This is a genomic window from Pseudoalteromonas sp. SG45-3, assembly GCF_014164075.1.
In the GTDB taxonomy this organism is placed as follows: domain Bacteria; phylum Pseudomonadota; class Gammaproteobacteria; order Enterobacterales; family Alteromonadaceae; genus Pseudoalteromonas; species Pseudoalteromonas distincta.
Window position 1 is genome coordinate 10,855 of the sequence record NZ_JACJEN010000002.1, and the last position, 57,671, is coordinate 68,525.

Below are 57,671 nucleotides of genomic sequence, written 5' to 3' on the forward strand. Positions count from 1 at the left end.
TTCAGGCTCCCGGAACCACTGAAATAAATAAGAATGAAATGACACGCTTAAAGCGTGTTTTTTTATGTCTAAAATTTAGTGTGTATATTGTGGCTCATAATCCGAAGGTCGTCAGTTCACCTTTTATAAGCTCAGGCTCCCGCAACCACTGAAATAAATAAGAATGAAACGGCACGCTTAAAGCGTGTTTTTTTATGTCTAAAATTTAGTGTGTATATTGTGGCTCATAACCCGAAGGTCGTCGGTTCACCTTTTATAACTTCAGGCTCCCGCAACCACTGAAATAAATAAGAATGAAACGACACGCTTAAAGCGTGTTTTTTTATGTCTAAAACTTGATGAGTGTGGTGATTTAGCTTATAGGATAAAGATCATCTTCACTGCATGAGGCATTCACTTCTCATAAGCGCAAGCTCCCGCCCCCCTGAGATACACTTTAAAATGTTATAAACTTCTTAAAATAAATCGTTATTACTTAAAACCTTGTTTGGTTTGTGTTAAAACGGCACAAATATTTTTAGGTTGTTACAAATATGACTGAACTTTACCACTGGTTTGATTTAATAGGCATTGCGGTGTTTGCTGTATCGGGCACTTTGCTAGCGTACGAGAAAAAAATGGATGGCTTTGGGGTCGTAGTTTTAGCGACGGTAACTGCTATTGGTGGTGGTACAGTGCGAGATCTAATTTTAGATGTTCCTGTCTTTTGGTTACACGATCAAAGTTACTTTTTTGCCATACTAGCTTCAGTATTTGTTACAACGCGCCTTATAAATAAACAAAAGCCGATACCTCATTATATTTTACAAACAGCGGATGCGTTTGGTTTAGCTTTTTTTGCAGTAATGGGGGCGCAAAAAGCGCAGCTTGTTGGTATGCCCGATATGACTGCGGTAATTATGGCTGTAATTACAGGCTGCTTTGGTGGATTAATTCGAGATGTGCTTGCACGCGAAATCCCTATGCTATTAAAAGGTGAGCTTTACGCTATTACCTGTATAGCGGGTGGCACTGTTTATACGCTTGGCATTAGTTTTTCGTTAGTAACCGAAATGGCGATGGTATTAGGTATGTTAATGACCTTATTGCTTCGTTTGGCTGCTATAAAATGGCAAATCACATTACACGTTTTTAAATATCCTGACTAAACTGGTGTAATCACACCATTTACTAGGATAAGGAATGTCGTTAGCTCGTATATTTTCTCGTGCTCAAGTGGGTATAAATGCCCCAGAAGTTATTGTAGAGGTTCATCTAGGAAATGGGTTACCCGCTTTTCATATTGTAGGCCTGCCCGAAGCGTCCGTTAAAGAATCAAAAGACAGAGTGCGTAGCGCACTCGAAAACTCTCAATTTGGTTTTCCCGATCAACGAATAACCGTAAATTTAGCCCCAGCCGACTTGCCAAAAGATGGCGGCCGGTTTGATCTTGCTATTGCGGTGGGTATTTTAGTCGCCTCTGGGCAAATAGTGTGCCCTGATATTCATAAGTACGAGTTTTATGGTGAGCTTGCTCTTAATGGTGAGGTGCGTGGTGTAAACGCTATTTTACCTTCGGTACTTGCTGCAAAAGAGCAAGATCGTTGCTGCTTTTTACCTCTTGCAAACGACAGCCTAGCAAGCCTAGTTAATGGCGTTAAACGCAAAGCCGTAAGCTCTATTCAAGAAGTGTGGGGGGATTTACTTAATCAACAACCCTTACCATTAAATATAGAGTATCCCGACTGCACACAAGCCCCTGACTTTTTACTCGATTTAAGCGATGTGAAAGGTCAGCCCGGTGCAAAGCGAGTACTCGAAATTGCTGCAGCTGGCGGGCATAATTTACTATTTTTAGGTCCTCCAGGTACTGGTAAATCGATGCTGGCCCAGCGAATGGCAACTATAATGCCTACTATGTCGGACGATGAAGCTATTTCGACAGCTGCGCTTTACTCTATTATTGGGCAATCCATAGATTTAACTAATTGGCGACAGCGGCCATTTCGTAATCCACACCATACTTGTTCAGCTGTTGCCTTGGTGGGGGGCTCTTCGAATCCCAAACCTGGTGAAATTTCTCTGGCACATAACGGTGTGCTCTTCTTAGATGAGTTACCGGAATTCGAGCGTAAGGTGCTTGATTCACTGCGTGAGCCAATGGAAACCGGTACGGTTACTATTTCACGTGCAGCTAGGCAAATGGAGTTTCCGGCGCAGTTTCAGCTTATTACAGCATTAAACCCAAGCCCAACGGGGAGCCATACTGATAAGCGGGCAACTCCCGATCAAGTTATGCGTTATTTATCACGCGTGTCGGGGCCTTTTATTGACCGTATTGATTTGCAAATAGAACTACCTCGTCTAACGAGCGTTGAACTACAAAGTACCAAACCAGAGGAAACCAGTGCTGAGGTTAGAGCAAGAGTTGAGGCTGCTTATTATGTGCAGCTAAAACGCCAAGGTAAGGTTAATGCGAGACTTAATAATAAAGAAATGAGTGTGCACTGTGAACTTGCGCCTGCAGAGTTGCAATTTTTAGCTAGAGCAAGCGAGAAGTTGTCTTTATCGCCACGCTCTTACCATAGAGTAATTAAGGTGGCGCGGACTATTAGTGATTTAAAAGGCGCTGAAAACATTAGTTTAAATGAGCTTAAAGAAGCACTTAATTACCGCGCATTTGAGCGCCTTATTGCGCAATTAACTAAGTATTAAATAGAAAGCATATAGCCTTTACCGCGTACGGTAACGATGCGTTTTTGATCTTTTTCGTCATTTAATTTTTTACGTAAACGACCAATAAGCACATCAACAGTACGATCGTTTGGGCTCCAATCGGGCTGGCCTATTTCTTCTGATATTTTTTCACGGGATGTGGCTTTACCTGCATTACTAATTAAGCAAATAAGCACTTTATGTTCGGCTTCAGTTAAGCGTGACTCAACGCCCGCAGCAGTAATTAATGTGCGGTTATCAGGATGAAGCTTAAAGTCAGCATATTCTATAAACTCTTCGCTTTCGTCGTCTTCTAGGTTAACTGCAACACGCTTATAGAGCGCGCGCATGCGAAGTTCTAACTCAAGTAAATCGACGGGCTTACAAATATAGTCATCAGCACCTTGTGCAAGACCTGCAATACGATCGGCTTGGGAGTCACGACTCGATAATACAATAACGCCAATATCGGTCAGTGTGTTTAATTCTTTTGCGAGCTGAAGCCCGTCGCGCTTTGGTAAGACAATGTCAATTATGGCTAATGATATAGCACCGCGCAGGTTTACCCGCTGCCTTACAATGTTAAGTGCATCAGCGCCAGTGGGGTCTACCTCTATTGTAAATTCGGTATCTGCAAAGTGATTTTGGATGCGTTTAACGAGTAGTTCATCGTCTTCAACCAATAAAACATTAATAGCCATAGTACTTTATTTTGAATGCTTATAGCTCTGTATGGTAGCACCATTAGGTAAATGCTGAGAAGGGGGTTTATTAGTTTTAAGTAACTTAATATTTCAAAGGTGTATAAGACGTTATTAGAGGATGAGGTTAGCACCTTTAGACTAATTAAAAGGTGCTAAATAATTAATTCTACTATTAATAAATCTGTATTAAGTCGTTATTTTAAAGGTTCAGGCTCAGTCATTTTTATACATCGAGTCCCACCATTGAGGCTCGTTTTTTAGCTTTTTATCAAAGTATGCGAGCATAGTGTTCCACCAATCAAATCGTTTGTCGCGTGCAAAAATTTGATGGTCGGCGCCTTTGTATTCGATTAACTCTACGTCCTTATTAAGCAGTTTAAGTGCAGTGTACATTGTTAAGCTTTCGCCAACAGGTACATTGGTATCGCTATCACCATGAAGAAGTAGCATAGGTGTTGTTACTTTGTCGGCATGAAATACAGGGCTATGTTGGCTGTAAAGCTCAGGGTTATTCCACGGGAAGCTATTTTTTGATGCTTCGCCAGAATATAAGTAGCCCCACCAACCTTCACCCCAATACGAGGTAATATTAGAAATACCCGCATGAGCTATTGAAGCACTAAATATATCGGTTTTAGTTGCCAATAACATGGTCATGAAGCCACCGTACGATGCCCCTAAGTTACCTACTTTTTTACTATCAACATAGTTGTATTTATTTAAAAAGGCTTGTGTGCCTTCGATAATATCATCTGCGGTGTAGTCGCCCCAGGCATTAACATGCTGCGCTGAAAACTTTTGTCCAAACCCTGTTGCGCCAGTAGGTTGCACTACATAAACAACGTAGCCATTTTCTGCCCATAAGTTAAACGGGTAACGACCTGTAAAACCACGCGTAACTGGTGAAGTACCGCCGTAGTAATACACGAGCGCTGGGTGCTTTTTAGTTTTATCTAAATTGCTTGGAATGTAAACACGGCCCGTTATTTCAACCCCATGTTTATTTTTAAAATTAAACTCTTCTAATGTAGGGAGTCGTGTATTTGCATAGCTACTTGGTTTTGAATCCCATATTAAATCTGTTTTATTTTTACTTACGTTCAGGCGCTTTAGTTGTTGTGGTGTTAAAGCGTTAGTGCCACTTAATAAAATATCGGTATTACGGTCGTGTGAGTAACTAAATTGTTCAACAATATCCAATCCTGTATTTAACTTTTTAAAGCGCTGTTTACTTAAATCAAATAGGTAAAGTGGTTGAGTGTCTTGCTCTGTTACTTTAATGAGCGCATCGCCGTTTTCTAAAACGTGTAGTTGGCCAATAGCGGGGTCGAATTGTTTACTGAGTGTTTTTACGTTTTTACCGCTTTCAGTAAGTAGGTAAAGTTGCCCGTCGTAGTTATTAGCAAGCATTGCTTTTGGTAGTGCTCTGCCTGCGTCATTTTTAAAGTCCGGGCCTGCAACTACATAAATATCTTTATTTGCGTATTTGGCTAAATTAAACGTTTTGAATTTACCAAGCGATGAAAGCTTGTTTGATTTTAAATCGAGTTCGGCTAACTCTGTTTCAGGGTGGGTTGATGCCTGCATTGCCATTACTGGGCGGCTCATTAATACTTTGCCACGGTTACTATTTGAATCTTCAAGGCTGTAAGAAAGAGGACCTTGGCTAAGTGCTTTTGTTAAACCACTTTTAGTATCAAGCATATAAATTTGGCTGGTGGTACGTGCATACGACCAGCGATCTTGTAGACCTTTATAGTGCTTGGTTAAGCTGTTAGTGCTCTCAGGTGATTTAGACCAGCTAAACAAAAGACTGGTGTCGTTATAAAAGGTAAAGCCATTAGCTCCTTCTAAATCGTTTGCTAATGTTTTTATTGAGAGGTTTTTACGGTTAAGTTGTTTAAGCTCACCATTTAACAAATACACTAAATATTGGTTATCTGGACTCCAAATAATGTTACTTGGTTGGCCTGCTTCAAAGCGATAAAGCGTTTGATTGTCTGAATCTTTAAGTACAGTAACTGTATTTGCTTGATTTTGTGTTTTATCGCTATAAGTGCGAGTGGTAGTAACGTACTGCTTGGCATTAGGTGCGAGTGATAATTGGCTAATGGTAGGAGCATCAAACAGTTGTTTTGCAGATAAACGTTTTATGTGTGAAGTGCTGAGCGTAATTTTATCAATGTCGCTCTTTGGAGCAAAATCAAGCGTTACATCGTGCCAATTAGCTACTTGCTGGGCTACTATTAAAACAGTGTGAGTACTGTTATTTAAAGTTAACTTATAGCTATTTTTATCGCCTGTTTGTAGTTCGCCATTAATAAATAACTGCCCTTGCTCAATCCCTTTTAAGGTAAGCGTACCTTGCGTAAAGCGGGTTGTTTCAATATTAAATTTTAGTGCCTGTAACCCACCTAAAGTGAGCGCATTGATTTTATTAAACGGTTGCCAGTTTTGTTTTTTCCCAAATACAGAAAAACTATCTGTGTCTGCTTGTAGTTGTGGCAATAGGTTGTTAATAATCGCACTGCCATGAGGTGTCTGAAAAGGCTTTAACTGCATATCTTCGGCAAGTGGGCCGATAAACTGAATTTTTGATTTATCCAATGGTGCCGCTATTGCAGCAAAGCTTAAGCTGCTAAGCGTTAAAAGAGCTGCTGCGTACTTAAATAGCTTATTTTGATGACACCATGGTGCGCTAAATTTCATTATTATGCCTATTATTATTGGAAGTTTGGCCAAATATAGCATGTATTGTTACCATGCTCACATATCCAATATAGAGGAGAGAAAGTGACTTTACTGATAGTTTATATGGTAGTGGCGATTGTTATTTCGTTTTTATGTTCTGTGATGGAGGCTGTGTTATTAAGTATTTCGCCCAGCTATGTTGCATCACTTAGAAAAAAACACCCTGAGCTTGCTAAACAGCTCGAAAAGCTTAAAAACAATATAGATCAGCCTTTAGCTGCTATTTTAACTTTAAATACAGTTGCCCATACTGCAGGTGCAGCGGGAGTTGGTGCACAAGCGGCTGTCGTTTTTTCCGATGCGGCTGTAGGTATTGCATCAGCCATCATGACATTTCTTGTATTAATTCTTTCTGAAATTATACCTAAAACCTTGGGGGCTAATTACTGGCGAGCTTTAACCCCAAGTGTTACCTACGCTTTGCGTTTTTTAGTTATATCGCTAAAGCCTTTTGTATGGTTTGCTCAAAAGCTAACAAATTTAATGGGTCCAAAGCACGATGAGGCTTACTATATTCGTCAAGAGATAGAGGCAATGGCAGATATAGGCACGGAGTCGGGAGCATTACACCAAGATGAATCTGATATTATCCGTAATTTGTTGCATTTTAAGCATGCAAAATTATGTGATTTAATGACGCCGCGAACTGTTATTTTCAAAATCCATAAAGATTTAACAGTTAATCAGTATTTAAATGAACATGGGTCGTCATCGTTTTCTAGAGTGTTGGTATTTGATAAAGATGCCGATGATATCGTTGGGTTTGTGCATAAAAACGATATTATGCTGGCATTTCACCGCTTAGGCACCGATTACAAAATTAGCAAATTGATTAAGCCTATTTATACCGTACCAACTTCTCAGAACGTATCGTCGTTACTGCAAACTCTTTTAACAAAGCGCACGCATATATGCCTAGTTGTAGATGAGTACGGTGACGTGCAAGGTATTGTAACGCTAGAGGATATGATTGAAGCTTTAATGGGGCTAGAGATTGTAGATGAGCGTGACCAATCTACTAATATGCGCGCAGTAGCAAGGCAGCGTTGGCACAAACGTTTAGCAAGTAGTGCGCATATAGTCAGTGAAGAAGATAAACACACTCGGGGTGATAATTAGTTAACCAGCCCCGATTAAATATTAATACCGCTTTAAGCGGGGCTGCCATCAGTTTTCAGCCAATCTTTAGCCCAAGATATAAATTCGTTTTGTGGTTTAGGACGACTAAATAAAAAACCTTGTATGGCTAGTTTTCTTTTATAGTGCCTTAAATAAACGAGCTCTTCTGGGCGCTCAACACCTTCTGCCACTAAATCTAAATTATCTTTACTCGTAATGTTAAATAACGAACTTACAACCACTTGAGAAAATAAATCTGTTTCTATATGGCTAATGAGTGAGCGGTCTATCTTAATTTCAGTAAAAGGAAGGTTTCGAAGTTGATTCATATTAGTAAAACCAACACCAAAGTCATCTAGCGATATACCAAAGCCGTGCATTCTTAATCTGTTTAGTGTTTCTAATTGCATGAGGCTTGAGAGTGCATGTTGTTCTGTTATTTCTATAATTATATTACTAGGCGTGAGTTGATTTAGTTCTAATATGAGTAGTAATTTATTAGGACAGTTTAGGTCGTCGAGCTGAGTTGGCGATAAGTTAAATGCCATCTTAAAATCATGACCTAGTTGCGCTTTCATATTTTTGAATTCGCTGGTGGCCTTTTCAAAAAGAGAAAATGTAATTTGATTAATTAAGTTATGTTGCTCGGCAATACCTATAAAACGGTTAGGTAAAATAATATTGCCGTCTTTACTTGATAGAATACGCGCTAATACTTCAACGCTCTCAATTCTATTGTTATCAGCGTTTATTTTTGGTTGATAAAAAGGCGTTATTTCATCATTTTTTAATGCTTCAATAAGCTCATCTTTTGAAATGGCTGACTCTTTTAATAAAGTGTGGCTGTTTAATTGCGCCACTTTAATAAGTAACCTACTAACCTGAGACAGTTGCACTGGCTTTGAAATATTACCAATGAGGTGAGCGTTATGTTGTTTCGCGAGATTGGCAGCTAAGCTAATAACTTTATGGTCCATTTCAGAAACAATTATAATACCGCCTTGATAATGTAACTCTCCTAAGTGGCGGATTAGTTCCATGCCGTCCATTTCGGGCATATTGAGATCAGTAAAAATAGCATCAAAGTAGTTGATATCCTCTTTAACTTTTTCAAGAGCTTCTTTTGCATTCAGGCACGTAGTTATAGTGTTAGACATACCCAATTCGTTAAGTATAGCTTCCATAACGATCAAAATTGCTTTTGAATCGTCAACAACTAAAATATTAGGCACTATTTTGTCCACTGTTATCCCTTTCAATGTATCGCTTGGAGTTACTATAAAAGTAGTAGTGTTTTTTTATTTTGTCAGTATCAAATACTTTTATTTTGAAAATAGTTACCTAGCACCTTCACTCGTGTTTTTAAGCTGATTAGGTATACTAGCGCCATTATTTTAAACGGTCTTAATTATGATAAGAATAGATCTTACTTTAGCCGAGCAACCATTTTCGCTTATGGTGTCTGGGCAAAAAATTGTGCAGGTATTTCACGCGCAACAAGCCATTACCTTTGATAACCCTCGTGAAAACTACTATCAGTTTACTTACGACAATAAAAAAATAGGTATCGATACAGGGGCAGTCGAAGAGCAAAGCATTTCGCTTTTTGTAGATGATCAATTTGCAACACAACTTGCGCTACCAGCACCTACAAATGGCTCACCTAAAAAAGGCTTTTTAGGGCTAGCTGCATTAGGTTTTAAGCTTTTTAAAAGCGCTAAGGTAATTAAAGTAGTGCTTGCAGGGGCTTCTGTTGCTGGCTATGCGTGGCTATTTAGCATCGAATTTGCGCTGATGCTTATTGCGTGTTTAGTAGTACATGAATATGGGCACGTAAGAGCCATGAAATACTTTGGCATAAAAACCAAAGGTATTTACCTTATTCCCTTTGTAGGCGGGCTTGCTGTAAGCGACGATAAAATAACAACTCGCTGGCAAGATGTGGTTATATCATTAATGGGTCCTGCATTTGGCTTATTCACCTCTGTACTGGGCGTGGTTTTGTATTACGCCACGGAGATGGACATTTTTGCAGGTGTTGCGGTATTAAGCGCACTACTTAACTTATTTAACCTACTACCCATTTTACCCCTTGATGGCGGACATGTATTGAAAAGTATCAGCTTTTCTATGCGCTCTTGGGTTGGTTTAAGTGTGTGTTTACTCGGTGTGTTATTTGGCTTATGGCTTAGTTATACATTTGGTTTAATGTTACTGGTATTCTTTTTGTTTGTAGGTGCGCTGGAAATTGTATTTGAATGGCGAGGCCGACATTACTCCCATTTAATGCCACTAGATAAATATGGCCAAGGCTTTTCAGCAGTTATGTATGCAATTGTAGTAGCTGGGCATGTAGCTGTAATGATGCACTTTGCCGATTCAGAAAATCCAATATTGAGCCTGCCGATGACTATTTTATCGAGCTAGCAATAATAACAGCATGGTAGCTCAAATCTCGCTCACTATGCTGTTTTTTGTACGTTGCTTTTAAGGTTTTTGTGCATTTGTTGTTTAGAAAGGAAGCTGTCGCTCAGTAAAGTGGGCGTTTAACAGGGGCAATTACGCTTGCCCAACCACTCTGAATAAAATTAATTGTGTTTATTTTAGCTTGTGTGGCGATAGCAAGATGTTAGTTTTGATTTGTTTCTTAATGGGGGAATTGATATGGTACTATCCCTCAGAATGAAAAATAACAATAAGCCGTGAGCTGATAAAATTATGGATGATGCGATAAAACAACAAGTAAATCAAAGCACAGGGGAATCTTTATTGTACACGCTTTATTGGTTAGCCTTTTTTGTACTGGTGCTCCCAATGGCCTCATACTTGATTATTTTTTTATCGGGTGGTGGGGCATTATTGTTAAATGACCTTACACATTTAGAGCAACTAGATTCGAATCCCGGCTTAGTTTTTATATCTACCTTCCTCACTGCTGTACTTACACTGCCATTTTTAAAGCCTACTCTTGATGCGCAAAATAAAAGCGAAGTTATTGGGCGCTTAGCAATAAAAAAAGTGGCTCTTTTTCCTTTAATCATCACAATGTTATTAACAGCGGCTTACGTTTTATTGGAACAATGGCTTTTTGGTTTTATGGAAGTCGCCTTGCCAGATTTTATGTTAGAAGTTGAAGCACAAACAAATTCGCTTTTAGCCAAAATTATGCTGCTTTTAGCAGTAGTACTTATTGGGCCTATATATGAGGAGGTGATTTTTCGAGGAGTGGCATTCTATAGGCTGAAAAAAACCGCTTTAGGAGTCAGTGGCGCAATTATTATCTCAAGTATTGTGTTTACATTGATACATGGGCAGTATGATCAAGTTGAAATTTTTATTTCTCTGTTTGTATTTTCTTGCTTGGTGGGGTTAATTCGTCATTTATCGGGTAATCTGTGGTATTGCATTATCGCTCACATGATCTGTAATTTATTAGCACTAGGTGAAATTATTTGGTGATATTAAATTACTTACCAGTTAGCTTTATTTTCTTGCTTAGTTCTTTTTGGTTTGCAGCTAGCAAGCGCGAAATAAAATCGCGCCTATTTATTACCAAAATACTTACGGATAAAAACTTAGCATCAATGCAATGAACACCCCTGTAATAAACAACTGCACAACACAAAACCCCATAATATCTTTTGCTTTTAGGCCTGCTATAGCCAATACGGGTAGTGCCCAAAAAGGTTGAATTAAATTAGTCCACGCATCGCCCCATGCTACAGCCATTGCAACGCGCGATATATCGGCGCCTAGCTCTTGCGCTGCGGGTATAACAATAGGCGCTTGTACTGCCCATTGGCCGCCGCCAGAGGGTACAAACATATTAACGAGTCCTGCACTTATAAAACTAAAAAATGGCAAGCTATCAGCATCTGCAACGGCAATAAAGCCACGTGATATCTGTTGTGCTAATCCGCTATCAACCATTACCGCCATAATGCCAGCATAAAAAGGAAATTGAATAACAATGCCAGCCCCGCTTGGAATTGCTTGTTGCAGACTGTTAAGTAAATTATGGGGTGTTTGATGCAGCGTAATAGCTAAAAACAAAAATACGGCAATAACGCTATTAAGGTTTAAGTTTCCGCCAGTAATAAAGAAGTAATAGCCTAAATATGCCAAACCTAATAAGCCAATTGTCATACCGAGTAGTTTACTTTGTTCCAAATGTTGGGCAGGTCTGGTTATTGTTGTGGGCTTAGGTGTTGTCTCTTGTAAAAGAGCTGGGTCGATATATACGCTTTCTTGCTCGCTTGGCAGCATATAGCGATTAACGAGCGGCATAATAATGAATAAACCAACTAATATGGCTATATTAAAGCCCGCAAATAAGGTGTGCTCTGTACTAATAATACCAATGCTGGCTTCTGAAAAGTGGCCATCGGTTGCGATAGTTAAAGGAATCGAACCGGCTAATCCGCCATGCCATACAACAAAACCTGAGTAAGCGCTGGCTACTAATAATCGATAATCAACACGAGTATGTTTAGCAATTGCCTTGGCAAAAAGGGCACCAATAACTAAGCCAAATCCCCAATTTATCCAGCTCGCTAAAAGCGAAATAAGCGTTACTAATATAATTGCTTTAGGTGCGGTGCTTGCAAATGTTGCTAGTTTTTCTAATAACTTACTTATAGGTGGTGTACTTGCCAGCATATAGCCTGTAATTAACACTAGTAGCATTTGCATAGCAAAACTTAATAAGTTCCAAAAACCACCTCCCCACGCTTGTAATACTTCAATGTTGGTTGCGGTTGTAAATAAGCTCGCACTGACAAGAGTAATTATTGTAAGTAAAATTACAAATATAAAAGGGTCGGGAAGATAGCGCTCTACAATTTTAGTAAAAGGGCGGGCTATTTTATTAAGCATAAGCACAACTGTTTTGGTTATTATTTTAACGCTAATTAATCATGAAAAATCACCATTGGCAAACAGCATTTAGTCTTATATTTGCGGTTAAAAGCTTAAACATTGCTTAAAAGCATCGCTTACAGTAACGTACTGTTTATAGATAATTTACTAACGAAGACTTTGTATTATGCCGGTGATATTTAAAAGGCTAGCGTTACTTGTTCGCGCTCATATAGATCAGTTGAGTTGGCAAGCAGTGGCATTAGCTATTTTGACTCATATGCTATTAACATGGAGCTTACTATTTATAGCGAATGAGAAAGCGTTAACCTCGCTTACTACCTTTTTTTACTATTACACAGTAACAACATCAACAGTGGGATATGGTGACTTTAGTCCAACTACTGATCTTGGTCGTTGGGTGGTTGCATTAATACAAATTCCATTTGGTTTAGCTTTATTTGGTGTCTTGCTAGGAAAAGCAGGACAGACAGTTACTTACTTAATTAGGCGCGCTATGACTGGTGATAAAAACTTTGCCCACAGTAACCACCATATTATTATTTTTGGTTGGCACGACACTCGTACAAAAAAGATGATTGATTACATTTTGGCAGATACGAAGCGAACCGATCGTCGTATTTTACTCGCGGTAACCGAGCAAATGGATCATCCTTTTTTAGCTAACGAAAGCGTCGATTTTGCACGTTTAACTAGTTTTACAAACATAGGAGAGTTAGAGCGTGTAGCTATTCGCCGTGCCGATAAGGTGATTATTGATGGGCAAGATGACGACCAAACATTTACAACAGCCCTGCGCATTAGTCGCTTAGTAAAAGATGATTGTCATATAAGTGCTCACTTTTTGGATGAAACCAAAGTTGAGATGATGTTAGAGCATTGCCAAAATGTAGAGTGTAGTAGTGCAAAATCAGCTGAGATACTCGTACGCTCAATGCAAGATCCAGGTTCGAGCCGTGTGCAAGAGGAGCTGCTATCTACTTTGCACGGCGATACACAATTTAGTTTGAAAATACCAGGCGGCTGCAAAGATATGGAGTTTGGTACTTTGTTTCATCATTTTAAGCTTGAGCATGATGCAATACTGTTGGGTGTTGCTCATAATTTAAGTGCGCAAAATATGGATTTAAATCCACCATTAGATTACAAAGTAAGTGAAGGCGATATTCTGCACTATATATCGGTAGATCGAGTATTAAGTAGTGAAGTAGACTGGTCGAGCCTAGAAAAATAATGAATGAAGTTGTATTTTTAATTGTTGTTTTAAGTGCTTATATATTACCTGTCGTTATTGTACTCAACAGTAGGCGTACACAGGGTCATGAAAAGAATGGCTGGCTAATGGGAATAATTATATTTTCTTGGTTAGGGTTAATGATGTACTTTGCCATTGTGCCCAAGTATGGGCACAAAAAGAAAAAGGCCAAATAGAGTAGTTGGCCTTTACAGCCGCTTTTACTGGCGTAACTACTCTTCTAGTTGCTTAATTTTATGCTCAATTAAAGGATCGTCAGGTACAAGTTGTTGAGCAACTTCTAATAACTGAATGGCATCATTAGGATGCTCATCTTGATGCTTGAGGGCAACATCTATTAATGGCTGAATATCAATTTTTGCCTGATGTTCCTGTACGTGAACTTCTTTTTCATCAATCAAAATATTATGAGCTTTGCTTAATAGTGTTTGACGGTGAGCTGAGTTTACATTCGCTTTATTAAGGCTTTTGTAATAATCCTCTTTAAAACGTAAGGTTTTAGTTTGCAGACGAAACTGCGCAATATCAATTTGCTGATGCTGGATAAAATCGACGGCTACTTGCTTATAAAATCCAAACTTATTCAAATATGTGGCATGTGTGCCATGTCCCATACCAAATACTCGTAAGTGAGTTAACTGCTTATAGCGCTTAGCGTGCATTCGGTCTATACGATTAGTAGGATCGTAAATAATATAGCCTTGGGCATCTCCTAAATCTAGATCGTGATAATCTTGCTCCCAATCAAACTGCTGAGCTATATCGGTACTAGAGCGGTCATCCCACGGTACTAATTCTTTATTTTTAGTACTTACCGGATGGAAGAACAACACCTGATTTAGCTTTAATAGTTTAGCAAAAGCGCCAACAGCAAATCCGCCACGACTTAAACCATAGCCAAGTCGACAATTAAACGGCGTAAGTAATGTTGATAATTGCTCGAGAAAAAAGATTAAATTACGATTACGAAACCAATTACTTTTACCTAAATGCTGAAAAGCGATTACGTTTACGTTTTGTTTTTGAGCTAAGTGATAACCCCATGGTGCAAAATCAGGGTGAAGATCTTGCTCTTGCACGTTAGTGCCAGCAGGGGAGAAGGTAAAAAGCAGGGGTTTATTAACGTCAACAAAATCATACTTAACAAATACATCGCCGAGTAAGTCACTACCCGTCATGGGTAATTGAGTTTGTTGCTCATTGCGCGGGAGAGTTAACCATTCATCTAACCAATACAGTAATTTCATTAATCCTCCAGCTATAAATCAGCGTAGATCATATCAAACTCAATGAAATCAGGTCAAACCGAGAGGGCGTTACTGCGCCATTTTGATTATTTCATCCCAGTCATTTTTAGTAACAGGCATTATTGATAATCGTCCGCCTTTTTTAAGTGCTATTTCGGTAATATTATTATTCGCTTTAATATCTTTAAGGCTAACCAACTTGTTTAAATGGCTTTGGTAAGTAACTTCAACAGCAACCCAGCGTGGTTTATCGCTGGTGGCTTTGGCATCGTAATAGTCGCTGCTTAAATCAAACTGAGTAGGATCTGGGTAAGCTTCGTGTGTCACTTCGGCAATACCCGCTACGCCTACGTGTTTACAGCTTGAATGATAAATCAAGACTGAGTCACCAACTTTAACGCCATCACGCATAAAGTTTCGCGCTTGGTAATTACGCACGCCTTCCCAAAGTGTAGTTTGTTTTGGTGCATTTTTTAAATTATCAATCGAAAAGGCATCGGGTTCGGTTTTAAAAAGCCAGTAAGCCATAACAGTAGTCCTAACAAATATTTACTTCCCACTATTGTATAGTATCATTTGGTTACTAGGGTAATGAGGAAGAAATAATGAGCCAAGTATTAGATGATTTATTGTCGTTGTTAACACTTGAAGAAATTGAGCAAGGTTTATATCGAGGACAAAGCCAAGATTTAGGCTTTGGTGCTGTGTTTGGCGGTCAAGTTATGGGGCAGGCGCTTTCTGCCGCTAAAGAAACCCTACCTGAGGGGCGTATAGTTCACTCATTGCATTCTTACTTTTTACGCCCAGGCGATCCAGCTAAACCTATAGTTTACGACGTAGAAACTATTCGCGATGGAAAGAGCTTTAGTACTCGCCGAGTAAAAGCGATTCAGTACGGTAAGCCAATTTTTTATATGACAGCGTCATTCCAGGGGGAAGAAAATGGTTTGTCGCATCAAGCAACAATGCCTGATGTACCTGCACCTGAAGAGTTACGTTCATCGCTTGAGTTTTATCAAGATAACGCTTCGCATATCCCTGAAGTCATCCGTAATAAGTTTACGCGTGAAATGCCAATTGAAATGCGACCAGTTACTTTTCATAACCCGTTTAAACCAGAAGTTATGGAGCCGGTAAAGCATATTTGGTTTAAAGCTAATGGTGAAATGCCGGACGATCAGCGCATCCACAATTACTTATTAGCGTACGCCTCTGATTTCGAGTTTTTACCAACAGCATTGCAACCCCATGGTGTATCGTTTATGCAGCCAAATATGCAGGTAGCTACTATTGATCATGCAATGTGGTTTCATCGCCCATTTAGAATGGATGATTGGATTTTGTATTCAATTGATAGTCCAAGTGCGAGTAATGGATGTGGTTTGGTACGTGGACAGTTTTTTGATCGCCAAGGCAACTTAGTTGCCTCAACAATGCAAGAAGGGGTTATGCGCCAGCGCTAACCGCCTTCTTTAGATATAGTACTAGTTACACTGATCTTGTACTATATCGCTGATTGACTGCCAGACGCGTGCTGGCAGTAATGTTTTAAGGTGTGCGTAGGTTTCGCATAGTTGTGTACTGCCTACTAAACCTTTATCACCCTCTGTTATTAATGACTCGCCACGTAAGTTTTCAATAAAACTAACAAGTACTTTTTTATCAAAAAACTCAGGTGTTTTAATACCATGCAGTGTACCTAAACGCTGTGCAAGCACTTGGCTCTCTCGTTCTAATTCTGCTTTTTCAATACCATCACTTGTTTGAATAAAACCAATTACAATAGCGTATCGTTGCAGAGTAAAGCTAAGCGCTCGTCCAAGCATTTCTAGCTTAGCTAAGCAGTCATTACTGTTCGTTATATGAATGTTATCGCCATCAAACTCAATTAAATTTTGATCAGCAAAATTAGCTAAAATACGCGTTATATAGTTTTCATCAAGAGGCTGTAAGTACCATTCTTTAGCAAATAACGGATAAAACGTTTTTACAAGTTGCTGGCATTGCTCAATAGTTGTGCTGTGTTGTTTAAATAGATGTAGTGCAATTAAGCTTGGAACTGCAAACAAGTGCAATATGTTGTTTCGGTAGTAGTTAAACAATACCTTTTCTTTATCGCTAATAGTAATAATTTCGCCAAATTCATCACTTATAACTTCAAACTTATTAAGCTTTAATGCATGCGTTAGTAATTGCTCTGGTGTTTCGTCTGGGGCTGTTACTTTATCGCTGTAGCTGGCGTCGCGTTGTAAGCGTAGATAAAAATCAAGTTGTGCTAATAGCTTTGGTTTACTCAATGCTTGTTTATCGTTAACCAGCAATATCATCGCTAGTAAGTTAACCGCATTAAGCGCCGCTGCATTATTAATTTTAACCATTACTTGGTCAGCAAGTCTAGTCACTTGTGGTGCTAACCATTGTGGCTTCTGTACATCGGTAGGATGTATTGAGTCACGCCAATCAGGTTGGTTATCATTTAAATATTGGTTAATGGAGATTGGATCACCAAAGTTTAAATTACCACGACCGTAGTTTTTAAGGTTTTTGATTGCCTTAAAAATTCCAAAAATAGATTCGCCTTTTTTATCTTTTCCATCCAGCTCTTTAAGATAGGTGTTAATTTCCATTACGTGCTCGTAGCCAATGTATACAGGAACGATAGATATTGGTCTGTCTATTCCACGTAGCATTGCTTGTAATGTCATTGATAGCATACCCGTTTTAGGTGGAAGCAGACGCCCAGTTCTACTTCGACCGCCTTCTGTATAAAACTTAACAGAGTAACCTTTAATAAATAACTGGCTTAAATACTCTTTGAATATGGCAGAGTAAAGTTTATTGCCTGCAAACGAGCGACGAATGAAAAATGCGCCTGAGCGTCTAAATATGCCTCCGGCAGGAAAAAAATTAAGATTTACGCCTGCAGCAATATGTGGCGGCACTAAACCTAAATGATAAATAGAGTAGGTAAGTAGTAAATAATCCATATGGCTGCGATGGCACGGCATATAGATAATTTCATGGCCTTTATCTGTTAGTTCATGAATTTGCTCTGCGTGCTTAATATCTATACCGTTATAAAGCTTATTCCATAACCAAGTTAAAAATCGCTCGGCCACACGTATCATTGCCTCAGAGTAATTAGCTGCTATTTCATCAAGCAGTTTAAGTGCATTTTGACGGGCTTCGGTTTGGCTAATATTTTTAGCTTTAGCTTCATCTTGAATTGCTTTTTTTATTGTTGGTGACGCTAATAATGAATTAAATAATTGCTCGCGAGAGGGCATTTTAGGACCAGTTGCTGCAAGTTTTTGACGTTTAAAGTGTACGCGTGCAACACGTAACAACTTATGGGGTAATTCACTTACGTCAGCTTTTTCATTTACTAAAAGCGATAAGTCGAGAGGCTGACTGAAGCGAATAAAGTTATCGCGACCTGAAAACAACACCACAAAAATCTTTCTAAACCAGCTAGGAGTTAGAGAGTGTGTAATTAAAGTACGTAATCCTGGCTTTTCTTTACCTGGGTCGCGTCCCCATAAAATAGTAACAGGCACCACTTGTACGTTTTGCTGACCGCTTTTTATTAAGTACTCAATAATTTGCTTGCCTTGGGCTAAAGCATTGGTTGGTTTTGCTTCATCACCAAACAGTGGTGGTGGATTTTTAATACCAATAAAACGGTCTAAATTCTGAGTCCCTAGCACTTGCTCTTCTGTTGGGCTTGGAAGGCCATTCTTTTTACAAACATGCGCCAGCGCGGCTAAATCAAAACGTGAATTTAAACGCACTATGTAAAATGTAGGGTACTCAGGGTTTAGATCATACTGTTTAATAGGATTTTTTGGCAGCACTTTGCTTTTCACAAATAAGCGGCTAAATCCAGCAGACATAACATTTAAACAATAATTAAAAATACGCATCGACTCACCATATTGAGAGTATTAAGGGCAAAATTAGCGCAACAGGATACCATAATATCTAAAAATCCCTTAGTTTGCGCAATTAAGATGTTTAGTTGTTTGTTGACTAGCATCAAAAGCATTAGTTCAAGTATAGCTATTGAACATGTATGGACGCATATTTAATCAAATTAGTATTCATTACATTGTTTCTAAATAGTTGTTGCATTTATCACCAATACCTCTATAATACGCAGGCTTTCAAAATTCCTCTGGGAACTAGAAAGGATAAATTAAGCTTGGATTTCAAGCTAATAAACAGGAGTTCCGATTTGGAACTCAACGTAGATATAATCAAACAGCCGACATCTTAAGTTTTAAGATTGTTTCGGTCGTTTTTTTATGCTCTTTTATATGCTCTTTATATTGAGGTTAAGAATGTCAAATCAACGCATTCGTATTCGCCTAAAAGCTTTTGACCACCGTTTGATTGACCAATCAACGGCAGAAATCGTGGAAACTGCGAAACGCACTGGCGCACAAGTACGTGGTCCAATCCCACTACCTACACGCTTTGAACGTTTTACTGTACTAACTTCACCGCACGTTAATAAAGATGCGCGTGATCAGTACGAGATCCGCACCCATAAACGTCTGATAGACATCGTAGAACCAACTGACAAGACTGTAGACGCGCTTATGCGTTTAGATCTTGCTGCTGGTGTTGATGTTCAAATCAGCCTGGGTTAATCGAAAGATTAGAGAGGTTTTAGGAAAATGGCATTAGGTCTAGTCGGTCGTAAAGTGGGTATGACACGAATCTTCACTGAAGATGGTGTATCTATCCCTGTGACAGTTATTGAAGCGACACCTAACCGCATTGCTCAGATCAAATCTGACGCAACAGACGGTTATAACGCGCTTCAAGTAACCGCAGGCACTAAAAAAGCAAGTCGTGTAAACAAAGCTAAAGCGGGTCATTTCGCTAAAGCTGGTGTTGAAGCGGGTCGCGGTCTGTGGGAATTCCGCCTTAACGGTGGTGAAGGCGATTTTGAAGTAGGCGCTGAGCTTACTGTTGAATTATTCAACGAAATCAACAAGGTTGACGTAACCGGTACTTCTAAAGGTAAAGGTTTCCAAGGTGGTGTTAAGCGCTGGAATTTCAGCATGCAAGACGCTACACATGGTAACTCTCTATCTCACCGTGCTCCTGGTTCAATCGGTCAAAACCAATCACCTGGTAAGGTGTTTAAAGGTAAGAAAATGGCCGGTCATATGGGTGCTGAGCGTGTAACGACTCAAAACTTAGAACTAGTTCGCGTTGACGCTGAGCGTAATTTGCTTTTAGTTAAGGGTGCAGTACCTGGAGCTATTGGCGGTGACGTTATCGTTAAACCAGCTGTTAAAGCATAAGTCCTGGAGATTTAGTGATGGAATTAGCAATTAAAGACGCTTCTGGCGGTCTTGAAGTTTCTGAAGCTACTTTTGGACGTGAGTTTAACGAAGCATTAGTACACCAAGTAGTTGTTGCATACGCAGCAGGTGCTCGTCAAGGTACTCGTGCTCAGAAGACACGTTCTGAAGTAAGCGGTGGTGGTAAAAAACCATGGGCTCAAAAAGGTACTGGCCGTGCACGTGCCGGTACAATCCGTAGCCCAATTTGGCGTTCAGGTGGCGTTAGCTTTGCAGCTAAACCACAAGACCACAGCCAAAAAGTAAACCGTAAAATGTACCGTGGTGCGATTAAAAGCATCTTATCTGAATTAGTTCGTCAAGAGCGTTTAATCGTTGTTGAAAGTTTTGCTCTAGCAGCACCAAAAACTAAAGAACTAGTTGCTAAGCTTAAAGAACTTGAGCTTAAAGATGTTCTTATCGTGACTGAAGAAGTAGATGAAAATCTTTTCTTATCGGCACGTAACCTTTATAAGGTTGACACACGTGATGTAGCTGGTATCGATCCTGTAAGCTTAATTGCTTTCGATAAGGTACTTATTACAGCCGCTGCTGTTAAGCAACTTGAGGAGGCGCTAGCATGATTCGCGAAGAACGTCTTTTAAAAGTGATCCTTGCTCCACATATCTCTGAAAAAAGCACAATTGCTGCTGAAGAAAACAATACTATTGTTTTTAAAGTAGTAAATGACGCAACTAAAGCTGAAATTAAAGTAGCAGTTGAGAAGCTTTTTGAAGTAGAAGTAACGGGTGTTCGCACACTTAACGTTAAGGGTAAAACAAAACGTACTGGCGCACGTTTCGGTCGTCGTAGCGACTGGAAAAAAGCTTACGTTACTCTTAAAGAAGGCAGCGAGCTAGACTTTGTCGGCGGCGCCGAGTAATAAGGGGATAGAATTATGGCACTTCAAAAGTGTAAGCCTACTTCTGCGGGCCGTCGTCACCTAGTTAAAGTGGTTAACTCTGATCTACATAAGGGTAAGCCATACGCACCACTTTTAGAGAAAAACTCTAAATCAGGTGGTCGTAATAACAATGGTCGTATTACGGTTCGTCATATCGGTGGTGGTCATAAACAACATTACCGTTTAATCGATTTTAAACGTACTAAAGATGGCATTCCAGCCACTGTTGAACGTTTAGAATACGATCCAAATCGTAGCGCAAACATCGCTCTTGTATTATATGCAGACGGTGAGCGTCGTTACATTATCGCACCAAAAGGCTTAAAAGCTGGCGATGCAATCCAGTCTGGTGTTGATGCACCAATCAAACCTGGTAATGCATTACCAATGCGTAATATGCCTGTAGGTTCGACTGTTCACAACGTAGAATTAAAACCAGGTAAAGGTGCTCAAATCGCACGTTCTGCTGGTGCATACGTTCAAATCCTTGCTCGTGATGGTCAGTATGTAACATTACGTCTTCGTTCAGGCGAAGTTCGTAAAGTTGAATCTGATTGTCGTGCGACTCTAGGTGAAGTAGGCAATGCTGAGCATATGCTTCGTTCACTTGGTAAAGCAGGTGCAAATCGCTGGCGTGGTATTCGTCCGACAGTTCGTGGTGTTGCCATGAACCCGGTAGATCACCCACACGGTGGTGGTGAAGGTCGTACATCTGGTGGTCGTCATCCTGTGTCTCCATGGGGTAAGCCGACTAAAGGTGCGAAGACGCGTAAGAACAAGCGTACGGATAAATTTATAGTACGTCGTCGTACTAAGTAATATTGAGGAATAGCCATGCCACGCTCTCTCAAGAAGGGTCCTTTTATAGACCTACACTTGCTGAAGAAGGTAGAGAAAGCTTTGGAAAGCGGTGAGAAAAAGCCAATTAAAACTTGGAGCCGTCGTTCAATGATCATACCTAACATGATCGGATTGACCATTGCTGTCCATAATGGTCGCCAGCACGTACCAGTTTTCGTTTCTGACGAAATGATCGGTCACAAACTAGGTGAATTTGCACCAACTCGCACTTACCGTGGCCATGCTGCGGATAAGAAAGCGAAGAAACGATAAGAGGGGAAGATAAATGCAAGCATTAGCTAAACATAAATTCGCCTCTGGTTCGGCGCAAAAAGCACGTCTAGTTGCAGATCAGATCCGCGGGTTACCTGTAGATCGCGCACTAGAAATCCTGGCGTACAGCCCTAAGAAAGCGGCTGTATTAGTTAAGAAAGTACTTGAGTCTGCTATTGCTAACGCAGAGCATAACGAAGGTGCTGACATTGATGAGCTTCGTATAACAACGATCTTTGTGGACGATGGTCCTACAATGAAACGTATTATGCCTCGTGCTAAAGGACGCGCAGATCGCATCCTTAAGCGTACAAGCCATATCACTGTTATGGTTTCAGATAGCTAGGAGTATAAGTAATGGGACAAAAAGTTCATCCTACTGGTATTCGCCTAGGTATATCTAAACCTTGGGTTTCTACCTGGTACGCGAGTTCAAAAGATTTCTCTGCACAGCTTTTTGGCGATCACAAAGTTCGTACATTCCTTACTAAGGAATTAAAAACGGCTTCTGTGTCTAAAATCGTTATTGAGCGTCCAGCAAAATCAATCCGAGTAACAATTCACACGGCTCGTCCGGGTGTTGTTATCGGTAAAAAAGGCGAAGACGTAGAAAAATTACGTCAAGCGGTAACTAAAATCGCTGGTGTACCTGCTCAGATTAATATCTCTGAAGTACGTAAACCAGAACTAGATGCACAACTAGTAGCAGACGGCATTGCCTCTCAACTAGAACGTCGTGTTATGTTCCGTCGCGCTATGAAGCGTTCGGTACAAAATGCAATGCGCATCGGTTCTAAAGGGATTAAAGTTGAAGTTAGCGGTCGTCTTGGCGGCGCTGAAATCGCACGTTCAGAATGGTATCGTGAAGGTCGTGTACCTCTACATACTCTTCGTGCTGATATCGATTACGCAACTTCTGAAGCCTTAACCACTTATGGTATCATTGGTGTTAAAGTTTGGATCTTCAAAGGCGAAGTTATTGGTGGTTTACCACTAGTACAAGAGCAAGAGAAGCCAGCTAAACGCGCACCAAAGAAAGCCAAGAAAAGTGCTAAGTAGAGGTAGCGAGTAATGTTACAGCCAAAACGTACAAAATTCCGTAAAATGCACAAAGGCCGCAACCGCGGTTTAGCGCAAAACGGTAACAAAGTAAGCTTCGGTACTTTCGGATTGAAAGCAACTGGCCGTGGCCGTATGACTGCTCGTCAAATCGAAGCAGCTCGTCGTGCTATGACGCGTCACGTGAAACGTCAAGGTAAAATCTGGATTCGTGTCTTCCCTGACAAACCGATTACAGAAAAACCTCTTGAAGTTCGTATGGGTAAAGGTAAAGGTTCTGTTGAATATTGGGTTGCTGAAATTCAGCCTGGTAAAGTACTTTACGAAATGGAAGGTGTTTCAGAAGAGCTTGCTCGTGAAGCGTTTGACCTTGCTGCTCGTAAACTGCCATTCAAAACAACTTTCGTAACTCGGACGGTAATGTGATGAAAGCTAGCGAACTAAAAGATAAAAGCGTAGAAGAGCTTAATGCTGAACTTCTAGGACTACTTCGTGAGCAATTTAATATGCGCATGCAAGCTAGCACTGGTCAGTTAGCTCAGACACACACGCTAAGAACAGTACGCCGCGATATCGCGCGTGTAAAAACAGTTATTAACCAGAAGGCAGGTCAATAATGAGCGATAAAATTCGTACTCTTCAAGGCCGTGTAATCAGCGACAAGATGGAAAAATCTTTCACTATCGCTATCGCACGTTATGTGAAGCACCCAATCTATGGGAAATTCATTAAACGTACGACTAAGTTACACGTACATGACGAAAATAACACAGCAAAAGCGGGTGACGTAGTTACTATCCGTGAATGCGCACCAATTTCTAAGAATAAATCTTGGACTTTAGTAGACGTTATTTCTAGTCCAAAACAAGCTTAATTTTTAATTAAGTTAGTTTTGTAAAAAAGCCCTGGCATTAGCCGGGGCTTTTTGTTTTCTGGAACTGCCTTGTCTTGAAACGTGTTTACACATTTAGGACTTATACCAATCCGCAATAATACTTAATCATTTTGTGATGCTAAACGTGTCGCTACCTGCTTTAAAAAATGCTCATTTAGAACAACTAAATAGCGAATTTCTGCCTAGCTATCAACACGTTTTTCCAGCCTCAAAATAGATCACTTAATTAAGCGAATTGGTATTATCTTTTTATCAGAAATACAAAAGCATGCAGGGTAGTTTTCTGGTTTGTGTCATCAACTCCGTTGTTGCTATATATTTTTTAGTATCAGAACTAGTGGCTGAATCATAAAAGTTTGATTATAAGCTTACATATCTCAGTAACTTTAATACTTGCTATAGGCATATAAGCCGTAGCGTTACTTTTCTCTTACTTTATTTCAATGTTACAGTTTTAAGGTATCGAAAATAGATATTCAAATATAACTTAATCATTCGCTTGTCTGGTTTTTTTATGTCTAAAACCTCAATTTATCGCCTTAAATGAATATTCTGGTATGATTAGCAAATATGCGCTTTTGAATGAATTTTTGAGGTAATAATGACGCGTAGTTTTGAATTTCATTTAACTGATGAGATTGCCACGGTTACAATGGGTAATCGCGTTGCTGATATTATAGAGCAAGGTGCGGTTATTTATTTACATGGTGATTTAGGTGCTGGTAAAACAACGTTTACACGAGGTGTAGTGCAAGGCTTTGGCCATACAGGTAAGGTTAAAAGCCCGACCTATACACTAGTAGAACCTTATGAGCTTGAGCGTGCAAATGTTTATCATTTTGACTTATACCGCTTAGGTGATCCTGAAGAACTCGAATACATGGGAATACGCGATTATTTCTCAGCAGACGCAATTTGTGTTGTTGAATGGCCTGAAAAGGGTGGTGAATTTATTCCTGTGCCTGATTTAGATATTACTCTAAGCTATGTGGGTAACGAACGTAAAATTGTTATAAATAGTGCGAGTGAGCGCGGTATAGCAATTGTCGAAAAACTAAATAATCAATAATAATATAGTTAAGGCAGTAATTATCCAATGAGCCGAGGTGTAGTTAAACTTTTTATTTATCTTATGGTTATCACCATAAGCTTGCCGCTATGGGCTAAAAACACAATCAATAGTGTGCGTGTATGGCCGTCTCCAGATAGCACGCGCGTGGTATTTGATTTAAATGATAAGCCCGACTTTAGCTATTTCATGCTTAAAAACCCTAGCCGCCTAGTGATTGATTTAGAAAATACTAGCGAGTTAAAAACATTGCCAGGTGTGCCCCCGAAACATCAAATAGTAAGCAAATTACGTTACTCAAAACCTAAAAATAAACAAAGCGTACGTTTAGTATTTGAATTAAGTGCGCCAATAAAGCCAGTGGTATTTGCCCTCGCACCTACAGGCCCTTATAAAAATAGACTCGTTGTTGATTTATACAATAAAAGCCAAGCTACTACAGTTGTTTCTCCTGCTCAAACAGCCGCTAAAAACCGTCAACTAAGCCAAGAGCGCGACATTGTTATTGCAATTGATGCGGGGCATGGCGGCGAAGATCCTGGTTCAATTGGGCCATCAGGCACCTACGAAAAAACAGTTACACTGCAAATTGCGAAACGTTTAGAGCGCATGATTGATGGCGAACGTGGCATGATTTCGCGCATGGTACGAAGCGGTGACTATTTTGTAAAATTAAATACCCGTACTAATCGAGCCCGTGAAAAAAAGGCAGATTTTTTTGTTTCTATTCATGCTGATGCATTTACAAGCCCTGGGCCAAATGGTGCCTCTGTGTGGGTTTTGTCATTAAGACGTGCTAATTCAGAAATAGGTAAATGGATAGAAGATAAAGAAAAACACTCCGAGCTTTTAGGTGGCGCTGCTGATGTAATGAAAGATGCCGCCAATGAAAAATATCTAGCACAAGCGTTGCTTGATATGTCGATGGACCACTCTATGAAAACTGGCTTAAATGTAGCTGACGAAGTGGTTAAAGAGCTTCGTAAGGTTGCCAAACTGCATAAAAAAGATCCCCAGCATGCGAGCCTTGCAGTACTAAAATCACCAGATATTCCATCTATTTTGGTAGAAACAGGGTTTATATCTAACCCGCGAGAAGAAAAGCTACTTAAAAGTCCTAATCATCAAGAGCGTTTAGCTAAAGCTATATTTACTTCAATTAAAAATTATTATTTGAAAAATCCGCCGGATGATTCTTTATTTGCTAAATTAAAGTCGCAATATCCAACAAAGCATAAAGTACGCCCCGGTGAATCTTTAAGTATGTTAGCGAGTCGCTATGGCGTTACAGTCAATAAATTAAAACAAGTTAATAAGCTTAGTTCTAATACCTTATTTATTGGGCAAGAGCTCGATATACCTCAAAGTTAGTCATTATTAGCGCAATGTTTGCTAGGAAGTCTCATGAATATTGAAATATTACCCGCGCGTTTAGCCAACCAAATTGCCGCAGGCGAAGTGGTTGAGCGCCCAGCGTCGGTAGTAAAAGAGCTTGTTGAAAATAGCTTAGATGCTGGCGCAACGCGTATTCAAATTGATATTGAGCGCGGCGGCCACAAACTTATTCGTATTCGTGATAATGGCGCAGGGATAAGTAAAGATGAGCTAACGCTCGCACTTTCTCGCCACGCGACAAGTAAATTAAAATCACTTGATGACCTTGAAAACATTTGCTCACTTGGCTTTAGAGGGGAAGCACTTGCGTCAATTAGTTCTGTGTCGCGTTTAACGCTGAGCTCAAAACCAAAAGAGCAAGAAGCGGCTTGGCAAGCTTTTGCAGAAGGCCGCGACATGGCCGTTCAAGTAAAACCTGTAGCGCATCCCGATGGCACAACCATTGAAGTAAAAGATTTATTTTTTAATACTCCAGCACGTCGTAAATTTTTACGCACCGAAAAAACTGAATTTAGCCATATTGATGAGTTGATAAAGCGTATTGCGCTTAGTCGCTTTGATGTCTCTATTACACTAACTCACAACGAAAAAGTAGTAAGGCAGTATCGTGCCAAAACTGATCCCTCTCAGGCTATAACACGCGTAGCACAAGTTGCAGGCAAGGCCTTTGCCGAGCAAGGTTTGCATATTCAATCAGGAGAAGGCGGTTTACAGTTGCATGGTTGGGTGCTACCTGTAGGCTCAGCTAATACGACTCAGTACACTTATGTGAATAATCGCATGATGCGCGATAAGCTTATTTTGCATGCTATACGGCAGGCATTTGAAGAAGTAAGTGGAACACAAGAATTACCCGGTTTTGTCATTTATATTGATATTGACCCGCGACAGGTTGATGTAAATGTTCACCCTGCTAAGCATGAAGTGCGTTTTCATCAAGGGCGGTTAATTCATGATTTTATATTGCAAGCTATTAAGCAGGTAGTAGTGCCATTGCAAGGCGAATTCACTAACGAATCAGCGAGCACAGCAGCAGAACTCACGCCAGCGTTCATTGAGTCAACGCATAGCAGTGCTAATAATATAGAAAGCGAAGGAGTGTTTGATTACCCTAAATCGCAATTACAGCCCTCTTACTCTGGAAGTGCTGGTAGCTCAAGTTCGTCCTCAGGTACTAGAAGTGTTGGCGGTGCATACCGTGCTGCACCAAGTACGAGCCATCATGACGTAAATGCGTTTTATCAAGGAGTGAGTGAGCAACACGCCGCGCATTTTGATAATGCAGCCAATATATCTGCAGCACCACACCAGTCCGTATCTGTGGATAATGTCTTAAAAGCTGTTTCTATTATAAGCGTTAGTGAAGGAGTGTGTGTCTTTAGTGAAGAGCAGCAATTGTATTGCTCACATTTTAAATATGCATTAGTTGATGATTGGCATAATCAAATTAAAGAGTTCGGAAGTTTAGAAGGGAAAGCCCTTTTGTTACCAGTGCGAGTAAACTTAGAAAAAGAAGATTGCTTACTTATAGAATCCCAGCAATCGTGGTTTACCTTACTTGGTTTTGAACTTGTAATAGAAAAACAATTTGTAATGGTTAAAAAATTGCCAGCGTGTTTATATTTACTTGACGTAAGTGCAGCGGTAGGTGAGCTACTTGATGCGTGTAAAGCAAAACTTGAAAATATAGAAAATTGGTTAGAATGGCAAATGAAATGCGTGCCGACCCGATTTTATTTAAGCAATGTATTTTTAGCGCAACAAATGCGCTTACAAAATAATCCACAAACTATTGAACGCTTGCGTAAAAAAGCAGTTAAAATAGAGCTAAATCACTATTTAACGCAATTAGATTAAGGTATCAGTGTTGAGTAATTTACCAGTTATATTTTTAATGGGTCCAACTGCAGCAGGTAAAACAGCATTGGCAATCTCGCTGTGCGAGCATTTAAATACAGAAATAATCAGCGTAGATTCAGCGCTAGTGTATAAAGGTATGGACATTGGTACAGCAAAACCTGATGCGGAAGAATTAGCCAAAGCTCCGCATCATTTAATTGATCTACTTGACCCGAGTGAAACGTATTCAGTTGCAGATTTTAGGCGCGATGCAGTGCAAAAAATTGACGAATTTCACAGACAAGGTAAAGTGCCTGTATTGGTTGGAGGTACAATGCTGTACTTCAAATCTTTAATTGATGGTTTATCGCCTTTACCTGAAGCAGATACAGAGATAAGAGCAGAGTTAGAAGCGCAAGCGAAAGAATTTGGCTGGCCTCATTTATATAAAGAATTAGTTAAAGTTGACCCAAAAGCAGCCGAAAAAATAAGTGAAAATGATTCACAAAGAATTAATCGAGCTTTAGAGGTTTACAGGTTAACTGGTAAGACCATGACTGAGTTGCAAATGCAAAAACAGCCGGCTTTACCTTATACTTTTCATCAATTTGCGATTGCACCGCAAGAACGCAGTGAATTACACCGCCGAATTGAAGAAAGGTTTAAAATAATGATTGATCAGGGGTTTGAAAATGAAGTTTCGACCCTATATCTACGTAAGGATTTACACCCCAATATGCCTTCTATTCGTTGTGTTGGTTATAGACAAATGTGGGATTACCTTGCGGGTGAAACAAACCATGATGAAATGGTTTTTCGTGGCATCGCAGCAACACGTCAGCTGGCAAAACGGCAGTTAACGTGGCTTCGTAGTTGGCCTAATGTTACTTGGTTAACAACAGGCGACGAAGAAAACTTGCATCGTGTAGTAAGTTCGCTAAGCTAGTAGTAGTTGAATATTGTTTTTTATCAAATAAGTTCAGCCACTTAATTATAATAACACCTAGAACGAAGGAACAATAACATGGCAAAAGGCCAATCGTTACAAGACCCATTTTTGAATGCACTACGACGTGAGCGCATTCCAGTATCAATCTTTTTGGTAAATGGCATAAAATTACAAGGCAAAATTCAGTCATTTGACCAATTTGTTATTTTACTAGAGAACACCGTAAATCAAATGGTTTATAAGCATGCAATTTCTACAGTTGTCCCTGCTCGCGCAGTTAACTTCCAAGCAGTTCAAGGGAGTGAAGACACTGAAGAGGCAGAAGCTGGAAACTTTTAATTAGGAGCATAATGTTTGTTTGACCGCTATGAATCCGGCGAACAGGCAATTTTAGTTCATATCGACTTACCTAAAGAAGGAGATCGTGAAGATCTTCATGAATTAGAGATGTTGGTATCTTCTGCTGGTGTTAGTAGTTTGGCGGTTGTGCAAGGCAGCCGTCAAGCACCACATCCGAAACTATTCGTCGGTACCGGTAAAGCAGAGGAAATAGCTGAGATTGTCAAAATCCACAAAGCAGATGTCGTAATTTTTAATCATCAACTCAGGCCATCACAAGAGCGTAATTTAGAGCGCGTTTGTCAATGTCGTGTGCTTGATAGAACGACGCTAATTCTTGATATTTTTGCCCAGCGCGCACGTACCCACGAGGGTAAGCTGCAAGTTGAATTGGCTCAACTTCGCCATATGTCGACTCGATTAATTCGAGGCTGGACTCACCTTGAACGTCAAAAAGGCGGGATTGGTTTACGTGGTCCTGGTGAAACTCAACTTGAAACTGACAGAAGATTACTTCGTGCCCGTATTCAAAATATTCGTGCACGTTTAGCTAAAGTTGCAGTGCAACGTGAACAAGGTAGGCGAGCTCGTACTCGCAACGAAATACCTACAGTTTCATTAGTTGGTTATACCAATGCGGGTAAATCTACATTATTTAATCGAATTACAAATTCAGATGTATACGCGGCCGATCAGTTGTTTGCCACGCTTGACCCGACTCTACGTAAGCTTGAGTTAGGTGATGTTGGCCCTGTTATCTTAGCTGATACAGTGGGCTTTATTCGTCACCTACCACATGACTTAGTTGCTGCTTTTAAAGCAACGCTTACTGAAACTCGCGAAGCTGATTTGCAGTTACATGTAATTGATGCCGCAGACTCACGTCTGCAAGAAAATATTGAACAAGTACAATCGGTGCTTAAAGAAATTGAGGCCGATGAAGTACCACAGCTATTAATTTATAATAAAATTGATGCGCTGGATAACGTAAGCCCACGTATTGATCGAGATAACGAAGGTCAACCTATAAGAGTATGGCTTAGCGCTCAGACTGGTGAAGGGTGTGAATTACTTAGCGAGGCAATCAGTGAGTTACTAGCTAAGAAGATGTTTAACGAAACATTATTTCTTACGCCATTGTATGGTCGCTTAAGAGCTGCATTGTTCAGTTTAAATGCAGTGCATGAAGAGCAATTTGATGAGCAAGGTAATTGGCTGTTAGATGTTAGAATGCCAATGGTTGAGTGGAATCGTTTAATTAAAGAATTTGGTCCTGAAATTGCTGGTTTTATCAACCGTAATTAAAAATTGACGTTTTAATGTCGGTTTTTGTATGAGAAACGCGGTAGATTTGTTAGATTTAACACAATTTCCTAATTTATTTAGATAACAATGGAGTATAGCTATGGCCTGGAATGAACCGGGTAATAATGGCAATGACAAAGATCCGTGGAATAATAAAGGCGGACGTGATCAAGGCCCACCTGATTTAGACGAGGTGTTCCGCAAGTTTAGTAACAAGTTCAGCGGCTTATTTGGCGGGAAAAAATCCGGCAATGGTAGCGGCGGTGGACTTGGCGGAGCCGGTATTTCATTCATACTTATTATCGCCGTTATTGTATGGGCGTTAAGTGGTATTTATACGGTTAAAGAAGCCGAGCGTGGTGTGGTTCTACAATTTGGTAAATATGACCGAATTGCTGATCCTGGTTTGCGTTGGAAAATGACTTTCATCGAAACGGTAATCCCAGTAGATATTGAAGCTGTTCGTTCATTATCGGCTTCTGGTTTTATGCTTACTGAAGACGAAAACGTAGTGAGCGTTGAGTTTCAGGTGCAATACCGTGTTATTGACCCATACCTTTATGAATTTAGCGTAACTAACGCTGATAGTAGCTTAGAAGAAGCGCTAGACAGTGCACTACGTTATGTTGTGGGCCATGCAAAAATGGACCAAGTATTAACTAATGGCCGTGAGGTTGTTCGTCAAAATACATGGGATGAGCTTAATAAGATTATCGAACCATATAACTTAGGTTTAATTGTTACTGACGTGAACTTTAAAGACTCTCGTCCGCCAACTGAAGTTAAAGATGCATTTGATGATGCAATTGCTGCACAAGAAGATGAAGAACGTTTCATCCGTGAAGCAGAAGCATATGCTCGTGAAATTGAGCCTCGTGCTCGTGGTCAAGTAACGCGTATGACTCAAGAAGCTGAAGGTTACCAAGAGCGTATAACATTAGAAGCACAAGGTGAGGTAGCTCGCTTTGAAAAGCTATTACCTGAATATCAAGCAGCTAAAGAAGTTACTCGTGAGCGCTTATACATTGATGCAATGGAAGAAGTGCTAGGCAGTAGCTCTAAAATATTGGTTGATGTTAAAGGCGGCAATAACATGATGTATTTACCTCTTGATAAAATCATGGACAAGCAAGGAACCGCAACACGTGTTGCACTTCCAAGCTCTAGTGATATTCAAGATTTACGTAATAAAGTAAATACGTCGCGTAATAGCTCTGTTAACAGTGGCAATGACCGCTTTAACAACGACCGCTTCAATGATGGGAGATAATCATAATGAAAAACTTTAGTTTAGTAATACTATTAGCTGCCATTGTTATGTCTTTCTCATCGGTATTTGTTGTACCTGAAGGGCAAAAAGCAATTGTAATGTTATTCAGTAAAGTACAAAAAGATAGCGACGACAAAGCGATTGTATATGGCCCAGGCCTACAATTTAAGGTGCCATTTTTTAGCCAAGTACGTCGTATTGATGCACGTATTCAAACGCTAGATGGTGCGCCAGACCGTTTTGTTACTAGTGAGAAAAAAGACTTAATTGTTGATTCGTTTGTAAAATGGCGTGTTAACGACTTTAGCGCTTTTTACTTACGTGCACGTGGCGATAAGCAATACGCTGAAACGCTACTTAAACAAAAAGTAAATAATGGTCTTCGTACAAACTTTGGTACACGTACAATTCGTGAAATTGTATCGGGTGAGCGTAGCGAATTGATGGAAGAAGCGTTAGTACAAGCTTCTGAAAGTGCGCGTGAGCTTGGTATTGAAGTACTAGACGTACGTGTTAAGCAAATTAACCTACCACAAGAAGTAAGTAGCTCTATTTACCAACGTATGCGCGCTGAGCGTACTGCTGTTGCAAAAGAGCACCGTTCTGAAGGACAGGAAAAAGCTGAGACCATTCGTGCGGGTGTTGACCGTCGTGTAACTGTAATGCTTGCTGATGCTGAGCGTAATGCACGTTCTGTACGTGGTCAAGGCGATGCTGATGCTGCAGGCATTTATGCTAATGCGTATAACAAAGACCCTGAGTTCTTTAGTTTTGTACGTTCACTTGAAGCTTACAAAAAGACTTTTAAAGATAAGCAAGATGTTATGGTGCTTTCACCAGATAGCGACTTCTTCCAATATATGAAAGGCGCTAAAGCTCAATAGACTTTACGTTAATTATTTAAAAGTTAAAAAGCCTCGCATTTGCGGGGCTTTTTGTTAAATACAAACTAGTGCGTTAAATCACTGTTATTTATGTGGTTATTGGTCAATATTTGGATATAACAATTGCCCGCAGAAAAAATAAGCTGAACAGGGGTGATCTTTACTTTAGTTTTCTGGTAAAATCTCGTCCTAATTTTCTCTAAGTGAATTTACGATGGGTAAAAACGTTGTTGTATTAGGCACCCAATGGGGTGACGAAGGAAAGGGTAAGGTAGTTGATCTCCTTACAGACAAAGCATCTTTAGTAGTTCGTTATCAAGGTGGCCACAATGCGGGTCATACTTTAGTTATCGAAGGTGAAAAGACGGTTCTACACCTTATTCCATCGGGTGTATTACGTGACAATGTTAAATGTGTGATTGGTAATGGTGTAGTTTTATCACCAGAAGCGCTAATGAGAGAAATTGGCATGCTTGAAGAGCGCGGCGTACCAGTACGCGAGCGTCTTTTAATAAGTGAAGCATGTCCGCTAATCTTGCCTTTCCATGTTGCATTAGATGTAGCCCGCGAAACAGCTCGTGGCGATAAGCCTATTGGTACAACTGGCCGTGGAATCGGTCCTGCGTACGAAGATAAAGTAGCACGTCGTGGTTTACGCGTAGGCGATTTATTTAATCCTGAAGTATTTGCAGCTAAATTAAAAGAAGTGCTTGAGTACCACAACTTCACTTTAGTTAACTACTACAAAGTAGATGCTGTAGATTTCCAAAAAACGTTTGATGATGCAATGGCTGTTGCTGATATCTTAAAAGCAATGGTTGTAGATGTAACTGAGCTTTTAGATCAAACGCGTTTAGCAGGCGAAAACATTTTATTTGAAGGTGCACAAGGTACGTTACTTGATATAGATCACGGTACTTACCCTTATGTAACATCTTCAAACACTACCGCTGGTGGCGTTGCGACTGGTGCTGGTTTTGGTCCACTAAACCTTGACTACGTGTTAGGTATTATCAAAGCGTACACTACACGTGTTGGTTCAGGTCCTTTCCCTACAGAGCTTTACGACGGTCTTGATAAACAAGATCCAGTTGGTAAGCACCTAGGTGATAAAGGCCATGAGTTTGGCGCTACAACAGGTCGACTTCGTCGTACTGGTTGGTTAGATGCAGTGGCTATGCGCCGTGCAGTTCAAATCAACAGTATTTCAGGTTTTTGTTTAACTAAGCTTGATGTTTTAGATGGCTTAGAAACACTTAAAATCTGTACTGGTTACAAGCTTGAAGATGGCACAGTTACTAACGTAACACCATTAGCGGCTGAAGGTTACGATAAAGTAACACCAGTATACGAAGAAATGCCAGGTTGGTCAGAAAACACTGTTGGTGTAACTAGTCTTGACGGTTTACCAAAAGCTGCGATTGACTACATCAAACGTATTGAAGAAATTACGGGTGTTCCAATTGATATTATTTCTACAGGTCCTGACCGTGTAGAAACTATGGTGCTTCGCAATCCGTTTGCGTAATTACCATTAGATTAAAAAAAGCTGCTTCGTGCAGCTTTTTTTGTGTCTAAAATTCACCTTGGAACGATCTTTGTATATTATTTAATAAGTTTATTTATATAAGTGGTGAACATGCGTTTATTTAATCGTAATTGCGTACTAAGGCTTTCGTTAATACCGCTGTCTTTATTTATAGCAACCAACAGCTTAGCTACAGAAAGCCCTGCTGCTGTGCCGCTATATACAGAATCAGAGCTAATTGCGTTAATAAATAAAAATACGCATTTAGCGCGCGTAAAGGCAGATGATTGCCAGTTGGTGCAAGATATAGAAGCACGAGCCAATAAAATGGCATTGCCGTCTTATCAATTTTTATACGGCGATATGCTGGCTTATAACGTGTGCGTTGATCGCAATGTAGAGTTAGGTGTGTATTACATGCGAAAAGCAGCTGAGCAAGGCTTAGCGGCAGCGCTAGAGCAATTGGGACGATACTACGACACTGGTCGCTTAGTTCAGCAAGATAAAGCAATGGCAATTACCTATTTGCGTGAAGCCTCGTCGCAAGGCAATTTAAAAGCACAACTACGTTTAGTTAAATTATTTAATGATGGTTATGGCAGCCCGCGTGATTTTGAAGATGCCTATCGTTGGCTATTTAATTCTATGGTGGCAGATAAAGCGACTCATAGAAAAATTGAGCGAGCGCTGACTAAGTTAGCGCAAAAAATGCCAGATAGTGTGGTTGCTCGAGCTCGCCTTCCTATTTAATGGCTGTTAAAAACAAAACCCTAACTTTTTAAGTTAGGGTTTTTTAGTTTTTACAGACTGTAAAAGTATTTAACTGTCTTCTTTAGCCTTTGTTTGCGGGTCTTTTAAAACTGACATTTTAGGCGGCTGTAAAGCAACAACGCGTTCGCCTTCTTGCGGCGGTTTTTCCATGTTGATTGTAAACGGTCTTAGCTTAATTGGTGTATCGTCATCACTGTCTTTATCACCTTTGAGAATAAATAAAGGGATAGCCTCAGGGTTCATTTCTAAGTATTGTTCCCAGCTAAACTCATCCGAGATACGTGTTGAACTAACCTTACCGCCTTTAGCTATAATACTGCTTAAACGTGCATACGAGCCTTCGTCTCCAAACAGTATTTGTCTAGATAAAAACGTTGCGCTGTCTTTATTTGCTTTTGCATGCGACGTTGATGAGCGTAGCGAAAATACATTTTTCTCATTAAGTAAATGCGAAAAGTATTGAACACCTAACGCATTATGATGACGATTTGGCGATAATGCTAATACACTACGAATCGTTGTTAGAGGTAAGTAGCGTTCAGCATGCTCTGATTGCGGGTTACCATAATAACAAGCTAAACCATCCATACGTGCCATTCTGCAGTTTTCCCATGCAGGATCTGACAGGTGAACCGGAATGTTTTGCTCTTGTAAGCCTCGGCCGATTGCACGCGATACATGGTTTGCACCAATAATTAATATTGTATTTGGTGATGGCTGGCGTACACCTAATAGCTTGGCGACAGGAATGGCGGTTAAGCTCTGTAGTACAACGGTAATTATAATTACTGTAAATATAAGAGGTACCATTTTTTCAGCATCCGCAACACCAGACTCCATCATGCTAAGCGCAAATACTGACCCAACGGCTGCGGCGACTATACCGCGTGGAGCTATCCAGGCAAGTACCAAACGAGACTTCATTGGTAAGTCAGTACCAAAGGTCGAAATAGCAATACACAGTGGCCGAGCAACAAAAAGCACGATAGCTAAAAATATAAATACATCGCTGTCGAGCATCATTAAATCAGAGAGCTGTAAGCGTGCTGCAAGTAAAATAAACAGCGTTGATATTAATATCATCGACAAGTCTTCTTTGAACTCAAGTACAGAATCTATTTCTAAATCGTCTTGGTTAGCAAGCCAAATACCAAATACAGTCACTGCTAATAGGCCTGATTCATGGCTTAAATAGTTTGATACAGAAAAACTAATGAGTACTAATGCCAATATACCAAACTTATGTAATTCAAATGGTAGCCACTCGCGGCGCATTAATAGTGTTGTTAACCAACCAGCAGCAACACCAATACTTAATCCAACACCTAGGGTTTTAACTAAAGCAATAATAGTGTGGCTAAATACTTCGCCTTGGCCTACCAGCATTACGGCTTCAAATACTAATACAGCGAATAATGCGCCGATCGGGTCTATTACAATACCTTCCCATCGAAGTATGCGGTCAATGTCTTGTGTTGGGCGCATTGAGTTTAATAGCGGTGCTATAACAGTAGGGCCTGTTACAACTAGCACTGCACCTAATACCGCAGCTACACGCCAATTAAGTTCAAGCAACCAATAGGCGCTGAGGCTAATAATAATACAGGTAGTAAGCATGCCGATGGAGCAAAGGTTTCTTACAACTTTTCCGATTCCTTTTAGCTCTCTGAAATGCAGAGTTAAGGATCCTTCAAATAAAATGATGGCAACACTTAGTGATACAACTGGAAACAGTAAATCACCTAACAATGCATCAGGGTCTAAAACACCACTAAATGGCCCAAGTAAAAGACCAGTAAGCAATAAGAAAAGAATAGCGGGCACTCTAAAAGCCCACGCGACCCATTGGGCAAGCACAGAGCAAAGTGCGATACCGGCTATGTAAATTGCTGACATAGATTAAGAATTCCTTATTTATGACGGTTTGTTTAGAAAGTATAACTTTTGTTAATTATTAATACAGGGGTATACACGGGAAATTCAAATATTACTAATCAATTTTAGCTGCTTATAGAAGATTAGTAGGCTTAAATTATTTTGCGCGTGTTAAGCCGCCTTATTTTAAGCTGTATTAATTGTTTAATTGGTTGAATTTTAATAACAATCTAACACCACAAACGAGGAGGAATTAGCTTCGCTCGAATTTTAACCTTGATTTTTAAGGGGTATTTAGTGTAATATGCTTCGTGTTCTAATAATTAGTTATCTAATGAAGTTTATTGGAAGTAAAAGTGGTTTGTTAATCTTAACGTCATTTTTAATCTTTATAATCATGAATTAGTGGTGTTACTAGTATTCGAACACTACATAATTTCATTTGCCGAACTCTTGGTATGGTTTTGCTAAACAAGTTTATTTAATTATTTAAGTAAATAAAGGTTTGAGTTGAACTATTACTTTCAATGTTTAACCCCCATCGTGGCGGTTAAATCTCGGTCCTTTGGTCTTCACCCTATCTGTTGGTGTATCAGACTTTAGAGGCTCTATGTATGTTGTTAATAAAAAAGCCACACACAGCTTTTTACAGCGATGCATAAACAACACTTTTAAATTTTTTGATTAGTGCTGCTCGATATTATTGGGTTGTTGCTACTTTATACTTAACCTTAAATCTAAGCTTATTGTTTTAGATATGGTTTTCGTGTGTGTGTAAAAAAAAAGTGTTGCCTAAATGAAAGACAAATTCGAAGCTATGTTTTAAACCTAGCTACTTAGTTTTAGCTCGTCTAATTAAGGTGAGCGCAGATAAAATGGAAAGTTGAGCATTTATGCAAAAGTTAAATTGGCGACGTATCGTACTTAAAGTAGGTAGTGCATTAATTGCACCAGATCAAGATGGCTGCCGTTCGCGTTACATATTAACCATCGCACAGTTCATTGTTCGTTGTCGTGCCCGTGGAATCGAGGTGATTTTAGTATCATCGGGTTCTGTAGCGGCTGGCGCACATTTATTCCCATCAGACAAACCACGCTCTGTGGTAATGAAAAAAGCAATGGCGGCAGCGGGTCAAACAGAAATGATTGCCATGTGGGACCGCTTTTTTGACTTTCCATCTGCGCAGCTATTATTAACGCATGGCGATTTACGTGACCGCGAGCGTTACCAGAGCATCCGTGAAACCGTGTTCACTTTACTTGAACATGGTGTACTTCCTATCATTAATGAAAACGATGCCGTAACCACCGACGATTTACGAGTAGGGGACAACGATAACTTATCAGCAATGGTCGCAGCAGCTGCCGATGCCGATGCTTTATTAATATTCTCAGACGTTGATGGGCTATATGATAAAAACCCTAACTTACATGATGATGCGGTGTTACTGCCTGAAATAAAATCAATTGATGAATCTATTTATGCTATGGCAGGATGTGCTACAAGTGCGGTAGGTACTGGTGGTATGAAAACTAAAATAGAAGCGGCAGAAAAAGCAACGTCACATGGTATAGCGACTTATATTATAAATGGCTTTAAAGAAGAAACATTTACAAAACTGCTAGCTGGAGAAAACCCAGGTAGTGTATTTTTACCGTACGAAAAACCGATGCAGGACTCTATTCATTGGATGACACACACAGCAAACGAGCAAGGTGAAGTTGTTGTTGATGGATCATTTGATGAATCTCTTGAAGGGGAAAGCGGCTGTATTCGTGGTGACGAAATCATGGAAGTCCATGGTGAATTTGCTGTTGGTGATACTATTTTAGTACGTAGTGAAGACGGTACGCGTTTAGCTAAAGCGACCGCAAATTATAGTAGCTGTTTGTTAAACTTTATTGCAGACAACGAACAGAGTGAATTCAGCGAAAAAATGCAGGATTCAATTGGACCAGTTATATCTGAAAAACATATCGCATTATTGGAGAAGTCATGAGCTTAATTACGGACATTTCACGCCAGACAGCTAAAGCTGCCCATACACTTGCTTTACTCGACACCGAGACTAAAAATCAAGTACTAGTTGAAATGGCAGCGGCACTAAGAGAGCAAAAAGCATTTATAATCAAAGAAAACGAGAGTGACCTAAGCGCAGCACGCGACAATAACTTAGCAGCCTCAATGATAGACCGCTTAACGCTAAACGATGAGCGCATTGAAGCAATGGCAGAAGGCATTGAAGTAATAGTAAGCCTAGATGATCCTGTTGGTCAGCTACGTGATATTACTGAGCGCCCAAATGGTATTAAAATTCGCAAAATGCGAGTACCTCTTGGTGTTGTATGTATGATTTACGAAGCACGCCCGAATGTGACAGCAGACGCTGGTGCATTATGTTTTAAATCAGGTAATGGCGTAATTTTACGTGGCGGCAAAGAAGCACTTAAAAGTTCACAAGCTATCGCAAGTGTAATGCACAGCGTACTTGAGAAGCACAACTTACCGGTATCACTTATTTCAGTGATTCCAGATCCAGACCGTGCGCTGTTAATGGAACTGATGCAGCAACGCGAAAGCATTGATTTAATCATTCCACGCGGCGGCGAGGGTTTAATTAACTTTGTTACTGAAAACAGTACGATCCCAGTAATTCAGCATTACAAAGGCGTTTGTCATCTATATGTAGATAAAGATGCCGACCTAGAAATTGCGCTTAACTTACTGCTTAACGGTAAAACCCAGCGTACCGGTGTTTGTAATGCACTAGAAGGTTTAGTTGTGCATCAAGATGTGGCAGATGAGTTTTTAAATTTGTGTGCAGTTGTATTACGCCAAGAAGGTGTAAAAATAAATGCTGACAGCTTTGCAGCTAAATACTTTGATAACGCAACAGTCCTAGCTGATAACGAATTTGGTGAAGAATATCTAGACCTAGAAATCGCTATTCGCGTTGTACCAAACTTTACGGCAGCGGTTGAACACATTGCACAGTTTGGATCAAACCATACAGAAGTAATTTGTACTAAAAATGAAGCTGCTGCAGAGTTATTCCAACGTAGTGTTGATGCTTCTGTAGTAATGGTTAACGCATCGTCTCGTTTTTCTGATGGCTCACAATTGGGCCTAGGTGCAGAGATTGGAATAGCTACTTCCAAGCTACATGCATACGGTCCTATGGGCCTCGAATCACTAACGACAGAAAAGTATTTAGTTAATGGAGTTGGCCAAGTTCGCGAGTAACTGCAAAAATTAAGTCCATAAAAAGCCGAGCATATTCATGCTCGGCTTTTTAGTTTGTAAATTACGCAACGGTTATTTTAATTTATCAAGCCAATCGCTTGCAGGTTCAGGTCTATGTAAATAGTAGCCTTGAAGAATAACTTCTGGATATTCCTGCAATAAATCAAAATGGGATTGGTTCTCTACGCCTTCAGCTACAATCTCTAACTCGAATAAACGGCCTAAGCTTACAATCATATCAATAATTAACTTATCGTTATTATCAGTCGGTGCTTCCAATACAAAAGAGCGGTCAATTTTTAGTTCTTGTATAGGTAATTGTTTTAGATAAGTTAAACTCGAATACCCAGTACCAAAGTCATCAATAGATACCCTAATACCTAGTTTCTTGAGACAGTGAACAGCCTCAATAGCCGCTTCCATATGATTAAGCAATGTCCCTTCAATTATCTCAATAGTGAGTTGCTGAGGATTAATGCTATGTTGCTTTATTTGTTGGCTAATAAAGCTTAAAAAACGCGCTTCATGAAAGTGCCTACCACTTACATTAATTGATAGGTTTAACTCAGGGTGAGTTTTACTAAGTTGCGTTAATATTTCTAGCGCATTTGTAGTCACCCAGCAATCTAAGTCATAAATTATATCTGACTCTTCAGCTATAGATATAAACTCACCAGGGCTAATAAAGCCTTTTTGGGGATGCTCCCATCTTAATAAAACCTCAGCACCTTTAAGTTCTTGATTGCGATCAAATTGCGATTGCAAATACAGAGACAACTCATTTTGTGCAATTGCTTTGCGTAAATCTTGCTCTATTTCGAAGCGGCGCTTTGCTTGCTCGCCAAATGAAGTATCGAAAAAGGTGATTCTGTTACCGCCTTTTTCTTTTGCTTTGTAGCAGGCCGCTTCACAATTTCTAATTGTTTCTATAGCACTTTCCCATTGATCCTCACGCGGAAAAATATACGTGCCAATACTTACCGTTAAGCTTACTTCTTGATCATTAAATATAAATGGGTGATTTATTGCTATGAGTAACTCTTGAGCTTTTCGTTCTGCAATTATTTGTGCTCTAGCACGACCAACTCCTTTATCTACAATGCACAGTGTTGCAAATTCATCGCTCCCTAAACGGGCAATAACATCTTTTTTATCAATATGAGTATGAATACGTTTAGTAAGATCTTTAAGTATATTATCTCCTGCAAGGAGCCCTAAACCATCATTTATTGAGTGAAAGCTATCAATATCAATAATATAAATATAAGCGTAGGTTTTATCCGTATTGCAGGTTTGAAGCTGTTGCTCTAATTGCTTTAAAAAGCCATTTCGATTAGGTAAACCTGTTAGCTCATCATGCCATGTTAAATAATCAATACGCTCTTGAGTTATTTTAACACTCGATATATCACTAAATACACCAATGTAGTGTACGTTAGTATCTTGCTCACCTTTAACCATTGTTAGTGTTAAAAGCTCTGGATATAGTTCGCCATTTTTTCGTCTTGTAACAAGTTCGCCACTCCAGTAACCGGCTTTGTTAGCATGCTCCCACACCTGATCAAAACTAATACTAGGATGATTGTTTTTCTTTATATCGTGCAATTGCATTTTTAAAGAGTCAGCTTCACAGTATCCTGTAATTCGACAAAAAGAAGGGTTAACGGCAATTATTTTACCATCGCTATCAGTTATTACTACACCGTCAGCAGTGCCTGTTAAAGCTTGATAAAACAACTGTTGCTTAGAGGAAAGTAGCTTTAATTCTTCTTCTCGTTGGGTTAGTTCTTGTGCTAGAGATTCTATTTCGAGAAGCTTATCGTGTAGGTCAAAGTTTTTTTCAATGAGACGGTCTAACATCCCTTGAGCTGTTATATGCGTGCGAATACGCGCTCTTACCAGTGCTAATTTGTAAGGCTTATGAATGTAGTCAATAGCGCCCATTGCAAAGCCTTTTTCTTCAGACTCTTCTTCGGTAAGCGCAGTGACAAATATAACAGGGATCCCTTTAGTATTTTGTTTCGCTTTGAGTATATTGCATACTTCGTAGCCGTCCATGCCAGGCATCATTATGTCTAATAAAATCAAATCAGGGCGAGTTGACTCAACAAATACTAATGCTTGTTCACCACTAGTCGAAATACGTACATCGTAGTCCGTTAAAAGCCCTTCAACTAATACGTGTAAATTACTAGGTTCGTCATCAACAATAAGAATTAAAGGTTTATGCTTTTGCTCTGTGGTTAATCCATTACTGTTTGCGAGGTAATTTGAATGCACTATCTGTCCTTCTCTGCGTTCTTTACAATATTAAATCTAGTTCAGGTTAGTGGTTATGCCTAATTTTTATTATCGTTTTTATACTTATCAATAAGCTCAATCACTAACGCGTAGTTAAAATGATCAATTGCTTCTTTGAGCTTAAATAAAGAGTGTCCTCTATCATATTGATCCATTTCTAGCTGTCTAATCAAACTGCTAGGTACAGGGCGAGCCGTTAATGCTAATGAGTATATATTATCAATAACCGAGTCTTCGTTTTCTAACTGATTTAGTTGCTTATGCTCTTTTTTAAAGCCCTCAGCTATCAAAAATTGTTTTACAGCAAAAAGTGTAAGAGTTAATTGCTCATTAAAGCTAGATAAGTTAATACTCTTCTCACCTATTAAGTTTTTCTCAATACTTTGCGTGCTTTGTTGCAGTAGCTCCAAGCCTAATGTTCCGGCCAATCCTTTAAGTGTATGTACTAGTCGAATTAAGCTTTCTAACTCTCCATTTTTGATTAATATATCAGCTTTAGTTGAAAAGTCATTGTAATCGTTGACAAACTGAGTAAATAATTTAGCTAACAATTCATCATTGTTTTCTACGTTGTCTTTTGCCAGCTGCAGATTAATTGTATTTAATGGTTTGTTACTTTGTAGGTGTTTTTCTATACTTTCGAAAAGAGCATCAAAAATAATTGGTTTTACTAAAAAGTCATCCATACCCGCTCTAAACGCTGCTTTTTTATCATTAGGATCTGCGGCTGCTGTAATTGCAATTATGGGAGTTTTGTAGCCCCGCTCTCTTAATATACTTGTTGCCTCTAAGCCGTCCATAACTGGCATCTGAACATCCATAAAAATAATATCAATGTCATTTGTCTCTACTTTACCTAATGCATCATGTCCATCATTAGCAATGATCACGGCCATATCTAACCTTGCTAAAAGGGCAGAAGCTATTTCTTGGTTAATCTTATTATCGTCAACCACCAATGCATTAAAACCCGAGAATTTAGGATGAGGCCTTAATTGCTTTTCTTTAAAATTATCAGGTGAAAGCTTCCTTAAAATTTCTACTTCACTATTCTTATTACCAATAAGTGTAATGTCTATACTTTCATTTTTCGCAATTGGCTCAGGAGACTCTTCATCAGTAATCAATAAAATAAGCGTCAATTTTTCATTAGTATTTTTATTTTGAGCATACAGTTGTTGTAATATAAAGTTATCTTTGAGCTCTTTTTGTTTTATCGACATTATTACAATACTAAATGGGCTATTAGGTTGAGCCATTTTAGCAATGGCTCTTAATGGTTCTTGTGTGGTTTCTGTTGTTATATTTATATCACTTAGTAAGTCCATTAATTTTTTAATTTGCTCATTATCGGGGCTAATTAATAGGGCATGTTTTTTAAGTTTTTGCTGCTCAGATAAGGTAAAGGGTAGAGTGAAGAAAAACTCGCTACCTTGATTAATCGTGCTCCTTACTTGTATATCTCCGCCAAGCAGTTTAGTTAATTGTTTGCTTATAGTGAGTCCTAAACCGGTTCCACCATACTTTCTTGTTGTGCTTGAATCACCTTGCGAGAAAGACTGGAATATAATTTTTGATTGCTCTTCAGTCATCCCAATACCCGTGTCTTTTATACTAAAGCGAAGGTTTATTGTTTTTTCGTGTTGAGATGTCGCTTCTATAATTAATGATATTTCACCATGCTCAGTAAACTTAATTGCGTTACCTACACAGTTATTTATTATTTGGCTTAAGTGCATTGGGTCGCCAATAAGTTCAAGTCCTGCATCAACGTGTAAAGTAAAATTTAGTAGCAAGCCTTTTTGCTTGGCATTTGTTGAGAATAAATTTTGAACGTTAGAAACAATAGTATGTAAGGTAAAAGGGATTTGCTCTAACTGGACTTTTTCCGATTCTAGTTTAGAAAAATCCAGAATATTATTTAAAATCTGCAATAAATTTTGAGCACTTGAAAAAGCTTTATCTGCGTAATGTTTTTGCCTTGAGGGAAGCTCACTGCTTTGTAATAGCTGCAACATACCTAATATGCCATTCATTGGAGTGCGAAGTTCATGGCTCATATTGGCTACAAAGTCTATTTTTGTTTTATTGGCTTTATCGGTTTGCTCCATAGCGCTCGTCAAGTCGGCATTCATTGCTTCCATTTGGGAATTTAATACTCGGGTTTCATTGAGTAGCTCTTTGGTTTGCTTATTTTTTAAATATAAAGCGTTGGCTGCTTTTATTACCGACGCTATTTCAGTTTGATTTTGGCTGGTATTTGAAATAGTTACTGGCTTTTCGTTATTCATGTCCTTAAGTAATAAAGTGAGCTGGGTAATCGGTTTTATAACCGATCTAAAAATAAAGTAGCTTAACAATAAAATGATTAACATAATTAAAACGGCAAATATATTTGCCTGTTCTGTATTTTTTGTTAAGTGGCTACTTAGTAGCTCTTCTGTTTCGGTTAGTTTATTTTTTTCTATATTTTTAATTTCATTAGTTAAATACAGCAATTCGTTTTCTATGCCAGTTAGCACTACATTTACAGAAAAAGTGTAGCTGCGGGTTAGCAATACAAGTTTGTTATAAGCTTGTTTTAAGCTTATTGTTTTATTGGAGAAGGACTCATTTATTACAGACGTGCTCGTTAGTTTTTTATGTAAGTAATCTAGGTTTTGTTTTACATTTTGCGCTTCATCAAAGTTAGGCTTATAAAGGTAGCTTACAGCAGCGTGCTTTAAATTACTTATTGTGAGTAAAACATCGTTAAAAATAACTTTATTGTCATTGTTTGAAGACTCTTCTAAATCAATAATTGTTACTTGTAAGTCATCAATAGGTTTTTTGAACTGAGTGGTGTAAAGGTGTTCGCGTTTTTGTCTGTTTATGACAACTTGGCCAAATGTATCTTGGTAATTATTTAAATATTCGCCAAGGCGTATTAGTGAATTTTTGTACTGTGGTGTATGGTTTTGAGTGTTTGCTTTTAGTTGCTTAAGATCTAGATTTGCCTTATTTAAGTAAAAATTAAATTTGGTAATCGTATTTTCATTTGCATTGTCAATAAATGAGACCGCATGCGCTTGCAGGGAGATAATATCGTTTTCTAAGTTAGTTACAGCTTCACTTTGAATAAGCGCGTTATGTTGCGATTTTTGCAAGTTAAGTAAAGACGTTTGCGAATAGTTAAACAAATAGCTCTGTAAAAGAAGTAATCCAATCAGCGAACACAGAGCTAATATTATTTTTGATTTAATTGAGTTTATTATCATTATCGGCTAATCAACTCATACCATTTTTGCAGGCTGTAGTCATAGGTTGGCATAACTGTATTCCACACTGCTACATTACTAAAGCGCTTATGGTAACTACCGCCATTACGTTGCCCACCTGCTTTTACTGCTACATCGCCATTGGTATTTAATAAATCTATGTTTGTTGCTTTTCCACCGTACCAGTAATCCCATTCAGACTGAGATAGGAGTAGTTTAGAGCGCTGCGGGTTACTAATGTAATAACCTTGGCGAGCAATAAATGCACCAGGCCAGCCTGAAAGCCACCAATTCATATAATCGTACGCAGCATCTTTTGCGCTACTTTGTATTTGTGACGATAAACACATAACACCATGCCAGCCTCGGTAGCCTTCTTTTGGCGCGGCAAATCGTACATTAATATTTTGGCTGTTTAATGCAGACACGGCAGGCGAAAACATACTTTCTATGTGGGCTCGTTTACTTTTCATAAATTCAATCGACTCAGGAACCGAGTTCCAATAGCCACTAAAGTGACCTTGGCGTTTAAAGTCGAGTAATATACTAAACAATCTATCAAGTTCGGAGCGGGTCATTGCACCTATATCGTTAAACTTTATAAGCCCTTTACTTTGTGCTGCTAGGGCTAGGTCAAATAATCCAATGGTAGGCGCATTTACAATAGCTACTTTACCTCTGTTCTCGTCATTAAGCAGCCAACTCCAGCTTTCTGTTTCGTATGCTATACCGGGCTTAATAAAGTCGGTGTTGTAACCAAAAGAGTCAACATTATGCACATAAGGTAAAAAGCTAAGATGATCGCTTTCTTGTGCGCTTAATGTGCCATCGGGTTGAACATTTAATAATTTATAGGGGGCATCACCTGCACCAATACTTGCAGTTTCGGTTAGTTTTCCCGTTTTAGTAAGTGGATTTATCTCGTTAAAGTAGGTGAGTCGTTTTTTTTCTATTGGCTGAATGGAACCTGCATCCCAAAGCACATTAATGCTGTCTGACCATTGTTCGTATAAATCAAAGGAGTTAGGGTCCATTGATGCCTTTTGCAAAACAGCAGCGCTGCCTGCGGGAGTAAATTCTATATTAATACCCAAGTCACTCATCGCTTGCTTGCGGATAGCCTCTTGGAGTGTTACATGCGTACCAAGCACTCTTAATGTGACTTTTTTTCGGGCAAAAACATAAGGCGCATGTGTTATTGCACCAGCTGTTAAACCTATTGCAGCTAGCTTTTTTAGCGTTGAACGCTTAGGGTTGTCCATGTTAAGCCTAAAGTACTAATGTGTGACATTATGTATAGCTAAGAACTTGTAAAGACACAAGTTGAATGGATAAATTTAAAATTATATAGAATGAAAAATTAGAATATTAGGGTGTCAAAAAATAATAAAAACAGTGGAAAAATAGAAGAGTAGAACGAATTTGAAAAGGAGTAGGAAAGTGGTGGAGCTAAGCAGGATCGAACTGCTGACCTCCTGCGTGCAAGGCAGGCGCTCTCCCAGCTGAGCTATAGCCCCACATTCCTAAGTTACATATAATGTAACTGCTTGACTGCTGAGTTCCAAGCGGGACGAACTTTAAGTTTTTTTATAAATTTGGTCAAGTATTTTTTCGTAAATTTTCACTGTTTACGTCAATTTTTGTTAGACTCGGCTTAATTCAAAACTAAAACGATAAAAAACAATGAAAAAATGTGTTCTAGCGCTTATGGTTTTACTCGCTGGCTGTGCCTCAAATGATGAGCCGCCTTTTGAAATAAATAATAAACAGTTTCACGAAAAGCAAGATGAGCAAGGCAATAAGCTTTTTGCTTATGTTGTTTCGGTAAAAGCTAAGCATCGTGAAAACTTTAACCTTGACCGTGGTCCTAATAAGAGACCAAGTCGTGGTGAGGTTAAGCAGTATATAGAGAAAGAGCATTTTGAAGAATCGAGCATTCTGAAGTTACAGCTAGAAGACCAAGCAGTTGAATTATTAAATCAGGAGCTAAAAGATCGTAAGTATTGCGACAACAAGCATGAAGTTAATGATGTTTTATGGCGAGATTTGAGTGTACAACTAAGAGGGCGTTGTTTGTAATATGTTGGCTGATAAAACTAAGTTAGCAGAGCTTTTGGCGCACCTAGATATTAACTATGATGTAATAGAGCATCCGCCGCTACATACTAGCTTAGCGGCAGATGAGTTTATGATTGAGCGCCCAGGTACTCGCCTTAAAAACCTATTTTTACGCGATAACGAAGGCAAGCGACACTTTTTAGTTATTACAGCGCACAATAAGCAACTCGACTTAAAGGCACTATCAAAGCAACAAGGGCTTTCACGCTTAGGGTTCGCATCGAGTGAGCGGCTAGCTAAATATTTAAAAGTGGCTCCTGGGTGTGTATCTATGTTGGCTCTTTTAAATGATAAGCAAAACGAAGTGAGCTTATGGGTTGACCAAGATATTTGGCACGGTGATTTGTTTCATTGTCATCCGTTTGAAAACACCCAAACATGGTTGCTTAGTAAAGCTGATTTAGAAACATTTTTTAATTACACAAAGCATCAACCGCGCGTTGTATTTTTACCCTCAAAATAAGCCCACATAATTAACGATAAACCACATAAGCAAACCGCAAGCAGTGTAAACATAAACGCTGTTTGCCCATGATGTTGGTATACCACACCGGGTAATAACGACCCCAATGCGCCACCACTGTAATAAAACGATACATATCCGCCATTGGTTACACTTGGTGGGGCTTTACTGATTTTATTAACGAGCGGTGCGGCAGTTGAATGAATCACAAACATAGCACCACAAAACAAAGTAAATGCGATTAAAAATAAGCTAAGCTGATGGCTCATTAATAAAATAATACTCACACTATAAAAACTAAATACCGCAGTTAATAAATGCCAAGGCGAAGGGACTTTTTTAAGTAACCAAGGTGCAGCAATAGAGGCGAGGGCACCAATTAAATAACCACTGTAAACTAAACCTATGTCACGAGTATTGGTAATTAAAAACGTGTTTTGTAATATAAACGGTAAGTAATTAAGCAGTGCAGCGAAGCAAAAAAACATACAAAAAACGGCGCCGTAAACTTTAAGTACAGCGCCTTCTTTAAGTTGTTTAATGTAATCGAGTGGGGAGAGTTGCGACTGTTTAGCTGGGTTTGTAAAGCGAGAATGCTTAACTGTCAAAGCTAAGCAAATAAGCATAAAAGCAATTACGTAATAAAAGCTCTGCCAATTCCATAAGTCGCTAAACAAAGCGGCAAGCACACGTCCAAAGTAACCACCAACTATACTGCTACCAATATATAGGGTCATATTTTTTTGAAGTGTATCAGCGCTATAACTCATGCCTATATAGCTAGTCATTGCTGTTAAAGCTGCGGGGAGCGTTAAACCCTGTAAAAATCTGACTAATAATAAAAGCTCAAAGCCAGGTACATAAACAAAAAGTAAGCAGCTAAGGCCTAAAAGCACCATTGCAATACGTAATATAAGTAGTGGGTTTATTTTTGCTAAAAATAAACCGTAAACGAGCGGGGCAATGGCTAAGGGCAGCATAGTTGCAGTCATTAAGCTGCCAGCTACCGCAGGGGCTACATTAAATTCGCTCGCAAAAAGGCTAAGTAGAGGTTGTGGTGCATAAAGTACAAAAAATATAAATACCGAGCAAACGAGTAGATGAGGTAAACGCATTATATGGCTTATACATTTGCTGATTTGTTGTCTGGTATTGTATTAAAAATTGTTTTTAATTGATAATTAAAACCATGCTCTTTGCGTCATATCATGGTTTGTTTTAACTAGTTTGCTAGATTAATGTCGATAGCGCTGTTATTTGAACTCGTTGGTGATTAAAATAGCGATAATATTAGTTTTTAGTGGAACAAAGTCATGGGTTCATTACAAGACCAATTGCTTCAAGCAGGATTAACAACATCGCATAATGCTAAAGTTGCTAAATCAGAAAAGCGTAAGCAACAAAAAAAGCAAAAGAAAGGGGCTACTAGCAACCCAAGTGATCTGCAAAAGCATATTCAACAAACCAAGCTAGAGCAGCAAAAAAAAGCTGAAGAGCTTAACCAAACACGCCAAGTGAGCTTAAAGCAGCGCGAACAAGAAGCGCGTGTTAAACAAATTTTAGAGCACCACAACCAAGACGCTATTCGTGGTGAGCGCACATTTAATTTTACTTATCAAAATAAAGTAAAAAATATCGACGTGAACGAGAAAACGCAAAAAGCGTTATCGGGCGGTCGTTTAGCTATTTGTGTACTAGAAGGGCAATTTTACGTACTAGACGACGAACCAGCACGCAAAGTGGCTGAAGTTGACGAAAAGTATATTGTTTTTCATGTAGAGCCAGAAAGCAAACCAAAAGATGAAGATGACCCATACGCAGACTTTGCAGTACCAGATGATATAGTGTGGTAATAAGTTATTAAGGGTAAGCTCATTTTTATTTGCTAAAGTATATAAAAGTGAGATAGAAACGAGTTAGCGGTTTTTGGTTAAGTTGATCGTCTAGCGTCGTTTCGTACGTATGCTTTTTATTTGATTGTTTACTACAATCAATAGAACAGTTTTTCTAACCGTCAAAAAAGAAGAGTAAATACAATGAGCAAGATGAAAACACTACTATTAGGCGCGGGTATTACTTTAGCCGCAAGCTTCTCGTTTAATGCAACAGCTGCCGATGGCGCTGCACTTTATACCGCTAAAAATTGTCAAACTTGTCATGGCGCTGAAGGTAAAGCACCAATTATGGGTATGTACCCTAAACTAAACGGTCAAAACAAAGACTATTTAGTAGCGCAAATGAAAGATATTAAGTCAGGTGCACGTAATAACGGTATGACCATGGCTATGAAAGCAATGGTTGCAACGGTAACTGATGAAGAGTTTGAAGCAATTGCAGATTACCTAGCTAACGTAAAATAATTTACGCAGTTATACCATTTTAATGCAATTGGTATTTTAGTTTTATAAACAGCCACACAATAGTGTGGCTGTTTTGTTTGGTGTTTGCTATAAAATAGAGACTGCTTTAGACTTCTAAACATCTGTTCGTACAGGTTAATAATGTACGTTTTTATAAGGCTCATTATGTTTGATTTACCCCAACTCGATTTAAAAAATAAAGTATCAGCACAAGAGTGGCAACTTCGTGTTGATTTAGCCGCGTGTTATAGACTGGTAGAGCACTTTCGTTGGGGGGATTTAATCTATACGCATTTATCAGCACGTTTACCTGGCACCGACCACTACTTAGTGAATGCGTTTGGTTTAACCTTTGATGAAGTAACTGCCTCTAATTTAGTAAAGGTCGACTTAGACGGCAACATTATTGACGATACGCCATTTAGTATTAATCCAGCTGGATTTACTATTCACAGTGCGATTCACGAGGTACGCGAAGACGCTCATTGTGTTATTCACCTTCATACCAAAGAAACAATCGCAGTCGCTACACAAAAAAATGGTTTATTACCGCTTAGCCAATATTCAATGTTTTCACTGCCATCGCTTTCTTATCATGGTTACGAAGGGCTTGCAGTAAACGACGACGAGCGAAAAGTGCTGCAAGATGATTTGGGCAGCACTAACCATATGTTATTGGTAAATCATGGTGGCTTAACAGTAGGCCCAACGGTAGGCGATGCGTTTATGCGCTTTTATGATTTACAGCGAGCGTGTGAAATACAACTAGCACTACAATCAAGCTCGCAAGAGGTGATTGAAGTACCGCAACCTATAATCGACAATATTTATAATCAAGCAAACGTAGTACACAGTGGCAGCACTGGCGGGCAACTTGCGTGGCCTGCGATGTTACGTAAAGCGTATCGACTTGACCCTAGTTTTGCAAAATAACCCATAGCGGTTAATAAGGAATTTTAATGAAAGTAAATCGCGTTGAAGTATTTGATATTCACTGTCCTGATAGACCTTCTTGGACACCTGTGTTTGTACGTATTCATACTGACGAAGGTATTAGTGGTGTTGGCGAAGCGGGCCTTGCATACGATTTAGGTCACAGTGCTGCAGCGGCTATGATTAAAGAAATGGCCGACGCCTTTTTAATAGGCCACGACCCATTTCAAACAGAAAAACTATGGTCACGTATGTTACGTGAAAGCTTTTGGGGTTTAGGCGGCGGACCTGTTGTATATGCTGCAATGAGCGCAATTGATACCGCACTTTGGGATATAAAAGGTAAAGCGCTTGGTTTACCTGTATACCAGTTATTAGGCGGTAAAGTTAACGACAAACTACGCACTTACGCTTCGCAATTACAGTTTGACTGGGATAGCGAATTTAAAGCCCTAGTACAACCGCAAGAATATGCCGAAGCGGCTTTAAAGGCGATGGCCGAAGGTTACGATGCAGTAAAAGTAGATCCAATTCAGTACGATAAAGACGGCAATACTTATTACGATCGTACAAAAATAATTTCACGTACTGAAATGAAGCTATACCGTGCGCGCATGCAAGCTATTCGCGAAGCAGTAGGCGACGAAGTGGATATTATTTTTGAATGCCACAGTTTACCAGGTGTTACAACAGCTATTCAGCTAGGTGAAATTGCAGAAGAATTTGACTGTATGTACTTTGAAGAGCCAGTTAACTATTTAAACCATTCATTACATGCAAAAGTAGCAGATAAAGTTAATGTGCCAATTGCAGGTGGTGAACGTTTGTATAATCGCTGGGGTGTGCGCCCGTACTTAGAAGATCAAAGTATTGATGTTCTACAACCTGATATTGGTTTATGTGGTGGTTTTACCGAAACCAAAAAAGTGTGTGATTACGCTGATATTTTTGATGTGCGTATTCAAGCTCACGTATGTGGCGGGCCTGTTGCAACAGCAGCATCACTGCACTTAGAAACGGCTATCCCTAACTTTTTGATTCATGAGCACCACACTTATGCGATTAAAAAGTGGAACCGCGAGTTATGTTTACAAGACCCACAACCTAAAAATGGTTTCTTTGAAGTGTCAGAAGAGCCAGGGTTGGGTATTGAATTAAATGATGAGATTGTTATGCGTTCTCAACGCGTAGAAATAAAATAATAGTCTTTTAACCTAACTTTAGGTCATGCATTAAAAAGCCGGTAAGTGATTAGTCACTTACCGGCTTTTGCTTATTTAGGGGGAAGTAAAGCTTGTTATAACTCGTTAATTTTACATTCTACGTCTTTAAGCTCAATAGTGGCTTTACTATCAAGGTGGCGTATATAGCATTGCTTGCCTTTAATCATCAATTCAAACTGATCGGGTGTATTGCGACTTTGCGTGTCGATAATATTATTACCATCCACATTGCTAAGGGTTACTGTGCTGCTGGTAGTAAATACATTCTCAGCTAATTGAGTTTCTTGTATATGTACAAGTGTTTTAATTGCTTTGCTAACGGCTGTTTTATTTGGCTTTGCCAGTAGAGCATGTTGCAGCTTAGGTGTCGGATCTGGATTTTGAGATATGCAGCCATTGAGAAAAAACGCAGAAAATACAACGATTAGTAAAAAGTACATTTTCATAAATTGGCCGTATTATTATAAAAAGAGAGTTTAATATAACTAGTTTTACTTAAACTTGGTAGTAGTGCTTAGCGTTTGCATAGCTAAGGTCATGCCATGTCTTATCGTTTGAGCATAACGCCTTATGGCAGTGCCATAGGTTGTTGTAGCTTGTATTTATTTGGCACACAGGGAAGTTGCTTGCAAACATAATACGCTGCTGGCCAAAGTGATTAAAAAGAAAATTAAAACACGCGGCTTGTTGCTCACTGGTAAGTTGTAGTAATTCAAAACCAGAGAATTTAATTGCTATGTTGTCGTGCTGAGCAAGTAACTCAGCACCTTGTTGCCAGTCATTTAAATTACTTGGCAGTCCTGCATGATTAATTATAATTTGAAGCTGCGGTAGCTGCTTAGCGTAGTAAGCTATTTGTTTGGTTATTTCGCTATTTTCAATATCAAATTGAGCTTCAAAATGCAGTTTATTTGTAGCCAATAAATTAAGGTTATTAATACAATGAGGGCTTTTTAGTCTCACTGCATCATCGTCTTCGGTTATATCTCTTATACCACAAAGGCTTGAATGAGCCAGTGCATTCAGCGCGTGATTAAATTGCTCTGCGGGCGCATCAATTTGGTTGTAACTAATAGCCTTAAATGAAAGGTTTTTTAAATGCGAGCTTAGCCAGTTTAACTCGTTTATAGGTGATTGATTATCAAACCCAGCCTCAATGTGCACAATACCCGCAAGTTCAAAATCAGTACTTTTTACAAGTTGCTCTGCACTTATTGCTTGTTTAATTTTTTCTAGGTTAGGCCATGCTGGTGGGTTTTCGCCTTGTAGCCAAGTATATTGACCCTCGGCAAGATTAAAAAAATGCACATGAGGGTCAATAATTTGCATGCTCATTGGGCTGTATAGCCGCCATCAATACTTTGTAAGCTACCAGTAATAAAGCTGGCATCGTCGCTTGCTAAAAAGCTCACAAGAGCAGCAACTTCGTCGGCTTGACCTAATCGGTTAAGCGGTTGCAGACTTGCTTCCTCGGCAACTATTTCAGCTTTGTTTGCGCCACTTTTTGCGCAGTACGCATCTATCGCGTTATGAAATAGCGGGGTTTCTATTGTGCCAGGGCATACCGCATTTACTCTAATATTAAAGCTCGCGTAATCAAGCGCCGTTGTTTTGGCCATTGAGGCAAGGGCATGTTTTGTTAGGTTATACGCAAAAGAGTTTTGCTTACCTATAATTGCTTGATCGGATGCGACTAATATAATAGCGCCGCTATTTTGCGCTTTCATGCTTGGCAATACGCTTTGTACTGCGGCATACGCGCCTTTAACATTAAGCGCAAAAAGTGCATCGAGAGTTTGCTCGTCGGTGCTTTCTATATTTGCGCTTAAGTGTTTTCCAGCATTAGAAACAAGTACATCAATACGTTTACTTTGTTCACAGATAGCGTTGATGCAGCTTTGTACCGCCGATACATCACTTACATCACACTGATGAAATATACCAGTTTCGCTTGGCTCTATATCAAGGTTATGTACTTTATAGCCATTACTTAGCAAACGCTTTACAACGGCTAGACCAATTCCTTTTGTACCACCTGTAACTACTGCAACTTTAGACATACTTACTTCCTTTATTGCTAACTAGTGAGAGTGACCGCAGCCGCCTTCAGCGTGCACATGTCCGTGAGAAACTTCTTCACTTGTCGCTTCACGTACAGATACAACTTCAACGTCAAACGTGAGTGTTTTGCCCGCAAATGGGTGGTTTAAATCACAATCTGCGTTAAAACGACCAACCTTAACAATAGTAACCTGATGACGACCTTGGTTAGAGCTAACCATTGCTGTCATACCTGGTTTCCATACTTTAACGTCGCCTTGTAGGTGCTTAAGCGGAATACGTTGAATTAAGTCATCAACACGCTCGCCGTACGATTCACTTGGCTCTAGAGTTACACTAAATTTTTCGCCAGCTTCTTTGCCTTCAAGTGCTTTTTCTAAACCAGGAAGCATGCCTTCGCTGCCATGAATGTAAGTAAGTGGCGCTTCGTTTGTGCTACTTTCAATTTGTTCGCCCGCTTCGCTAAGGGTGTAATGAAATTCAACTGCTGAATTTTTGCTAATTTGCATGCTTGTCTCTTCAAATAATAACTATGTTAGAGCGCAATTTTACGCGAAATATACTTGTTTATAAACTTAACGTGGCTGATTTAGTGTTTTTTGTAAATCTAGCAGTAAATCTTTTTTTATTGGTGCTGCTTTTTGCTTTTCAGCCTGTGGTATAAACAGTACTAATTGAGTGCCAGGCTTTAAAATACTTGATGCAGAGAGTTTGTTCCATTTTGCCAAGTCGCTATGAGGTACATCATAAAGCTGACTTATACTCCAAAGGCTATCGCCTGACTTAACTTCGTAATCTATTTCAATGGTGGGGATCGCAATCTCTTGGTGTTCTAAATAAGGGCTGATTTTGTAATCAACAGTTAATGTGCTTGGCAGAGTTTTAGGTTGTCCAACTAATAACTTTTCTCCAACACCTATTAAATTATTATTTTTATTATTAAGTTGTTTTAAAGCTTTTACAGACATACTAAAACGCCTGGCGATACTGTAAAGCGTATCGTTTTGTTTAACGATGTACTCTCCAGCAAAGTTTGATTTGAAGAACTGACTTTTTAATAATGCTTCTTGCCCTATAGGCAGCAGTAAAGTGTGCGGCCCGTTAGGTGAGCTTTGATTTTTTAAATATCCCTGATTAATAGCATGTAACTGCTTTGAACCTATACCAGAGAGCTTGGCAATGACTGAAAAGTCGAACTGCTGGCCTATGTTCATCTGTGTTGTAAATGGTTTATATGCAAGCTTTGGGCGTTTAATGCCTTTTTGTGGATGTTTAACTAAATAGCTTAAAGCGAGTAATTTGGGTACATAATCAGCGGTTTCTTTTGGCAGGCTGAGCGACCAGTAATCGGTGCTTTTACCGCGTTTTTTATTTTTTTCTATTGCGCGTTTAATGCGGCCTTCACCACTGTTATAAGCGGCCAAAGCGTGTAGCCAATTACCATCAAAGCGTTTATGTAAGTAACTTAAGTAATCAAGTGCAGCATCGGTTGAAGCAAGTACGTCTTGGCGCCCGTCATACCATTGGTCTGACTTAACACCAAAGTGATGCGCCGTTGCGCCAACTAACTGCCAAACACCAACAGCTTGCTGTGATGAGGCTATTGTTGGTCTAAAATCGCTTTCTACAAATGGTAGTAATGCGAGCTCCATAGGTAATTGCTTTTGCTCAATTTTTTTTACGATGTGATACAGGTAAGGCGCTGCGCGTTTGCTCACCGTTTGTAAGTAGTTAGGTTGCTTTGCATACCAGCTGATACGCTTTTTTAACGCGCGATTTTGATAAATCGTAAAGTGTAGGTTATTGGCTATATGCACCCACAGATCGGTGGTTTTTGGTGGGCGCTTTTTTACGATTGTTTTTTTGAATTGAAGTGGCGTAACTGGCTCATTAACTTGAGGCGTTTGAGCTACTTCCTCGTCAATATCATAAGTATAGTCAGGCTCAAAATGAGTAAATATTTGTGGAGCTTCTTGTGGTTCTTGCTCCGTTGATTGACAACCAAATAACAAAATACCCAAACAACATAAAACCAAACTGCGCATAGTGATCACTTTTGTAAATTCCTTTTATTATTTTAACACAATCCGTTGTGTTGAGTTATTCTGCGCTTTTTACGCGATTTAGGCCTGCTTGTAAAAAAAAGTTACTCGATTTTATATTAAGCGCTTCTTGTTTATAAGGCTCAATAACTGATTCAGGAAACGACAGCATTAATTGCTCAATACTTTGATCTTTATTGTTTTTAACATGCTCTGTTATGGCTGCTAAGAATGATAGTGGCTGTTTCAGCTGCTCTTTTGTTAATGTGCCGCCGTGACCAGGTATAATAATAGCGAGCTTTTCATCGTTAATATATTGCTTAAGCAACGTTTGCCAACTATTAAGTTCGCCGTGACCAGGGTAAGGAAGCCAGTCAACGATATCGCCACCAATCAGCACACTGCCATTATTAGTAGTAATAGTTAAATCACCGTTAGTATGGGCTTGCTGCGGCTCAAGCGTTACCTCAAA

General features: G+C 39.4%; 55 protein-coding genes and 1 tRNA gene (1 of these 56 running past the window's edge). 37 read left to right on the top strand and 19 right to left on the bottom strand.

What is annotated here, in order from left to right:
• The first annotated feature begins 533 nt into the window (after positions 1-533).
• Both H5126_RS02450 and H5126_RS02455 read left to right on the top strand, forming a co-directional pair.
• Positions 534-1,148, top strand: a complete 615-nt coding sequence (locus H5126_RS02450) for a trimeric intracellular cation channel family protein (protein ID WP_007587018.1) — start codon at positions 534-536, stop codon at positions 1,146-1,148.
• Between the two features lie 34 nt (positions 1,149-1,182).
• Complete coding sequence (locus H5126_RS02455; protein WP_002957914.1) at positions 1,183-2,694, top strand: YifB family Mg chelatase-like AAA ATPase; 1,512 nt, start codon at positions 1,183-1,185, stop codon at positions 2,692-2,694.
• Here the strand turns inward: H5126_RS02455 and H5126_RS02460 are convergent.
• Together H5126_RS02460 and H5126_RS02465 are read right to left on the bottom strand one after the other, a co-directional pair.
• Positions 2,691-3,395, bottom strand: coding sequence for a response regulator transcription factor (locus H5126_RS02460; RefSeq protein ID WP_002957913.1), 705 nt, complete (start codon positions 3,393-3,395; stop codon positions 2,691-2,693). The genes H5126_RS02455 and H5126_RS02460 overlap by 4 nt on opposite strands.
• A 216-nt stretch (positions 3,396-3,611) precedes the next feature.
• On the bottom strand, positions 3,612-6,107 hold the full coding sequence (locus H5126_RS02465) for a S9 family peptidase (protein WP_182720348.1): 2,496 nt from the start codon (positions 6,105-6,107) through the stop codon (positions 3,612-3,614).
• Positions 6,108-6,191: 84 nt separating this feature from the next.
• Between H5126_RS02465 and H5126_RS02470 the strand changes: the two genes are divergently transcribed.
• The gene (locus tag H5126_RS02470; protein WP_002957910.1) at positions 6,192-7,268 is read left to right on the top strand and encodes a hemolysin family protein; all 1,077 of its coding nucleotides are present in this window, start codon (positions 6,192-6,194) and stop codon (positions 7,266-7,268) included.
• Positions 7,269-7,300: 32 nt separating this feature from the next.
• Here H5126_RS02470 and H5126_RS02475 read toward each other — a convergent pair whose 3' ends face one another.
• Entirely contained in the window at positions 7,301-8,512 is a 1,212-nt protein-coding gene (locus H5126_RS02475) for an EAL domain-containing protein (protein WP_182720349.1), read from the bottom strand.
• A gap of 166 nt (positions 8,513-8,678) precedes the next feature.
• Here H5126_RS02475 and H5126_RS02480 point away from each other — a divergent pair, with 166 nt between their 5' ends.
• Both H5126_RS02480 and H5126_RS02485 read left to right on the top strand, forming a co-directional pair.
• Positions 8,679-9,695, top strand: a complete 1,017-nt coding sequence (locus H5126_RS02480; RefSeq protein ID WP_182720350.1) for a metalloprotease — start codon at positions 8,679-8,681, stop codon at positions 9,693-9,695.
• A 291-nt stretch (positions 9,696-9,986) separates the two neighbouring features.
• Positions 9,987-10,727 (top strand): CPBP family intramembrane glutamic endopeptidase, encoded by a 741-nt coding sequence (locus H5126_RS02485; RefSeq protein ID WP_182695528.1) that lies wholly within the window; start codon positions 9,987-9,989, stop codon positions 10,725-10,727.
• A gap of 102 nt (positions 10,728-10,829) precedes the next feature.
• On the opposite strand, the gene H5126_RS02490 is transcribed toward H5126_RS02485, so the two are convergent.
• Positions 10,830-12,143, bottom strand: coding sequence for a short-chain fatty acid transporter (locus tag H5126_RS02490; RefSeq protein WP_182720351.1), 1,314 nt, complete (start codon positions 12,141-12,143; stop codon positions 10,830-10,832).
• A gap of 169 nt (positions 12,144-12,312) precedes the next feature.
• Here H5126_RS02490 and H5126_RS02495 point away from each other — a divergent pair, with 169 nt between their 5' ends.
• Both H5126_RS02495 and H5126_RS02500 read left to right on the top strand, forming a co-directional pair.
• A complete protein-coding gene (locus H5126_RS02495; RefSeq protein WP_182720352.1) occupies positions 12,313-13,380 on the top strand; it encodes a potassium channel family protein in 1,068 nt (355 codons plus the stop codon).
• Entirely contained in the window at positions 13,380-13,577 is a 198-nt protein-coding gene (locus H5126_RS02500) for a PLDc N-terminal domain-containing protein (RefSeq protein WP_149603303.1), read from the top strand. The genes H5126_RS02495 and H5126_RS02500 overlap by 1 nt, the downstream gene beginning before the upstream one ends.
• Positions 13,578-13,613: 36 nt before the next feature.
• Here the strand turns inward: H5126_RS02500 and H5126_RS02505 are convergent, their stop codons facing one another.
• Entirely contained in the window at positions 13,614-14,648 is a 1,035-nt protein-coding gene (locus H5126_RS02505; RefSeq protein WP_182720353.1) for a cytosolic protein, read from the bottom strand.
• Between the two features lie 69 nt (positions 14,649-14,717).
• Positions 14,718-15,176 (bottom strand): EVE domain-containing protein, encoded by a 459-nt coding sequence (locus H5126_RS02510; protein WP_182720354.1) that lies wholly within the window; start codon positions 15,174-15,176, stop codon positions 14,718-14,720.
• Between the two features lie 77 nt (positions 15,177-15,253).
• Between H5126_RS02510 and tesB the strand changes: the two genes are divergently transcribed.
• Entirely contained in the window at positions 15,254-16,111 is an 858-nt protein-coding gene (gene tesB, locus H5126_RS02515) for an acyl-CoA thioesterase II (protein ID WP_002957902.1), read from the top strand.
• Positions 16,112-16,132: 21 nt separating this feature from the next.
• On the opposite strand, the gene plsB is transcribed toward tesB, so the two are convergent.
• Positions 16,133-18,571: a glycerol-3-phosphate 1-O-acyltransferase PlsB gene (plsB, locus tag H5126_RS02520; protein WP_182720355.1), complete on the bottom strand. Its 2,439-nt coding sequence runs from the start codon at positions 18,569-18,571 to the stop codon at positions 16,133-16,135.
• 417 nt (positions 18,572-18,988) lie between these two features.
• On the opposite strand from plsB, the gene rpsJ reads away from it, so the two are divergent.
• The 21 genes from rpsJ to H5126_RS02625 all read left to right on the top strand — a co-directional run bounded on the left by rpsJ (position 18,989) and on the right by H5126_RS02625 (position 35,301).
• On the top strand, positions 18,989-19,300 hold the full coding sequence (rpsJ, locus tag H5126_RS02525; protein ID WP_002957900.1) for a 30S ribosomal protein S10: 312 nt from the start codon (positions 18,989-18,991) through the stop codon (positions 19,298-19,300).
• Positions 19,301-19,327: 27 nt separating this feature from the next.
• Positions 19,328-19,963, top strand: coding sequence for a 50S ribosomal protein L3 (rplC, locus tag H5126_RS02530; RefSeq protein ID WP_002957898.1), 636 nt, complete (start codon positions 19,328-19,330; stop codon positions 19,961-19,963).
• Between the two features lie 17 nt (positions 19,964-19,980).
• Positions 19,981-20,586, top strand: coding sequence for a 50S ribosomal protein L4 (gene rplD, locus H5126_RS02535; protein ID WP_002957897.1), 606 nt, complete (start codon positions 19,981-19,983; stop codon positions 20,584-20,586).
• Positions 20,583-20,885 carry a 50S ribosomal protein L23 gene (rplW, locus tag H5126_RS02540; RefSeq protein ID WP_002957896.1) on the top strand — a complete coding sequence of 101 codons (303 nt, stop codon included), beginning with the start codon at positions 20,583-20,585 and terminating at the stop codon, positions 20,883-20,885. The genes rplD and rplW overlap by 4 nt, the downstream gene beginning before the upstream one ends.
• Before the next feature lie 15 nt (positions 20,886-20,900).
• The gene (gene rplB, locus H5126_RS02545; RefSeq protein ID WP_002957895.1) at positions 20,901-21,725 is read left to right on the top strand and encodes a 50S ribosomal protein L2; all 825 of its coding nucleotides are present in this window, start codon (positions 20,901-20,903) and stop codon (positions 21,723-21,725) included.
• Positions 21,726-21,740: 15 nt separating this feature from the next.
• The gene (gene rpsS / locus H5126_RS02550; RefSeq protein ID WP_004588689.1) at positions 21,741-22,019 is read left to right on the top strand and encodes a 30S ribosomal protein S19; all 279 of its coding nucleotides are present in this window, start codon (positions 21,741-21,743) and stop codon (positions 22,017-22,019) included.
• A gap of 13 nt (positions 22,020-22,032) precedes the next feature.
• Positions 22,033-22,365: a 50S ribosomal protein L22 gene (rplV, locus tag H5126_RS02555; protein WP_002957892.1), complete on the top strand. Its 333-nt coding sequence runs from the start codon at positions 22,033-22,035 to the stop codon at positions 22,363-22,365.
• A gap of 11 nt (positions 22,366-22,376) precedes the next feature.
• The gene (gene rpsC, locus H5126_RS02560; protein ID WP_002957891.1) at positions 22,377-23,078 is read left to right on the top strand and encodes a 30S ribosomal protein S3; all 702 of its coding nucleotides are present in this window, start codon (positions 22,377-22,379) and stop codon (positions 23,076-23,078) included.
• Between the two features lie 12 nt (positions 23,079-23,090).
• Complete coding sequence (gene rplP / locus H5126_RS02565; protein ID WP_002957890.1) at positions 23,091-23,504, top strand: 50S ribosomal protein L16; 414 nt, start codon at positions 23,091-23,093, stop codon at positions 23,502-23,504.
• A complete protein-coding gene (gene rpmC, locus H5126_RS02570) occupies positions 23,504-23,695 on the top strand; it encodes a 50S ribosomal protein L29 (RefSeq protein WP_002957889.1) in 192 nt (63 codons plus the stop codon). The genes rplP and rpmC overlap by 1 nt, the downstream gene beginning before the upstream one ends.
• The gene (gene rpsQ, locus H5126_RS02575; protein WP_002957888.1) at positions 23,695-23,952 is read left to right on the top strand and encodes a 30S ribosomal protein S17; all 258 of its coding nucleotides are present in this window, start codon (positions 23,695-23,697) and stop codon (positions 23,950-23,952) included. Before rpmC ends, rpsQ begins: the two co-directional genes overlap by 1 nt.
• Before the next feature lie 622 nt (positions 23,953-24,574).
• Complete coding sequence (gene tsaE / locus H5126_RS02580) at positions 24,575-25,042, top strand: tRNA (adenosine(37)-N6)-threonylcarbamoyltransferase complex ATPase subunit type 1 TsaE (RefSeq protein ID WP_182712012.1); 468 nt, start codon at positions 24,575-24,577, stop codon at positions 25,040-25,042.
• A gap of 27 nt (positions 25,043-25,069) precedes the next feature.
• The gene (locus H5126_RS02585) at positions 25,070-26,413 is read left to right on the top strand and encodes an N-acetylmuramoyl-L-alanine amidase (RefSeq protein WP_138489744.1); all 1,344 of its coding nucleotides are present in this window, start codon (positions 25,070-25,072) and stop codon (positions 26,411-26,413) included.
• Positions 26,414-26,446: 33 nt separating this feature from the next.
• The gene (mutL, locus tag H5126_RS02590; protein ID WP_182720356.1) at positions 26,447-28,294 is read left to right on the top strand and encodes a DNA mismatch repair endonuclease MutL; all 1,848 of its coding nucleotides are present in this window, start codon (positions 26,447-26,449) and stop codon (positions 28,292-28,294) included.
• A 10-nt stretch (positions 28,295-28,304) separates the two neighbouring features.
• Positions 28,305-29,222 (top strand): tRNA (adenosine(37)-N6)-dimethylallyltransferase MiaA, encoded by a 918-nt coding sequence (gene miaA / locus H5126_RS02595; RefSeq protein ID WP_182720357.1) that lies wholly within the window; start codon positions 28,305-28,307, stop codon positions 29,220-29,222.
• A gap of 78 nt (positions 29,223-29,300) precedes the next feature.
• Positions 29,301-29,564: an RNA chaperone Hfq gene (gene hfq, locus H5126_RS02600; RefSeq protein WP_024597268.1), complete on the top strand. Its 264-nt coding sequence runs from the start codon at positions 29,301-29,303 to the stop codon at positions 29,562-29,564.
• 15 nt (positions 29,565-29,579) lie between these two features.
• Positions 29,580-30,869 carry a ribosome rescue GTPase HflX gene (gene hflX / locus H5126_RS02605; protein ID WP_182720358.1) on the top strand — a complete coding sequence of 430 codons (1,290 nt, stop codon included), beginning with the start codon at positions 29,580-29,582 and terminating at the stop codon, positions 30,867-30,869.
• 100 nt (positions 30,870-30,969) lie between these two features.
• Positions 30,970-32,139 carry an FtsH protease activity modulator HflK gene (hflK, locus tag H5126_RS02610; protein WP_002957881.1) on the top strand — a complete coding sequence of 390 codons (1,170 nt, stop codon included), beginning with the start codon at positions 30,970-30,972 and terminating at the stop codon, positions 32,137-32,139.
• A gap of 5 nt (positions 32,140-32,144) precedes the next feature.
• On the top strand, positions 32,145-33,023 hold the full coding sequence (gene hflC, locus H5126_RS02615) for a protease modulator HflC (protein WP_002957880.1): 879 nt from the start codon (positions 32,145-32,147) through the stop codon (positions 33,021-33,023).
• A gap of 214 nt (positions 33,024-33,237) precedes the next feature.
• Positions 33,238-34,551 carry an adenylosuccinate synthase gene (locus H5126_RS02620; protein ID WP_024597266.1) on the top strand — a complete coding sequence of 438 codons (1,314 nt, stop codon included), beginning with the start codon at positions 33,238-33,240 and terminating at the stop codon, positions 34,549-34,551.
• A gap of 111 nt (positions 34,552-34,662) precedes the next feature.
• Positions 34,663-35,301 carry a tetratricopeptide repeat protein gene (locus H5126_RS02625; protein ID WP_039489024.1) on the top strand — a complete coding sequence of 213 codons (639 nt, stop codon included), beginning with the start codon at positions 34,663-34,665 and terminating at the stop codon, positions 35,299-35,301.
• Between the two features lie 69 nt (positions 35,302-35,370).
• Here the strand turns inward: H5126_RS02625 and H5126_RS02630 are convergent, their stop codons facing one another.
• Positions 35,371-37,218: a sodium:proton antiporter gene (locus H5126_RS02630; protein WP_002957877.1), complete on the bottom strand. Its 1,848-nt coding sequence runs from the start codon at positions 37,216-37,218 to the stop codon at positions 35,371-35,373.
• A gap of 872 nt (positions 37,219-38,090) precedes the next feature.
• Between H5126_RS02630 and proB the strand changes: the two genes are divergently transcribed.
• Both proB and H5126_RS02640 read left to right on the top strand, forming a co-directional pair.
• Complete coding sequence (gene proB / locus H5126_RS02635) at positions 38,091-39,197, top strand: glutamate 5-kinase (protein ID WP_002957876.1); 1,107 nt, start codon at positions 38,091-38,093, stop codon at positions 39,195-39,197.
• A complete protein-coding gene (locus H5126_RS02640) occupies positions 39,194-40,441 on the top strand; it encodes a glutamate-5-semialdehyde dehydrogenase (RefSeq protein ID WP_182712017.1) in 1,248 nt (415 codons plus the stop codon). The genes proB and H5126_RS02640 overlap by 4 nt, the downstream gene beginning before the upstream one ends.
• Before the next feature lie 72 nt (positions 40,442-40,513).
• Here the strand turns inward: H5126_RS02640 and H5126_RS02645 are convergent, their stop codons facing one another.
• From H5126_RS02645 to H5126_RS02660, 4 genes are all read right to left on the bottom strand, one after another.
• Positions 40,514-42,721, bottom strand: coding sequence for an EAL domain-containing protein (locus tag H5126_RS02645; RefSeq protein ID WP_182720359.1), 2,208 nt, complete (start codon positions 42,719-42,721; stop codon positions 40,514-40,516).
• 59 nt (positions 42,722-42,780) lie between these two features.
• Positions 42,781-45,999: an ATP-binding protein gene (locus H5126_RS02650; protein WP_182720360.1), complete on the bottom strand. Its 3,219-nt coding sequence runs from the start codon at positions 45,997-45,999 to the stop codon at positions 42,781-42,783.
• Entirely contained in the window at positions 45,999-47,261 is a 1,263-nt protein-coding gene (locus H5126_RS02655) for a PotD/PotF family extracellular solute-binding protein (protein ID WP_182715861.1), read from the bottom strand. The genes H5126_RS02650 and H5126_RS02655 overlap by 1 nt, the downstream gene beginning before the upstream one ends.
• 179 nt (positions 47,262-47,440) lie before the next feature.
• Positions 47,441-47,516 (bottom strand) — tRNA-Ala (locus H5126_RS02660).
• 166 nt (positions 47,517-47,682) lie between these two features.
• Here H5126_RS02660 and H5126_RS02665 point away from each other — a divergent pair.
• Positions 47,683-48,078, top strand: a complete 396-nt coding sequence (locus H5126_RS02665; RefSeq protein WP_002957870.1) for a hypothetical protein — start codon at positions 47,683-47,685, stop codon at positions 48,076-48,078.
• Between the two features lies 1 nt (position 48,079).
• On the top strand, positions 48,080-48,580 hold the full coding sequence (locus tag H5126_RS02670) for a prolyl-tRNA synthetase associated domain-containing protein (RefSeq protein ID WP_154903604.1): 501 nt from the start codon (positions 48,080-48,082) through the stop codon (positions 48,578-48,580).
• Here H5126_RS02670 and H5126_RS02675 read toward each other — a convergent pair.
• Positions 48,547-49,695 carry an MFS transporter gene (locus H5126_RS02675; protein WP_182720361.1) on the bottom strand — a complete coding sequence of 383 codons (1,149 nt, stop codon included), beginning with the start codon at positions 49,693-49,695 and terminating at the stop codon, positions 48,547-48,549. The genes H5126_RS02670 and H5126_RS02675 overlap by 34 nt on opposite strands.
• A gap of 198 nt (positions 49,696-49,893) precedes the next feature.
• Here H5126_RS02675 and H5126_RS02680 point away from each other — a divergent pair, with 198 nt between their 5' ends.
• From H5126_RS02680 to H5126_RS02695, 4 genes are all read left to right on the top strand, one after another.
• The gene (locus H5126_RS02680) at positions 49,894-50,433 is read left to right on the top strand and encodes a DUF2058 domain-containing protein (RefSeq protein WP_182720362.1); all 540 of its coding nucleotides are present in this window, start codon (positions 49,894-49,896) and stop codon (positions 50,431-50,433) included.
• A gap of 183 nt (positions 50,434-50,616) precedes the next feature.
• Positions 50,617-50,940, top strand: a complete 324-nt coding sequence (locus H5126_RS02685) for a c-type cytochrome (RefSeq protein WP_182694165.1) — start codon at positions 50,617-50,619, stop codon at positions 50,938-50,940.
• 165 nt (positions 50,941-51,105) lie between these two features.
• Positions 51,106-51,873 carry a class II aldolase/adducin family protein gene (locus H5126_RS02690; protein ID WP_010554363.1) on the top strand — a complete coding sequence of 256 codons (768 nt, stop codon included), beginning with the start codon at positions 51,106-51,108 and terminating at the stop codon, positions 51,871-51,873.
• A gap of 26 nt (positions 51,874-51,899) precedes the next feature.
• The gene (locus tag H5126_RS02695) at positions 51,900-53,075 is read left to right on the top strand and encodes a mandelate racemase/muconate lactonizing enzyme family protein (RefSeq protein ID WP_007375956.1); all 1,176 of its coding nucleotides are present in this window, start codon (positions 51,900-51,902) and stop codon (positions 53,073-53,075) included.
• 95 nt (positions 53,076-53,170) lie between these two features.
• On the opposite strand, the gene H5126_RS02700 is transcribed toward H5126_RS02695, so the two are convergent.
• The 6 genes from H5126_RS02700 to H5126_RS02725 form a co-directional block, all read right to left on the bottom strand.
• Positions 53,171-53,542: a hypothetical protein gene (locus H5126_RS02700; RefSeq protein ID WP_182720363.1), complete on the bottom strand. Its 372-nt coding sequence runs from the start codon at positions 53,540-53,542 to the stop codon at positions 53,171-53,173.
• Between the two features lie 49 nt (positions 53,543-53,591).
• Positions 53,592-54,431 (bottom strand): amidohydrolase, encoded by an 840-nt coding sequence (locus H5126_RS02705; protein ID WP_182720364.1) that lies wholly within the window; start codon positions 54,429-54,431, stop codon positions 53,592-53,594.
• Positions 54,428-55,156, bottom strand: a complete 729-nt coding sequence (locus H5126_RS02710) for an SDR family NAD(P)-dependent oxidoreductase (RefSeq protein ID WP_024595817.1) — start codon at positions 55,154-55,156, stop codon at positions 54,428-54,430. Before H5126_RS02710 ends, H5126_RS02705 begins: the two co-directional genes overlap by 4 nt.
• A gap of 21 nt (positions 55,157-55,177) precedes the next feature.
• The gene (locus H5126_RS02715; protein ID WP_002957860.1) at positions 55,178-55,666 is read right to left on the bottom strand and encodes a peptidylprolyl isomerase; all 489 of its coding nucleotides are present in this window, start codon (positions 55,664-55,666) and stop codon (positions 55,178-55,180) included.
• 66 nt (positions 55,667-55,732) lie between these two features.
• Positions 55,733-57,202, bottom strand: a complete 1,470-nt coding sequence (locus H5126_RS02720) for a LysM peptidoglycan-binding domain-containing protein (RefSeq protein ID WP_182720365.1) — start codon at positions 57,200-57,202, stop codon at positions 55,733-55,735.
• 55 nt (positions 57,203-57,257) lie between these two features.
• Positions 57,258-57,671, bottom strand: partial view of an MBL fold metallo-hydrolase gene (locus H5126_RS02725; RefSeq protein ID WP_182720366.1) — the 3' portion only. 609 nt of this gene lie beyond the right edge of the window; the window shows 414 of its 1,023 coding nt (coding positions 610-1,023); its start codon lies beyond the right edge, outside the window; the stop codon is at positions 57,258-57,260.

What these genes read in the sequence shown, in the direction of transcription:
- rplP (WP_002957890.1), top strand. Translation starts at nt 23,091, where the DNA reads ATGTTACAGCCAAAACGTACAAAATTCCGTAAAATGCACAAAGGCCGC.
- H5126_RS02620 (WP_024597266.1), top strand. Translation starts at nt 33,238, where the DNA reads ATGGGTAAAAACGTTGTTGTATTAGGCACCCAATGGGGTGACGAAGGA.
- H5126_RS02505 (WP_182720353.1), bottom strand. Translation starts at nt 14,648, where the DNA reads ATGAAATTACTGTATTGGTTAGATGAATGGTTAACTCTCCCGCGCAAT.
- tesB (WP_002957902.1), top strand. Translation starts at nt 15,254, where the DNA reads ATGAGCCAAGTATTAGATGATTTATTGTCGTTGTTAACACTTGAAGAA.
- mutL (WP_182720356.1), top strand. Translation starts at nt 26,447, where the DNA reads ATGAATATTGAAATATTACCCGCGCGTTTAGCCAACCAAATTGCCGCA.
- hflC (WP_002957880.1), top strand. Translation starts at nt 32,145, where the DNA reads ATGAAAAACTTTAGTTTAGTAATACTATTAGCTGCCATTGTTATGTCT.
- H5126_RS02690 (WP_010554363.1), top strand. Translation starts at nt 51,106, where the DNA reads ATGTTTGATTTACCCCAACTCGATTTAAAAAATAAAGTATCAGCACAA.
- H5126_RS02625 (WP_039489024.1), top strand. Translation starts at nt 34,663, where the DNA reads ATGCGTTTATTTAATCGTAATTGCGTACTAAGGCTTTCGTTAATACCG.
- H5126_RS02715 (WP_002957860.1), bottom strand. Translation starts at nt 55,666, where the DNA reads ATGCAAATTAGCAAAAATTCAGCAGTTGAATTTCATTACACCCTTAGC.
- H5126_RS02640 (WP_182712017.1), top strand. Translation starts at nt 39,194, where the DNA reads ATGAGCTTAATTACGGACATTTCACGCCAGACAGCTAAAGCTGCCCAT.
- rplD (WP_002957897.1), top strand. Translation starts at nt 19,981, where the DNA reads ATGGAATTAGCAATTAAAGACGCTTCTGGCGGTCTTGAAGTTTCTGAA.
- tsaE (WP_182712012.1), top strand. Translation starts at nt 24,575, where the DNA reads ATGACGCGTAGTTTTGAATTTCATTTAACTGATGAGATTGCCACGGTT.
- hflK (WP_002957881.1), top strand. Translation starts at nt 30,970, where the DNA reads ATGGCCTGGAATGAACCGGGTAATAATGGCAATGACAAAGATCCGTGG.
- H5126_RS02510 (WP_182720354.1), bottom strand. Translation starts at nt 15,176, where the DNA reads ATGGCTTACTGGCTTTTTAAAACCGAACCCGATGCCTTTTCGATTGAT.
- H5126_RS02655 (WP_182715861.1), bottom strand. Translation starts at nt 47,261, where the DNA reads ATGGACAACCCTAAGCGTTCAACGCTAAAAAAGCTAGCTGCAATAGGT.
- rpsJ (WP_002957900.1), top strand. Translation starts at nt 18,989, where the DNA reads ATGTCAAATCAACGCATTCGTATTCGCCTAAAAGCTTTTGACCACCGT.
- H5126_RS02485 (WP_182695528.1), top strand. Translation starts at nt 9,987, where the DNA reads ATGGATGATGCGATAAAACAACAAGTAAATCAAAGCACAGGGGAATCT.
- H5126_RS02490 (WP_182720351.1), bottom strand. Translation starts at nt 12,143, where the DNA reads ATGCTTAATAAAATAGCCCGCCCTTTTACTAAAATTGTAGAGCGCTAT.
- H5126_RS02705 (WP_182720364.1), bottom strand. Translation starts at nt 54,431, where the DNA reads ATGAGCATGCAAATTATTGACCCTCATGTGCATTTTTTTAATCTTGCC.
- rplW (WP_002957896.1), top strand. Translation starts at nt 20,583, where the DNA reads ATGATTCGCGAAGAACGTCTTTTAAAAGTGATCCTTGCTCCACATATC.
- hfq (WP_024597268.1), top strand. Translation starts at nt 29,301, where the DNA reads ATGGCAAAAGGCCAATCGTTACAAGACCCATTTTTGAATGCACTACGA.
- H5126_RS02630 (WP_002957877.1), bottom strand. Translation starts at nt 37,218, where the DNA reads ATGTCAGCAATTTACATAGCCGGTATCGCACTTTGCTCTGTGCTTGCC.
- H5126_RS02685 (WP_182694165.1), top strand. Translation starts at nt 50,617, where the DNA reads ATGAGCAAGATGAAAACACTACTATTAGGCGCGGGTATTACTTTAGCC.
- H5126_RS02670 (WP_154903604.1), top strand. Translation starts at nt 48,080, where the DNA reads ATGTTGGCTGATAAAACTAAGTTAGCAGAGCTTTTGGCGCACCTAGAT.
- plsB (WP_182720355.1), bottom strand. Translation starts at nt 18,571, where the DNA reads ATGCGTATTTTTAATTATTGTTTAAATGTTATGTCTGCTGGATTTAGC.
- H5126_RS02450 (WP_007587018.1), top strand. Translation starts at nt 534, where the DNA reads ATGACTGAACTTTACCACTGGTTTGATTTAATAGGCATTGCGGTGTTT.
- H5126_RS02695 (WP_007375956.1), top strand. Translation starts at nt 51,900, where the DNA reads ATGAAAGTAAATCGCGTTGAAGTATTTGATATTCACTGTCCTGATAGA.
- rpsQ (WP_002957888.1), top strand. Translation starts at nt 23,695, where the DNA reads ATGAGCGATAAAATTCGTACTCTTCAAGGCCGTGTAATCAGCGACAAG.
- rplC (WP_002957898.1), top strand. Translation starts at nt 19,328, where the DNA reads ATGGCATTAGGTCTAGTCGGTCGTAAAGTGGGTATGACACGAATCTTC.
- proB (WP_002957876.1), top strand. Translation starts at nt 38,091, where the DNA reads ATGCAAAAGTTAAATTGGCGACGTATCGTACTTAAAGTAGGTAGTGCA.
- H5126_RS02495 (WP_182720352.1), top strand. Translation starts at nt 12,313, where the DNA reads ATGCCGGTGATATTTAAAAGGCTAGCGTTACTTGTTCGCGCTCATATA.
- H5126_RS02710 (WP_024595817.1), bottom strand. Translation starts at nt 55,156, where the DNA reads ATGTCTAAAGTTGCAGTAGTTACAGGTGGTACAAAAGGAATTGGTCTA.
- rplB (WP_002957895.1), top strand. Translation starts at nt 20,901, where the DNA reads ATGGCACTTCAAAAGTGTAAGCCTACTTCTGCGGGCCGTCGTCACCTA.
- H5126_RS02650 (WP_182720360.1), bottom strand. Translation starts at nt 45,999, where the DNA reads ATGATAATAAACTCAATTAAATCAAAAATAATATTAGCTCTGTGTTCG.
- rpsC (WP_002957891.1), top strand. Translation starts at nt 22,377, where the DNA reads ATGGGACAAAAAGTTCATCCTACTGGTATTCGCCTAGGTATATCTAAA.
- rpmC (WP_002957889.1), top strand. Translation starts at nt 23,504, where the DNA reads ATGAAAGCTAGCGAACTAAAAGATAAAAGCGTAGAAGAGCTTAATGCT.
- H5126_RS02585 (WP_138489744.1), top strand. Translation starts at nt 25,070, where the DNA reads ATGAGCCGAGGTGTAGTTAAACTTTTTATTTATCTTATGGTTATCACC.
- H5126_RS02700 (WP_182720363.1), bottom strand. Translation starts at nt 53,542, where the DNA reads ATGAAAATGTACTTTTTACTAATCGTTGTATTTTCTGCGTTTTTTCTC.
- H5126_RS02675 (WP_182720361.1), bottom strand. Translation starts at nt 49,695, where the DNA reads ATGCGTTTACCTCATCTACTCGTTTGCTCGGTATTTATATTTTTTGTA.
- H5126_RS02460 (WP_002957913.1), bottom strand. Translation starts at nt 3,395, where the DNA reads ATGGCTATTAATGTTTTATTGGTTGAAGACGATGAACTACTCGTTAAA.
- H5126_RS02680 (WP_182720362.1), top strand. Translation starts at nt 49,894, where the DNA reads ATGGGTTCATTACAAGACCAATTGCTTCAAGCAGGATTAACAACATCG.
- H5126_RS02500 (WP_149603303.1), top strand. Translation starts at nt 13,380, where the DNA reads ATGAATGAAGTTGTATTTTTAATTGTTGTTTTAAGTGCTTATATATTA.
- H5126_RS02455 (WP_002957914.1), top strand. Translation starts at nt 1,183, where the DNA reads ATGTCGTTAGCTCGTATATTTTCTCGTGCTCAAGTGGGTATAAATGCC.
- H5126_RS02720 (WP_182720365.1), bottom strand. Translation starts at nt 57,202, where the DNA reads ATGCGCAGTTTGGTTTTATGTTGTTTGGGTATTTTGTTATTTGGTTGT.
- H5126_RS02665 (WP_002957870.1), top strand. Translation starts at nt 47,683, where the DNA reads ATGAAAAAATGTGTTCTAGCGCTTATGGTTTTACTCGCTGGCTGTGCC.
- H5126_RS02465 (WP_182720348.1), bottom strand. Translation starts at nt 6,107, where the DNA reads ATGAAATTTAGCGCACCATGGTGTCATCAAAATAAGCTATTTAAGTAC.
- rplV (WP_002957892.1), top strand. Translation starts at nt 22,033, where the DNA reads ATGCAAGCATTAGCTAAACATAAATTCGCCTCTGGTTCGGCGCAAAAA.
- rpsS (WP_004588689.1), top strand. Translation starts at nt 21,741, where the DNA reads ATGCCACGCTCTCTCAAGAAGGGTCCTTTTATAGACCTACACTTGCTG.
- H5126_RS02480 (WP_182720350.1), top strand. Translation starts at nt 8,679, where the DNA reads ATGATAAGAATAGATCTTACTTTAGCCGAGCAACCATTTTCGCTTATG.